This is a genomic window from Mesorhizobium sp. B2-7-1 (genome assembly GCF_006440735.1).
In the GTDB taxonomy this organism is placed as follows: domain Bacteria; phylum Pseudomonadota; class Alphaproteobacteria; order Rhizobiales; family Rhizobiaceae; genus Mesorhizobium.
This window is the reverse complement of record NZ_VFUA01000045.1, coordinates 1-47104: the sequence shown is the minus strand read 5'-3', so window position 1 is coordinate 47104 and position 47104 is coordinate 1. Positions and strand designations below refer to the sequence as shown.

At 61.7% G+C, this 47104-nt stretch carries 49 protein-coding genes; 29 read left to right on the top strand and 20 right to left on the bottom strand.

What is annotated here, in order from left to right:
* Positions 1-457: 457 nt before the first annotated feature.
* Entirely contained in the window at positions 458-673 is a 216-nt protein-coding gene (locus tag FJ471_RS18060; protein ID WP_140805364.1) for a DUF3606 domain-containing protein, read from the bottom strand.
* A 181-nt stretch (positions 674-854) separates the two neighbouring features.
* On the opposite strand from FJ471_RS18060, the gene FJ471_RS34850 reads away from it, so the two are divergent.
* A complete protein-coding gene (locus tag FJ471_RS34850; RefSeq protein WP_181179524.1) occupies positions 855-1031 on the top strand; it encodes a hypothetical protein in 177 nt (58 codons plus the stop codon).
* A gap of 325 nt (positions 1032-1356) precedes the next feature.
* Positions 1357-2055 (top strand): response regulator transcription factor, encoded by a 699-nt coding sequence (locus FJ471_RS18055; RefSeq protein WP_140805362.1) that lies wholly within the window; start codon positions 1357-1359, stop codon positions 2053-2055.
* 88 nt (positions 2056-2143) lie between these two features.
* Here the strand turns inward: FJ471_RS18055 and FJ471_RS18050 are convergent, their stop codons facing one another.
* Genes FJ471_RS18050 through FJ471_RS18040 form a run of 3 tightly spaced genes read right to left on the bottom strand, consistent with a single transcriptional unit; the run spans position 2144 to position 4228 of the window.
* Positions 2144-2920, bottom strand: a complete 777-nt coding sequence (locus FJ471_RS18050) for an amino acid ABC transporter ATP-binding protein (RefSeq protein WP_140805360.1) — start codon at positions 2918-2920, stop codon at positions 2144-2146.
* Positions 2920-3579 carry an ectoine/hydroxyectoine ABC transporter permease subunit EhuD gene (gene ehuD / locus FJ471_RS18045; RefSeq protein WP_140805358.1) on the bottom strand — a complete coding sequence of 220 codons (660 nt, stop codon included), beginning with the start codon at positions 3577-3579 and terminating at the stop codon, positions 2920-2922. Before ehuD ends, FJ471_RS18050 begins: the two co-directional genes overlap by 1 nt.
* Positions 3569-4228: an amino acid ABC transporter permease gene (locus FJ471_RS18040; protein WP_140805356.1), complete on the bottom strand. Its 660-nt coding sequence runs from the start codon at positions 4226-4228 to the stop codon at positions 3569-3571. Before FJ471_RS18040 ends, ehuD begins: the two co-directional genes overlap by 11 nt.
* A gap of 433 nt (positions 4229-4661) precedes the next feature.
* On the opposite strand from FJ471_RS18040, the gene trbB reads away from it, so the two are divergent.
* Genes trbB through FJ471_RS17985 form a run of 11 tightly spaced genes read left to right on the top strand, consistent with a single transcriptional unit; the run spans position 4662 to position 14290 of the window.
* Positions 4662-5645, top strand: a complete 984-nt coding sequence (gene trbB, locus FJ471_RS18035; protein WP_140805366.1) for a P-type conjugative transfer ATPase TrbB — start codon at positions 4662-4664, stop codon at positions 5643-5645.
* The gene (locus FJ471_RS18030; RefSeq protein WP_140805354.1) at positions 5642-5974 is read left to right on the top strand and encodes a TrbC/VirB2 family protein; all 333 of its coding nucleotides are present in this window, start codon (positions 5642-5644) and stop codon (positions 5972-5974) included. Before trbB ends, FJ471_RS18030 begins: the two co-directional genes overlap by 4 nt.
* Positions 5974-6255 (top strand): VirB3 family type IV secretion system protein, encoded by a 282-nt coding sequence (locus FJ471_RS18025; protein ID WP_140805352.1) that lies wholly within the window; start codon positions 5974-5976, stop codon positions 6253-6255. Before FJ471_RS18030 ends, FJ471_RS18025 begins: the two co-directional genes overlap by 1 nt.
* A 10-nt stretch (positions 6256-6265) precedes the next feature.
* Entirely contained in the window at positions 6266-8716 is a 2451-nt protein-coding gene (gene trbE / locus FJ471_RS18020; protein ID WP_140805350.1) for a conjugal transfer protein TrbE, read from the top strand.
* Positions 8713-9471, top strand: coding sequence for a P-type conjugative transfer protein TrbJ (gene trbJ / locus FJ471_RS18015; RefSeq protein WP_140805349.1), 759 nt, complete (start codon positions 8713-8715; stop codon positions 9469-9471). The genes trbE and trbJ overlap by 4 nt, the downstream gene beginning before the upstream one ends.
* A gap of 4 nt (positions 9472-9475) precedes the next feature.
* The gene (trbK-alt, locus tag FJ471_RS18010; protein ID WP_348643349.1) at positions 9476-9808 is read left to right on the top strand and encodes a putative entry exclusion protein TrbK-alt; all 333 of its coding nucleotides are present in this window, start codon (positions 9476-9478) and stop codon (positions 9806-9808) included.
* A complete protein-coding gene (gene trbL, locus FJ471_RS18005; protein WP_140805345.1) occupies positions 9809-11179 on the top strand; it encodes a P-type conjugative transfer protein TrbL in 1371 nt (456 codons plus the stop codon).
* Between the two features lie 3 nt (positions 11180-11182).
* A complete protein-coding gene (gene trbF, locus FJ471_RS18000) occupies positions 11183-11872 on the top strand; it encodes a conjugal transfer protein TrbF (protein WP_140805343.1) in 690 nt (229 codons plus the stop codon).
* Positions 11869-12933, top strand: coding sequence for a P-type conjugative transfer protein TrbG (gene trbG, locus FJ471_RS17995; protein ID WP_140805341.1), 1065 nt, complete (start codon positions 11869-11871; stop codon positions 12931-12933). Before trbF ends, trbG begins: the two co-directional genes overlap by 4 nt.
* The gene (locus tag FJ471_RS17990; protein ID WP_140805340.1) at positions 12930-14066 is read left to right on the top strand and encodes a TrbI/VirB10 family protein; all 1137 of its coding nucleotides are present in this window, start codon (positions 12930-12932) and stop codon (positions 14064-14066) included. The genes trbG and FJ471_RS17990 overlap by 4 nt, the downstream gene beginning before the upstream one ends.
* Positions 14067-14068: 2 nt before the next feature.
* Positions 14069-14290, top strand: a complete 222-nt coding sequence (locus FJ471_RS17985; protein ID WP_140805338.1) for a DUF2274 domain-containing protein — start codon at positions 14069-14071, stop codon at positions 14288-14290.
* Between the two features lie 205 nt (positions 14291-14495).
* On the opposite strand, the gene FJ471_RS17980 is transcribed toward FJ471_RS17985, so the two are convergent.
* The 3 genes from FJ471_RS17980 to FJ471_RS17970 form a co-directional block, all read right to left on the bottom strand.
* Complete coding sequence (locus tag FJ471_RS17980) at positions 14496-14861, bottom strand: hypothetical protein (protein ID WP_140805337.1); 366 nt, start codon at positions 14859-14861, stop codon at positions 14496-14498.
* Between the two features lie 804 nt (positions 14862-15665).
* Positions 15666-15791: a hypothetical protein gene (locus FJ471_RS35580; RefSeq protein ID WP_263498091.1), complete on the bottom strand. Its 126-nt coding sequence runs from the start codon at positions 15789-15791 to the stop codon at positions 15666-15668.
* A 276-nt stretch (positions 15792-16067) separates the two neighbouring features.
* Positions 16068-16682 carry a methyltransferase domain-containing protein gene (locus tag FJ471_RS17970; protein ID WP_140805333.1) on the bottom strand — a complete coding sequence of 205 codons (615 nt, stop codon included), beginning with the start codon at positions 16680-16682 and terminating at the stop codon, positions 16068-16070.
* Positions 16683-17014: 332 nt separating this feature from the next.
* Here FJ471_RS17970 and FJ471_RS17965 point away from each other — a divergent pair, with 332 nt between their 5' ends.
* The gene (locus FJ471_RS17965; RefSeq protein ID WP_246684757.1) at positions 17015-17872 is read left to right on the top strand and encodes a bestrophin family ion channel; all 858 of its coding nucleotides are present in this window, start codon (positions 17015-17017) and stop codon (positions 17870-17872) included.
* Between the two features lie 195 nt (positions 17873-18067).
* Here FJ471_RS17965 and FJ471_RS17960 read toward each other — a convergent pair whose 3' ends face one another.
* Together FJ471_RS17960 and FJ471_RS17955 are read right to left on the bottom strand one after the other, a co-directional pair.
* On the bottom strand, positions 18068-18388 hold the full coding sequence (locus tag FJ471_RS17960) for a YMGG-like glycine zipper-containing protein (protein WP_140805332.1): 321 nt from the start codon (positions 18386-18388) through the stop codon (positions 18068-18070).
* A 314-nt stretch (positions 18389-18702) separates the two neighbouring features.
* Positions 18703-18828, bottom strand: coding sequence for a type II toxin-antitoxin system HicB family antitoxin (locus FJ471_RS17955; RefSeq protein ID WP_140805330.1), 126 nt, complete (start codon positions 18826-18828; stop codon positions 18703-18705).
* A 65-nt stretch (positions 18829-18893) separates the two neighbouring features.
* On the opposite strand from FJ471_RS17955, the gene FJ471_RS17950 reads away from it, so the two are divergent.
* The gene (locus FJ471_RS17950) at positions 18894-20459 is read left to right on the top strand and encodes a recombinase family protein (RefSeq protein ID WP_140805328.1); all 1566 of its coding nucleotides are present in this window, start codon (positions 18894-18896) and stop codon (positions 20457-20459) included.
* The gene (locus tag FJ471_RS17945; protein WP_140805326.1) at positions 20456-21331 is read left to right on the top strand and encodes a plasmid partitioning protein RepB C-terminal domain-containing protein; all 876 of its coding nucleotides are present in this window, start codon (positions 20456-20458) and stop codon (positions 21329-21331) included. The genes FJ471_RS17950 and FJ471_RS17945 overlap by 4 nt, the downstream gene beginning before the upstream one ends.
* A 122-nt stretch (positions 21332-21453) precedes the next feature.
* Here the strand turns inward: FJ471_RS17945 and FJ471_RS17940 are convergent, their stop codons facing one another.
* Positions 21454-22767, bottom strand: coding sequence for a DUF2130 domain-containing protein (locus FJ471_RS17940; protein WP_140805324.1), 1314 nt, complete (start codon positions 22765-22767; stop codon positions 21454-21456).
* Positions 22768-22959: 192 nt separating this feature from the next.
* On the opposite strand from FJ471_RS17940, the gene FJ471_RS17935 reads away from it, so the two are divergent.
* Complete coding sequence (locus tag FJ471_RS17935) at positions 22960-23589, top strand: hypothetical protein (protein WP_140805322.1); 630 nt, start codon at positions 22960-22962, stop codon at positions 23587-23589.
* Positions 23590-24137: 548 nt separating this feature from the next.
* On the opposite strand, the gene FJ471_RS17925 is transcribed toward FJ471_RS17935, so the two are convergent.
* Genes FJ471_RS17925 through FJ471_RS17915 form a run of 3 tightly spaced genes read right to left on the bottom strand, consistent with a single transcriptional unit; the run spans position 24138 to position 28412 of the window.
* The gene (locus FJ471_RS17925) at positions 24138-25244 is read right to left on the bottom strand and encodes an enolase C-terminal domain-like protein (protein ID WP_140805320.1); all 1107 of its coding nucleotides are present in this window, start codon (positions 25242-25244) and stop codon (positions 24138-24140) included.
* Positions 25241-26734 carry an aldehyde dehydrogenase family protein gene (locus FJ471_RS17920; protein WP_140805318.1) on the bottom strand — a complete coding sequence of 498 codons (1494 nt, stop codon included), beginning with the start codon at positions 26732-26734 and terminating at the stop codon, positions 25241-25243. Before FJ471_RS17920 ends, FJ471_RS17925 begins: the two co-directional genes overlap by 4 nt.
* Positions 26727-28412 carry a GMC family oxidoreductase N-terminal domain-containing protein gene (locus FJ471_RS17915; protein WP_140805316.1) on the bottom strand — a complete coding sequence of 562 codons (1686 nt, stop codon included), beginning with the start codon at positions 28410-28412 and terminating at the stop codon, positions 26727-26729. The genes FJ471_RS17920 and FJ471_RS17915 overlap by 8 nt, the downstream gene beginning before the upstream one ends.
* A gap of 154 nt (positions 28413-28566) precedes the next feature.
* On the opposite strand from FJ471_RS17915, the gene FJ471_RS17910 reads away from it, so the two are divergent.
* On the top strand, positions 28567-29550 hold the full coding sequence (locus FJ471_RS17910) for a LysR substrate-binding domain-containing protein (protein WP_140805314.1): 984 nt from the start codon (positions 28567-28569) through the stop codon (positions 29548-29550).
* Here the strand turns inward: FJ471_RS17910 and FJ471_RS17905 are convergent.
* The 6 genes from FJ471_RS17905 to nanR form a co-directional block, all read right to left on the bottom strand.
* Entirely contained in the window at positions 29541-30518 is a 978-nt protein-coding gene (locus FJ471_RS17905) for an ornithine cyclodeaminase family protein (protein ID WP_140805312.1), read from the bottom strand. The two genes, FJ471_RS17910 and FJ471_RS17905, sit on opposite strands and share 10 nt — an antisense overlap.
* A 74-nt stretch (positions 30519-30592) precedes the next feature.
* The gene (locus FJ471_RS17900; protein WP_140805310.1) at positions 30593-31711 is read right to left on the bottom strand and encodes a branched-chain amino acid ABC transporter substrate-binding protein; all 1119 of its coding nucleotides are present in this window, start codon (positions 31709-31711) and stop codon (positions 30593-30595) included.
* An 85-nt stretch (positions 31712-31796) separates the two neighbouring features.
* Entirely contained in the window at positions 31797-32267 is a 471-nt protein-coding gene (locus FJ471_RS17895) for a hypothetical protein (protein ID WP_140805308.1), read from the bottom strand.
* Positions 32264-32902, bottom strand: a complete 639-nt coding sequence (otnC, locus tag FJ471_RS17890) for a 3-oxo-tetronate 4-phosphate decarboxylase (protein WP_140805306.1) — start codon at positions 32900-32902, stop codon at positions 32264-32266. The genes FJ471_RS17895 and otnC overlap by 4 nt, the downstream gene beginning before the upstream one ends.
* Positions 32899-34152, bottom strand: coding sequence for a 3-oxo-tetronate kinase (gene otnK / locus FJ471_RS17885; protein ID WP_140805304.1), 1254 nt, complete (start codon positions 34150-34152; stop codon positions 32899-32901). Before otnK ends, otnC begins: the two co-directional genes overlap by 4 nt.
* A gap of 5 nt (positions 34153-34157) precedes the next feature.
* Positions 34158-34871, bottom strand: a complete 714-nt coding sequence (nanR, locus tag FJ471_RS17880) for a transcriptional regulator NanR (RefSeq protein WP_140805302.1) — start codon at positions 34869-34871, stop codon at positions 34158-34160.
* A gap of 185 nt (positions 34872-35056) precedes the next feature.
* On the opposite strand from nanR, the gene FJ471_RS17875 reads away from it, so the two are divergent.
* The 11 genes from FJ471_RS17875 to FJ471_RS17825 all read left to right on the top strand — a co-directional run bounded on the left by FJ471_RS17875 (position 35057) and on the right by FJ471_RS17825 (position 46865).
* Complete coding sequence (locus tag FJ471_RS17875) at positions 35057-35992, top strand: 2-dehydropantoate 2-reductase (RefSeq protein ID WP_140805300.1); 936 nt, start codon at positions 35057-35059, stop codon at positions 35990-35992.
* A gap of 37 nt (positions 35993-36029) precedes the next feature.
* The gene (locus FJ471_RS17870) at positions 36030-37556 is read left to right on the top strand and encodes a sugar ABC transporter ATP-binding protein (protein ID WP_140805298.1); all 1527 of its coding nucleotides are present in this window, start codon (positions 36030-36032) and stop codon (positions 37554-37556) included.
* On the top strand, positions 37553-38572 hold the full coding sequence (locus FJ471_RS17865) for an ABC transporter permease (protein ID WP_140805296.1): 1020 nt from the start codon (positions 37553-37555) through the stop codon (positions 38570-38572). The genes FJ471_RS17870 and FJ471_RS17865 overlap by 4 nt, the downstream gene beginning before the upstream one ends.
* Before the next feature lie 85 nt (positions 38573-38657).
* Entirely contained in the window at positions 38658-39611 is a 954-nt protein-coding gene (locus FJ471_RS17860) for a substrate-binding domain-containing protein (RefSeq protein WP_140805294.1), read from the top strand.
* 109 nt (positions 39612-39720) lie between these two features.
* On the top strand, positions 39721-40923 hold the full coding sequence (locus FJ471_RS17855) for a cytochrome P450 (RefSeq protein WP_181179521.1): 1203 nt from the start codon (positions 39721-39723) through the stop codon (positions 40921-40923).
* Between the two features lie 2 nt (positions 40924-40925).
* A complete protein-coding gene (locus tag FJ471_RS17850) occupies positions 40926-41741 on the top strand; it encodes an MBL fold metallo-hydrolase (protein WP_140805290.1) in 816 nt (271 codons plus the stop codon).
* Positions 41741-42760, top strand: coding sequence for a zinc-binding alcohol dehydrogenase family protein (locus FJ471_RS17845; RefSeq protein WP_140805288.1), 1020 nt, complete (start codon positions 41741-41743; stop codon positions 42758-42760). Before FJ471_RS17850 ends, FJ471_RS17845 begins: the two co-directional genes overlap by 1 nt.
* Positions 42757-43611, top strand: coding sequence for a fumarylacetoacetate hydrolase family protein (locus FJ471_RS17840; protein WP_140805286.1), 855 nt, complete (start codon positions 42757-42759; stop codon positions 43609-43611). Before FJ471_RS17845 ends, FJ471_RS17840 begins: the two co-directional genes overlap by 4 nt.
* A 4-nt stretch (positions 43612-43615) precedes the next feature.
* Positions 43616-44671, top strand: a complete 1056-nt coding sequence (locus FJ471_RS17835) for a Gfo/Idh/MocA family oxidoreductase (RefSeq protein WP_140805284.1) — start codon at positions 43616-43618, stop codon at positions 44669-44671.
* Entirely contained in the window at positions 44668-45003 is a 336-nt protein-coding gene (locus FJ471_RS17830; RefSeq protein ID WP_224668556.1) for an antibiotic biosynthesis monooxygenase, read from the top strand. The genes FJ471_RS17835 and FJ471_RS17830 overlap by 4 nt, the downstream gene beginning before the upstream one ends.
* Positions 45000-46865: a hypothetical protein gene (locus FJ471_RS17825; RefSeq protein ID WP_140805280.1), complete on the top strand. Its 1866-nt coding sequence runs from the start codon at positions 45000-45002 to the stop codon at positions 46863-46865. Before FJ471_RS17830 ends, FJ471_RS17825 begins: the two co-directional genes overlap by 4 nt.
* On the opposite strand, the gene FJ471_RS35085 is transcribed toward FJ471_RS17825, so the two are convergent.
* Positions 46826-47104: hypothetical protein (locus FJ471_RS35085; protein ID WP_210242037.1), on the bottom strand; the 279-nt coding region annotated here is incomplete at its 5' end. The two genes, FJ471_RS17825 and FJ471_RS35085, sit on opposite strands and share 40 nt — an antisense overlap.

Genomic DNA, 47104 nt, shown 5'->3' with positions numbered 1-47104 from the left:
GCAACCGACCCAATTCTGATAAGCATCCTGCTCGCGGCGATCCGCCTCCAGGTTGCGATCGATAGGCGCCAGGCGAAACAGGACCGGGGCGCCTAACTGACCGGGCGCCTGCACGGCCTGCAGCTTTCGACCGCAGCATCAGGCACAAGACCGGTTGCGGAGTTCGGCCGCCAGTGCTTCAAGCGCCTCCACATCGGCCGCGTATTGCGCAGCGTGTGTTGGATATCGTTCCTGCTGCTGACGATAGAAGCGTATCCAATTCGGCAAATCGGCGATCGGGAACGTCCTTCGCCATATGCCTTTCTCCAGCGTGAATGTGCCCGCCGCCGAATCGTAAGTCGCTGTCACCTTCACGAGGGCGTTTATAGGTTCGCAGCCCCGAAACAAAAGTGGCGTTCTGATCGATCGTATTCTGTTTTCCTAATCGAGGTGGATGGCATGGCGTCCGACAGCTTCGTCATCCCCGGAGCTTCTCCGCCTCGCGTTCTAGCGTGCTCCGATCGTTGCAGCGCTGTTGGATCAGATCGCGGACCTGTTGGATCGTCAGCCCAACCTTGTTGGCGAAATGGCGCACTTCATAATCCTCATCCGCCGACACTCGGTCGCGGTCACGCGCGCTTGTTTTTGTCGTCTGCCATGGCTGTTCCTCCTCGTCAGGGAGAACAGCCGCCATCTGGGGAAAGTTCCACATTAGCTGACGCTGAGGGGACCGGAACGCAGTCGGCGGTTGGTCCCCACGGGTCTTAGCCGCTAGAAATCGTGGGAGCCCGTATCTTACGCCGATTGGCTGCGATTGGCTTTTCGTTGGAACCAGTCTGCCCCCAGCTGCGTTGCGACCGACTGGGGACTTTCCTATGGCCGAAACCGAGCAAGAGTTTGTCGAGCGCGCGCGGGCCCAGATGGAATTCAGGGTGCAATTCCTCACGCGGGAAACTGGGGTAACCGAAGCCCAAGCACGTGAGCTAATCGACCTGATTGGCAACGATGCAAACTCGCTGCTGCGCGAGGCCCGACTTCTCAGGAGGGTCTAGCGCGAGGACTTTATGCTGGGCGCTGGAGAGGATTTTCTCGCGGCCTGCGGCCGATCGGCAGGGTGAACGCTCCTGATGGTTATGCTAATCCGGTTTGAGATTCCGTCATAAATCAGGGCCGGCCGGCCTGCTTCCTCTCCGCGATAGTCCCATACTCCCGGCTGAAGCGATCGAACTCGTTGCCAAGGTTCCTTTGCGATCTCGGGGCAAGTTTCTTCCTCCGCGGCGTGCGCTTGTGGCGATTCAAAGAACCCAGGGGATATTGTCATCGCGCCCAATTGCGCTGTAGTCAGCCTATGATCGTCAAACTCGGTTGGTGGGCTAAATGAAACCGCTGGTCCTGATCTCTTCGAAGGACCCGGACTTCCTTCTGGTTTTCGGGCACATCCTTTCCGTGGCCGGCTTCGAAACGCGGCTAATCACGGCGGACAAGGAGATTGCGCGCGCCATCAGGACCGCAGCGCCGCTTGCCGTCATCCTGGACTGTCATCCGGGCGATCGCGCAATCGCCAAGCAATGCATAGCGCTGAAGTCATCCGAAGCGACAATGGCAACGCCCCTCGCAGGTTTGGTGGCGCCTCGTTCCGGCAAGCTGCACCTGGACCTCATCAAGGCTGGCGTCGACGAGATATTTTCAAGGCCGTTTGCTCCTGAACAACTTCTGACCTGGCTGCACGGCAAAGCCGGAATTTCGAAATCCTCGCGCGAGACTGAGTCGGGGGATTTGATGCAGGGCGATTTCCGACTGGAGCGACAGACTCACCGGACATTCTTCAAGCAAAAAGAAATCGCGATGCCACCGATCGAGTTCAAGCTTTTGCGCAGCCTTTTGGCGCAGCCTGGCAAGGTGTTCAGCCGCGAGGAACTGGTCGCGACTGCTTGGCCTGAACATGCAGCGGCAACCGACGTGCGGGGGGTCGACGTCCATATAGCCAGACTGCGCAAAAGACTTCGGGCTTCCGTGGGAAGCGATCTGATCCGGACCGTCCGCTCGGCCGGCTACGCGTTCGCGCCGGAGTGGTGACCTGCGCGGCGTTTCCGACACCGAATCCAATTTGCCGGATTGACGGGCATGCGCCGCGGGTGCCCGCGACCTCGACACGCCTCGGTCCTCAATGGCTCAGGATAGTATCCAGGAACAGCCGGGCGCGTGGGTGAGCGGCTCTAGAGAAAAAATCTTTGGAAGAGGAATGCTCTACAACGCGGCCTTCGTCCATGAAAACGATCTCGTCCGCGACTTCGCGCGCAAAACCCATTTCATGGGTCACGCAGACCATGGTCATGCCGCTTCCCGCCAGCGCTATCATGACGTCGAGCACTTCCTTGATCATTTCAGGATCGAGCGCCGAGGTGGGTTCATCGAACAGCATGATACGGGGGTTGAGGCAGAGAGCGCGTGCGATCGCCACTCGTTGTTGTTGACCACCCGAGAGCTGGGCGGGATAGCTCCGCGCCTTTTCGGGAATGCGCACCACCGTCAGGTGATGCATGGCGATCTCTTCGGCCTCGCGCGCCGATTTCAAGAGGACCCGGCGGAGCGCCAGGGTACAGTTGGCGAGCACCGTGAGGTGCGGAAAGAGATTGAAGCTCTGGAACACCATACCTGTCTGTCGGCGCGCCCTCGCGGTATCGCGGGCGTCGTTCCCGAGGGTTATCGCTTCGAGCTGAATCGTTCCCCTTTGGAAAGGCTCGAGACCGTTGATGCAGCGGATCAGCGTCGACTTGCCGGAGCCGGACGGCCCGCAAACGACGATGCGTGCGCCCGGACGCACCGTTAGATCGATGTTTTTCAAAACGTGTATGGCGCCGAACCACTTGTTGAGGCCCTCGATCCGCACAAGGGGGAGGGATTCAACGGCTGAGATTGGATGTGGGGCTTGAGCGAGCATCAGCGCCGTCCAGGTGCAAGCAGGCGCTGCTCGATGCGCTTCACACTGTAAGCAACAAGCAGCGCCAGGGCCAGAAACAGGATGCCGGCGACGGTCAGCGGCTCCGCGTAGCGATAGGTCTCGGAAGCGATATCGAAGGCGCGTCCGAGCATTTCCGGCACGGCCAGGACGGCGAGATAGGGCGTCGCCTTGAGGATCGATACCAGATAGTTGCCGAGCGGGGCGGCGATGTTGCGCAGCATCTGCGGTGCGATGACGAAAATGACCGTGTCGCGGGGGCTGAGCGACAAAGCCCTGGCTGCTTCCTGCTGGCCCTTCGGAATGGCATCGATGCCCGCCTTGAACACCTCCGCCAGATAACCGCTGTAGTACAGACTGAGCCCTAGTATGCCCACTGTCATGGCGCTAAGCCGGATGCCGTAGACGGGCAGGACGAAATAGAGAAAATAGAGCCAGGCCAGGACCGGCGTCGAGCGGATGAAGTCGATCAGGAAGCGAACCGCGAAACCAAGCGCACCGCCGCCGCGGCGGATCATCTCGAACATGAAGCCGATCGCCGATGCGCCAATGCAGCTCAAGACCGTGGCGAGGAGCGTCGCCCCGATCGCCCCGATGATCGTCGGGATGCTTGCGAGCGCGAAGTGGAAGTCAAATCCCACGAGAAAGCCCTTTTTCGGGATTGACGCGCACCTCGAGCCAACGGCCGGCAAGCGCAATCGGGTAACAGACCAAGAAGAAGGCAAGCAATAGCGCCGAATAGATTGCGACCGGATCGTATTCGGTCTGCGAGATTTCCTTTGCGCGGAAGGTCATGTCCGTCAGCGTGACCAACGAGACAAGGGAAGTCGCTTTGACGAGCTGAATAAGGTTGTTGACGAAGGTGGGGCTCATTGCGACCAACGCCTGCGGCAGCTCGATCAGGAGCAGGATCGCCGGTCGCGAAAGGCCGAGCGCCATGCCCGCCTCGCGTTGGCCGGCAGGAAGAGACTGCAGCCCGGCGCGCACCGCCTGGCTGGCATAGCCGCCGGTGTTGAGACCGAGAACCAACGCGCTGACGGTCATCGCCGAAAGCGTGACGCCGAGCACCGGCAGCACGTAGTAAAAGACGAAAAGCAGGACGACGACGGCCGAGCTGCGCCAGAATTCGATCACGGCGGTAACCAGAAATCGGGTCATGCCGACGGTCAGAAACTGCGCGACGCCGAAAACGATGGCGAAGGGGACCGCAAAGACCAGGGCGTAGGCCGTGACCTCTGCGGTGGTACCCAGCCCTTGTAGAATGCCAAACAAGATGTCGAGCATGCTCACGGGGCGCCACCGCCTTTTGCTGACGCGGGTGACGACGATGTCAGTATTGTTTCGGCGTGCCAGGGGAAAGCGGGTTTGCGCTGAGAAATCGCGCCCCGTGGACCGGACGTCATGGCAATCCTCCGCACCATGAAAATTTGATCGCCTGCACCGGCAGGCCATCGAGGTTGTCTCATAAACCCGGCGAGACTCGCGTGTCAATAAACATGTACATTTTATTGCGGGTATTCATATTATTCATATTCCGGACGTCGCGGCGAAGTCGTCAGTAGGTCTCCGTAGGGCGCCACGGTCTTTGGCGCCGCCGTTCGCCGGTCATTGCGCGCTACGCTACGATTGACAGCTGACACCGGTTGAATCTGAGCGCCCCAGACCTCTCTTGATCATCCCCGACCGGGAACCGCTCGACGAATTCCGATCCTACGGGGACAGGATGGCTATCTCGCACAACGATACCGAAGGACACGCGCGCAGCTCGCGCATGCTGCGCACCGCGCTCGGACCCGCCATCGCCCGGTTCCTCGACGATCCCGCGGTCGTTGAAGTGATGCTGAACCCGGATGGTCGGATTTGGGTGGATAGGCTCTCGGAAGGTTTGGCGGATACGGGGGAAATGCTCGCGCCTGCCGCCGGCGAGCGGATTGTGCGCCTGGTAGCCCATCATGTCGGGGCCGAGGTCCATTCCCGCTCCCCGCGCGTCTCGGCCGAGTTGCCGCAAACAGGCGAGCGTTTCGAAGGCCTGCTGCCGCCCGTGGTCACAGCACCCGCCTTCGCGATCCGCAAGCCCGCGGTCGCCGTCTTCACGCTCGATGACTATGTGACCGCGGGCATCATGAGTTCTGGCCAGGCCGCTATGTTGCGCGCCGCGGTTGCTGGCCGGGCAAATATCCTCGTGGCCGGCGGCACGTCGACTGGCAAGACGACGCTGACCAACGCGTTGCTCGCCGAAGTGGGCAAAGGAACGGACCGGGTTGTCATCATCGAGGACACCCGCGAGCTGCAATGCGCGGCTCCCAACCTCGTCGCAATGCGCACCAAGGATGGCGTTGCCACGCTTTCCGATCTGGTTCGCTCGTCGCTGCGCCTGCGGCCCGATCGCATTCCCATCGGCGAGGTGCGAGGTGCCGAAGCGCTGGACCTCGTGAAGGCATGGGGCACCGGGCATCCCGGCGGCATCGGCACCCTTCATGCTGGCTCCGGCATTGGCGCGCTGCGCCGCCTTGAGCAACTGATCCAGGAGGCCGTCGTCACTGTCCCGCGTTCGCTGATCGCCGACACGATCGGCCTTGTCGCCGTGCTCGCCGGACGCGGCGCCGCGCGACGGCTCGTCGAGCTGGTCAGGGTCGAGGGTCTAGGCCCCGATGGCGATTACCGCATTGCTGAAGCTACCCCGATCAACACAGGAGAAATTTCATGATCCGCCTGCTTGCGCGCGGCCACGGCAGCCTGGCTGCAGTCAGCGCCGCCATCGCCTTCAACCTCGTCGTCGCGCCGGTCGCTTACGCGTCGGGTTCCTCGATGCCGTGGGAACAGCCGCTCGAAAAGATCCTGCAGTCGGTCGAGGGACCCGTCTCCAAGATCATCGCCGTCATCATCATCATCGTCACCGGCCTGACGCTGGCCTTCGGCGACAGTTCGGGCGGCTTCAGGCGGCTGATCCAGATTGTTTTTGGCCTTTCGATTGCCTTTGCTGCGTCGAGTTTCTTCCTGTCGTTCTTCTCCTTCGGCGGCGGAGCGTTGATCTGATGACAACCGCTTTCGAACAGCTCGACGCGGTGCCGGGGTGGACGGTGCCCGTCCACCGGGCCTTGACCGAGCAAATCCTGCTCGGGGGCGCGCCGCGCGGGATCGCGATCCTGAATGGCACGCTGGCGGGCGCGGTCGGTCTTGGGCTGCGGCTCTGGCTGGTTGGTCTTCTCATATGGGCAATCGGACATTTCACGGCGGTATGGGCCGCGAGGCGCGATCCGCTTTTTTTCGAAGTCGGACGCCGGCACCTGCGGCTGCCCGGGCATCTGACGGTTTGAGAGCGCCGCTATGATGGGCCTTGCCGAATACCGCCGGACGGCTGCCCGACTTGCCGATTATCTGCCTTGGGCGGCACTGGTCGCGCCGGGCGTCGTGCTCAACAAGGACGGCAGCTTTCAGCGCACCGCGAGGTTTCGCGGGCCAGATCTCGACTCCGCCGTCGCGGCGGAGCTTGTCGCGGTGGCCGCGCGCATCAACAATGCCTTTCGCCGGCTCGGCTCGGGTTGGAGCATCTTCGTCGAGGCGCAGCGGCACGAAGCGGCTTCCTATCCCGAGAGCCAGTTCCCCGATGCGGCTTCCGGCCTCCTCGATGCCGAGCGCAAAGCCGACTTCGACGAGGAAGGGGTTCATTTCGTATCGAGCTACTTTCTCACATTCCTCTTCCTGTCGCCGCCCGAAGACGCCACGCGGGCCGAGGGATGGCTCTATGAGGGTCGCGGCCAGTCGGGCGCCGATCCGGGCGAGATCGTGCGCGCCTTTGTCGACCGGACCGAGCGCGTGCTGTCCCTGCTCGACGGGTTGATGCCTGAATGCCGCTGGCTCGATGACGGCGAGACGCTGACCTACCTGCATTCGACCATCTCGACCAAACGCCATCGGGTGCGCGTCCCAGAGACGCCGATCTATCTCGATGCGCTGCTGGCCGACGAGCCGCTCGCCGGCGGGCTCGAACCGCGGCTTGGCGACAAGCATCTTCGCGTGCTGACGATTGTCGGCTTCCCGACCGCCACGACACCCGGCCTGCTTGACGACCTCAATAGGCTGGCCTTCCCCTACCGCTGGTCGACCCGCGCGATCCTGCTCGACAAGGTCGACGCCGTCCGCCTTTTGACCAGGATACGGCGGCAGTGGTTCGCCAAGCGCAAGAGCATCGCCTCGATCCTGAAGGAGGTGATGACCAACGAGGCATCGGCACTCCTCGACACCGACGCCGCCAACAAGGCGGCCGACGCGGACACGGCGCTGCAGGAGCTCGGCGCCGACATGGCTGGCATGGCCTATGTCACCGCGACCTTCACGGTTTGGGATTGTGACCCCCGCGTGGCCGACGAGAAGCTGCGCCTCGTCGAAAAGGTCGTCCAGGGCCGCGACTTCACGGCGATCGTCGAGACCGTCAACGCCGTTGACGCCTGGCTCGGTTCCTTGCCTGGGCACGCCTATGCCAATGTCCGTCAGCCGCCGATCTCAACGCTCAATCTCGCCCACATGATCCCACTTTCTGCCGTGTGGGCGGGGCCGGAACGGGACGAGCATCTGGTCAGTCCTCCCTTGCTTTACGGCAAGACCGAAGGCTCGACCCCGTTCCGGCTGGTCCTTCATGTCGGCGATGTCGGGCACACGCTGGTCGTCGGCCCTACCGGCGCCGGCAAGTCGGTGCTGCTGGCGCTCATGGCGCTCCAATTCCGCCGCTACCGCAATGCTCAGATCTTCGCCTTCGACTTCGGCGGCTCGATCCGGGCGGCAACGCTCGCAATGGGCGGCGACTGGCACGATCTCGGAGGTCACCTCACCGAAGGCATGGACGCTTCCGTTTCACTCCAGCCGCTCGCGCGCATCCACGACACATACGAGCGGGCCTGGGCGGCTGACTGGATCGTCGCGATCCTGACGCGCGAGGGGGTCCAGATCACGCCGGACGCCAAGGAGCATATCTGGGCGGCGCTGACCTCGCTCGCCTCGGCTCCGGTCGAGGAGCGCACCATCACCGGGCTCAGCGTGCTTCTGCAAGCCAATGACCTGAAACAGGCGCTTCGTCCCTACTGTGTTGGCGGCCCTCACGGCCGGCTGCTCGACGCCGAGGCCGAGCACCTCGGCCAAGCATCCGTGCAGGCGTTCGAAATCGAGGGGCTGGTCGGCACGCCGGCGGCGCCGGCCGTGCTTTCCTATCTGTTTCATCGCATCGGCGACCGGCTCGACGGTCGCCCGACGCTACTCATCATCGACGAAGGCTGGCTTGCACTGGACGATGACGCGTTTGCCGGGCAGTTGCGCGAGTGGCTGAAGACGCTGCGCAAGAAGAATGCCAGCGTCGTCTTCGCCACCCAGTCACTCGCAGACATCGACAATTCGGCTATCGCGCCGGCGATCATCGAAAGCTGTCCGACCCGGCTGCTGTTGCCCAATGAACGCGCGATCGAGCCGCAAATTACCGCCATCTATCGCCGCTTCGGCCTGAACGACCGCCAGATCGAGCTCCTGGCGCGTGCGACGCCGAAGCGTGACTACTACTGCCAGTCCCGTCGCGGCAACCGGCTCTTCGAGCTCGGCCTGTCCGAGGTCGGGCTCGCACTTTGCGCCGCGTCCTCGAAGAGCGATCAGGCCCTGATCGGCGGCATCGTCGCCGAGCATGGCCGCGACGGCTTCCTGGCGGCCTGGCTGCGTGCACGCGACGTCGGCTGGGCCGCCGACCTCATTCCCAACCTCACTGTTCCCCAACCTGAAAAGGATCCCCAACCATGACTGTTCGTCAAAGCCGGCCGGGCGCCCTTCTTCTGGTCGCAGCGATGCTTGCCGCTCCGCTCGCGATCACGCCGATGATGACGGCCCCAGCCCATGCCTTCATCGTGTTCGATCCATCGAACTATTCCCAGAATGTCCTGACGGCCGCGCGTTCGCTGCAGCAGATCACCAACCAGATCACCTCGCTTCAGAACCAGGCCCAGATGCTGATCAACCAGGCGCGCAACCTGGCGAGCCTGCCGTTGTCCTCGCTGCAGCAACTGCAGCGGTCGGTGCAACGCACGCAACAGCTTCTCGGGCAGGCACAGAACATCGCCTTCGACGTCCAGCAGGTCGACAAGGCCTTTCAGCAGCAATATGGCGACGTCTCGCTTTCTGCTTCCGACCAGCAGCTCGTGACGGAGGCGCGCTCGCGCTGGCAAAACACGGTCGGCAGTCTTCAGGACGCCATGCGCGTCCAGGCGGGCGTCGTCGGAAACATTGAGACCAGCCGCGCGCAGATGTCGGCGCTGGTCGGCGCCAGCCAGTCTGCGACCGGTGCGCTGCAGGCGACGCAGGCCGGCAATCAATTGCTTGCGCTTCAGGGCCAGCAGCTTGCCGACCTGACCGCCGTGGTGGCCGCCAATGGTCGCGCCCAGGCGCTGACCGAAGCCGAACGCGCCGCTGCGGTCGACCAGGGCCGCGAGCAACGCCGCCGCTTCCTGACCCCTGGCTCCGGCTACCAGGCCGGCGACGTTCAGATGTTCAACCGCTGAGCTCATGGCCATGGACGGCAAAGCCCTCGCTCGCGTCGCGGCCGTCGTCTTCGTCGCGGTCGCCGTGACGGCGACCGCGCTCGAGATAAGCCGGAAGGGGGGAGAGTCGGTGGGGGAGGGGCCACACGCACCGGCCGCCGCGATGCCAAATCCGGCTCGCGATGGGCTGCGCCGCTGCCAGATCCTCGGCGAGGCCGCCCTGCGTGACGATGGATGCGCGCGACTGTGGGCCGAACAGCGCGATCGCTTCCTCGGTCTCGATAAGCCGTCGGGAAGTTCGACAAGCGAGCCGACCTTGTTGCAGTCGCCCGATACTGCCCTGCGCGAGGCCCGATAGATGGGCAATACCGGCGTCATCGACCAATTCCTGGCGACCTTCACCCGCTATATCGACAGCGGTTTCGGCCTGCTCGGCGGCGAGGTCGCCTTCGTCGCCACCACGCTGATCGTGATCGACGTAACGCTCGCCGCGCTTTTCTGGAGCTGGGGCGCCGATGACGACATCCTCGCGCGGCTGGTCAGGAAGACGCTGTTCGTCGGCGTCTTCGCCTATTTGATTTCGAACTGGAACAGCCTGGCGCAAATCGTCTTCGAGAGTTTCTCCGGCCTTGGCCTCAAGGCGAGTGGAACCGGCTTCTCGGCACAGGACCTGCTGCACCCCGGCAAGGTGGCGCAAACCGGACTCGACGCGGGACGTCCATTGCTTGAGGCGATCTCCGGGTTGATGGGCTACGTCTCCTTCTTCGAGAACTTCATCCAGATCGCTTGCCTGCTCTTTGCCTGGGCGCTCGTCCTGCTCGCCTTCTTCGTCCTGGCGGTGCAGCTCTTTGTGACGCTTATCGAATTCAAGCTGGCGACGCTGGCCGGCTTCGTGCTGATCCCCTTCGGCCTCTTTGGCAAGACGGCCTTCATGGCCGAACGAGTGCTCGGCAACGTCATCTCGTCCGGCATCAAGGTTCTGGTGCTTGCCGTGGTGATCGGCATCGGATCGACGCTCTTCGGCCAATTCACCCAAGGCTTCGGCGGCGAGAACCCAACCATCGACCAGGCCATGGCGATCGTGCTGGCGGCGCTGTCGCTGCTTGGCCTCGGCATCTTCGGTCCCGGCATCGCCAACGGCCTCGTCGCGGGTGGACCGCAGCTTGGCGCAGGTGCTGCCGTTGGCACTAGCCTTGCCGCGGGCGGCATGGCGCTCGCAAGCTACGGCGCGGCCGGCCTGGCGGCGCGAGGCGGGACAGCGGCATTTTCGGGGGCGGCGTCGGCCGCACGTGGCGGGGCGTCGCTCGCCGGCGGCAGCTCGGCTGCTTACACACTTGCCGCCGCCGGTCAGCCAGGCGCGGCAGGAATCGCCTCCGGCCTGGGCGGCATTGCGCGCGCTGGCGCTTTGGCGGCAGCCTCTCCACTCAAGCGCGCCGCTGCAAGCACCGGTCAATCGCTCAAGTCGAGTTTCGCCTCCGGCGCCAGTTCCGCCGCTGAAATCACCGGCGGTTCGTCGACGATGGGGACGATCGGGGGCGTTGCCGCGTCAGCCGCAGCTCCTGCGCCCGGCGCGGGCAAGCCGTCCGGCACCCAAGGACAGCCCGAATGGGCCAGACGCTTGCAGCGCTCTCATCGCCTGTCCCATGGCGCCCAGACTGCCGCCCACGCGGTGCGCGGCGGCGACAGCCATGGCGGCGGAGCTTCGATTTCTCTTTCTGAAGGCGAATGACCCATGAACATCTTTAGGCGCCCCGCCGTCCACTACGGCGAGATCCCTCGACCGGAGACACCCTATCAGAAGGCGGAGCAGATCTGGGACGAGCGCATCGGCTCCGCCCGCGTGCAGGCCCGGAACTGGCGCGCCATGGCGTTCGGATCGCTGATCCTGTCGGCGGGCCTTGCCGCCTCCCTCGTCTGGCAGTTGGCCCGCGGTACCGTCGTGCCCTGGGTCGTGCAGGTCGACAGGTTGGGCGAGGTCCAGGCGACCGCGCCCGCGATCGCCGGCTATAAGCCGACCGATCCGCAGATCGCCTGGCATCTTGCCCGATTCATCGAACAGGTGCGCTCGATTCCCGCTGACGCTGTCATCCTGCGCCAGGACTGGCTGCGCGCCTATGAATGGACGACCGACCAGGGCGCGGCGGCCCTCAATGACTATGCTCGTGCCAACGACCCTTTTTCCAGGGTCGGCAAGAGCCAAGTCGCGGTGGAGATTTCCTCGGTCATCCGGGCCTCCCCGAACTCCTTCCGCGTCGCCTGGAGCGAGCGCAAGTACGAGAACGGCCAGCTTTCGGGGACCGAGCGCTGGACGGCGATCCTGACGATCGTAATGCAGACGCCGAGCGATGCCGAACGGCTGCGCGCAAACCCGCTCGGCATCTATGTCAACGCCATCAACTGGTCGCGGGAGATGAGCCAATGAGCCTGAGTTTGCATGTTGTCGCCGCCAAGGTTCCCGCAAGATACCTGCTATCGGCGATGCTGGTCTCGGGAACGACGCTGCTCGCGAGTTGCGCCATGCCGCTGAAGAAGCCCCCGAAAATCAGCTATGATTCCTATGTTCCGCCTTTGCCGGCCGCTCCGGCCGCGGCGACGGACCAAAGGCCGAAACCGCTTCGCGTGCCACCAGGCTGGGCTCCCACGCGGGGCGGCGCCATCGCCCAAACGCCGGCCGCGCGCGTCGAGAACGCAAACGCGGCGGCGCGCGTGGAGCCGCGCCGGGAGGGTTACTACAACGCCATTCAGATCTATCCATGGAGCGAAGGCGCGCTCTACCAGGTCTATGCCGCCCCAGGCCAGATTACCGACATCGCGCTCGAGCCTGGCGAGAGCCTGACCGGCGACGGGCCGATCGCGGCCGGTGACACCGCGCGCTGGATCATCGGCGACACCGAAAGCGGGTCCGGCACTAGCCGACGTGTCCACGTCCTGGTGAAACCCTCGCGGGCCGACATCACGACGAACCTCATCATCGCCACGGACCGGCGCAGCTATATGCTTGAGCTGCGGTCAGGCGCCAAGCCATACATGCCCGCCGTCGCGTGGTCCTATCCGGCCCCGAAAGCGGGGATTCTGCAGACCGCCGCAACGACGCCGATCATACCGGACTTTAGGGCGCGCAACTATCGTTACGGCCTTACAGGCGACAGCCCGCCCTGGAAGCCGGTGAGCGCCTTTGACGACGGCCGCAGAGTCTATATCGCGTTCCCGCGCGGCATCGTTCAAGGCGAGATGCCACCGATTTTCGTCATCGGTCCAGACGGCGAAGCCGAAATCACCAACAGCCGCGTCTATCAGAACGTCCTGATCGTCGACCGCCTTTTCGGCGCGGCCGAACTACGTCTTGGCGCCGGCAAGCGGCAACAGACGGTAAGGATCGTCCGTATCGATGGCGGAAGAACCGATGGTCTGTGGCGCAAGCCAAGCGACTGGGCCGCGCCGGAGGTGCCGAACTCAGCGACGCGGGGAGCGCGGCAGCCATGAACGAGAAAGACATGCCCGTCGAACCCATGCGGCTTCGCGCCGAGGCGCCGCGCGTGACGCGTCTGTCGCGCAAGATGCTCGCGGGCCTCGGCTTCGTCGTCTCGCTCAGTGGTGGCGGTGCCCTGATTTACGCCCTGCAGGACGCTAACAGATTCAAGCAGGGCGAAGAGATCTACCCTACCTCAAATAGGCCGCCCGCCGATGGACTGGCAAGCCTGCCGCGCGACTATGCAGGTCCGGTCCTTGGGCCGCCGCTGCCGGGCGATCTGGGCAGGCCGATCCTCGATGCCCAAAACAACGGACAGACCCTGGTGCCACCTTCGATCGCAACCCCTGCGATTGACGAAGCCGAGCAACGCCGGCGGGCCGACGAGGAAGCCGCCAGAACCTCGCGCGTCTTCTTCCAGACTGCGCCAGGAGATGCCAGGACCGCCGAGGCGTCCGCCCCGGCCGGCAACGAGCTTGCCAGTCAGAACGGCCAGCCAAATGCGCAGGATCGCCAGCTTTCCTTCCTGTCCGCCGCCGCGGACCGGCGTACCGTGGCGCCAGATCACGTGGCGCCTCCGGCGTCACCTTATGTACTTCAAGCCGGCGCCGTGATCCCGGCGGCGCTGATTACAGGTATCCGGTCTGACCTGCCCGGGCAGATCAGCGCCCAGGTAACCGAAAATGTCTATGACAGTCCCACCGGCCGCTCGTTACTCATCCCGCAGGGCACTCGTGTCATCGGGCAATACGATAGCGGAATTGGTCCGGGACAGCGTCGCGTGCTGCTTGTCTGGAACAGGCTAATCTTTCCCGACGGACGCTCCATCGTTCTGGAGCGGCAGCCAGGCGCTGACCCGGGAGGCTATGCCGGCCTCGAGGACGGCGTCGATTATCACTGGGGCGAGCTGTTCAAGGCCGCGGCGTTGTCGACCGTCCTGAGCGTTGGCGGGCAGGCCGGTTCGTCGGACCAAGACAGCGAGATCGTGCGTGCTTTGCGCAGCGGCGCTTCCGATAGTGTAAGCCAGGTAGGCCAGCAGGTCGTTCAGCGGCAACTCGCTATAGCGCCGACGCTTACGATCCGACCAGGATTCCCCGTTCGGGTGCTCGTAACTCGGGACCTTGCCCTTGAGCCCTACGGAGGTTGACAGTGGCCAAGTTGAAACTCTCAACGATCGCCGACGACAAGCCAGTGAAGATTACGGTGGAATTGCCGGCGCCTCTGCATCGCGATTTGGTGAAATACGCAGAGATCCTTGGGCGCGAGACCGGTCAGCCATCTGCCGATCCATCGCGCTTGATCGCGCCGATGCTTGAACGGTTTATCGCAACGGACCGCGGCTTTGCCAAAGCAAAAAAGGACGACGCTTAGATAGAGCGTTCCTATGGCCGGTGATATCTTTCTGCATGACCTTCGCCCCGCGAACTTCTCTGAGAAACGCGAACTTCCCTGAGAAAAAGGCCGCGGGCCACGCATACCGGGATTTGGGCTCCGGTGTGTGAAAGGTTCGGCCGCCAGCCTTGGGCGGGAGGTGTCTCAATGGACGCGAGGGCATTAGGCGCGCCTGCACACGTTTCTAATTGCTATCATACGCAAAGGGATCGCGGCCAATTTCGTCGCCCGGCCCAAGCTGGCGGCTCGGATTCAAATAGCCGGCTATGTCATAGCCTTCGAACAGCCATTGTTGAAACTCCTCGTCATTCACCCGATCCAAAAAGCCGGCGAAGTATTGGGAGCACAGTTCATTGAGCAAATCCCGCAATTTCTGGGCCTGAGCTTTTGTGACGCCAGGTTTCAACGCGAGGCCGTATCGGATTCCGGGCAGCGACAGAATTGCTTGCCCTTCCAGATCGATGACGAACCGACCATTTTGTGTTTCGCGCATGCCGAAAAAAACGCCCGCGGCTTCGATGGGCACTACGTATCCCGGTTTTCGTGCCATGGTCCTGGCTCCTTTGTTGAGCCAATAGTGAACAAAATGAGAACACCGGAGTCAAGTGCCTCTTGAGCACCGTAGGAATATGCTCCTCTTTCAGGGATGCCTGGCGGCGGACCAGAGTACGAGATCGCCGCATTGCCAGAAGCCTTCGTCCAATATGACACCAAGGTCTAGGGCGACCACGGGTGCGCAGTTCTGCCATTTGGAAGTCACCTGGGATGTAATGATATCAAGGAAATGCGTCATCGGCGTATACCTGACGCGAATGCCACTTGTCAGCCTGCCCGCCCTGTTCCGTCTCGACGATGAAGCTTCCATTCCGACTGTGGGCCACCGAGGAGAACCGTGGCGTCTGGCAACCAGATGCCACTGCGGTTGCCGTTCAGTGGTGGAAAACGAGAGAGATCGAATTCCGCTGCGGGTGGTCAGGGCCACCTACGGAAGGAAACTGAAAAAGCTTACATCGCGTGATCGACGCGTCCTCGATCAGTGCAAAATGCGGCTCCCAAAGTTCTCCTCGCTTCAGCTACCGCAAAGGATGGAATATGTGTCCCCGTGTCCCCGCAACCACTTTCATCAAAAATCAATTGCCGTCCCGGTCTGATCGATCGGGGCGGTTTTTGGGTTTGGAGGGGTACGCGATCGCGGCGGCGCGCCAGAGGGTGCATCACCGCCGAGAGCCGCGCGAAACGAAGAGCGAGCAAGTTAAACTAGTGCGCCTCAGTCTAATCGGGGTCGACCGGTGCACGGTGATGAGAGAGGCAAAGTGGCCAGCCATTAATGGGGCACGGTCGCGATGACTTCTGTTCAAATGGCGCCAGCGCGAGTTTGCATGCCCTGCCAGAAGCGTTCGGCAATGGGGGAAAGTGTTCGGTCGCGCCGCCTCACCAGATAGTAGGGTTCGCTGCGGGCGGGCAGGTCGATAGGCAGCATCGTTGTGGTTCTGGTCCGGCTAAGTACGTTGGCCACCTCTGTCGAGAGCAGCGCTACTCCTGTGAAGGCAGTGATCTTCGGTCGTGCAGAGAGCAGCTAGCCACCGGCCGCAACGAAACCACTAGGGTCCTCTGTCGGTGACAGACGAACTCTCTCGTCTCTCGCTCCATCGATCCTCCTGCACGCTCAATAGCTCGGTCGCGCCATCGCTTTTCCTGCCTCGATCGTCACCTGTCGTTTGATTGAGCACAATGTTGGCATGAACGACCCACCCGCCTACGCAGCCTTTTTTGCGAAAGCCCACACCATCAGCGGATACTCTTCGTCGTTGCTCAAATCCCGCCACACCCCGTAGGCCCGCACCGGGCCGCCGATATGCGCCTTGGCGCATGCCTTGTTGCCCCAGCCGAACGCTTGCACGTCGCTTTCGCCGAAACCACCTTCGACCATTAGCTGCTTCAGCCCCGCGGGGGTCCAGCGGTTGTAGTCGTGCGGGCGCGCATGCACCCGGAACAGGAAAGGTGTAGCCACCATCGCCCAGCCACCGGGCTTGGTCATAGCGTGGATGTTGGCGGCGGCCGCCTGCGGCCGCCGTACATGCTCCAGCACCTGATCGGCGATGACGATGGAATATTGCTCGTCAGTGCGGTCCTTGCAGATGTCGAAGTCGGGGAAGTTGACCGAGCGGTAGTCGGGGCACAGCGCCCGCCAATAGCGGTTCCAGCCCGGCGATATCTCGATCACGTCGCGCGACTTGCGGTTGGCAGCCTCGAGGAAGACCGTAAAGGCTTCGATCTGGCGGATGCGCAGCCAGTTGCGGTTGTCATAGCGAAGCAGCCGCTTCACCGCGTGTTTGCCGCGATTCTTCAGGGCGCCAGCAAGGCTTGTCATTCTCGACCTCCTCCTGCCCGCCGCGGTGGGGTGTCTAGCACCGAGAAGTGCGGAAAAAATGACGGCACAGCTTTTCCTTCTGCCGCGCTTGTGTTGGCGAGCCCAAGGGCTTGCCGTGGGACCTATCAAAACGATTTCCACCGCATATGGTACGCAAACGCGCGGTCGCGCGATTTGCATGCCGTAAGGGATTTCAGGAATGTACGTAGGCCGTTCTTACAGGTTGCTGGATTTCGCGCTCTGGTCGCGGCGCAGCGTCATCTACATGGTCGTGGTGAGCGGGTTGGCGATCGCCGCCTACCGCCTTCCCGCGACCGCGGGTTTTTCCGATCGTGCTGGTGCTCGGCACCACGGTGTCGCTCGTCACCGGCTTCAAGAATTCGCAGGTCTTCACCCGCGCCAACGAGGCCCTGCAGGCCTTTTCGCAGATCACCGCCAGCAGCCGGATGCTGTCGGGCTTCTGCCGGGATTTCATGGATGCGGCCAACGCCCGGCAGTTGATCCACCGTCATCTTGCCTGGCTGACGGCGCTGCGCTTTTCGCTGCGGCGGCCGATGCCCTGGGAATCGCTGGCGAAAGCAGCCAACATCGAATTCCGGCGGCGCCGCTATCACATCCAGGAGGACAGGACGACGCTTGCCGAGGAGCTGCGCAGGCTGCTGGGCGAGGAAGCCGCAAGCATGCCGAAATCGCCGCAGCCGGCGATAGAACTTCTCGACAGGCAATTGGCCGAGGTCAACGGCTTGCTGAAGCGCTCAGCCGTCCCGGCCCAGGTCTACTCTGAGCTGATCAAGCTGATACGCGACTTCCAAGACCAGCAGGCGCGTTGCGATCGCATCAAGAACAATCCATATCCCCGGCAATACGCGATCGTGAGCTCGATGTTCATGATCATCTTCTGCACCTTGCTGCCCTTCGGCGTCGTTCCGGTCTTTGCCGACATGGCCAAGCTGGGCGGCGTGCTCGGCTGGATCTCGATCTGGCTGACCATACCGTTCAGTGCGCTGCTGGGCTGGGTCTACATGTCGCTGGACCTGGTAGGCGAAAGCAGCGCCAATCCTTTTGAAGGCAACGCCAACGACGTGCCGATCTCGCAAATCTGCCGCGACATCGAGATCGAGCTGCGGAGAGGGCTCGGTGAGACCAATCTTCCCGCGCCGCTGGCGCCAGTGAACAACATCGCGACGTGAACGAACGGGAGCTTCGCGAAACCGCGCCGCAACCATGATTTGCGACGCCGCTTTGGCCGCAGCCGTCGAGTAGCTTGCGGCCACGCTCCGCGGCCGACATGCTTGGAGTCGGCTGGAGGCCTGCAGCCTCACCAGCGCGCGACGTGCGCGCTGGTGCGATTTTAGGTTTCTCCTCGGCGGAGAACCCGGCAATGATCAATAGTTGCCGTTGTAGTAGCGGTCGTCACAGGGTGCCGTGTAGATTTGGCCGTAGCGGTCCTGGTAGCGACAGAGCTGGCGGCCGCGCGGCTCCTGCGGCGTGGTAGCTGAGCCAACGACAGCGCCGAGCAGCGCGCCGCTCGCCGCACCGATCACCGTGCTCTTGGTGTTGCCGCCGATCGCCTGTCCGACCAGCGCGCCGCCGGCGCCGCCGAGCAACGCGCCGGTTGTGGCCCGCTGCTGCCCCTCGGTCTGCGTCTCGCAGCCGGCAAGTGCTGCGGTCATGAGCACCGCCAGAATAGCCTTCTTGATAATCATCACTAGAACTCCTCTGAAGCCCCAGGGACTGGAAAACGGGGGCGGAATCGCCAAGTGCGGTCGCATTGCGGCGGAACGGCGGCGCGCTGGCTCACGAAGTGAATCACGGTTTCCCGGCAGTTGAACACCATGGTTGCCAAAGCGAAAACGTGGCCTTCATGCGGGTAAATATCCGCGCGGTCAGCTGATCTTCAACTGCACAGGATGAAAGCGCGTTCGGAATGGTCCGGGCCCGCCTCGATCTGTTCGATCGGGGTAGGTTTTGGAAACGGCGCGCGGTCCTTGATCATTCCTTCGATATGGAAAGCCAGGGCCTATTCCGCCAGATCACGCGCCTCGGCAACAGTTTCACCAGCCGTGACGACGCCCGGAAAGTCGGGAAAAGACACTCCGTAGTCGCCGGTCCGCTCTTTATGGATCAGCCCGACATATTGATGCATTCCAGTCCCCTTGCCGTAGGGCCATCGACCGCTACTTTAAAGTGCCGGCACGACGGTGCAAGACCATGGACAAGTTTGCAGAGGCTGGCAAACCGCCCCAGGGGAGGCGACGGGTTCGCGCCGCGCAGTACCTGCGAATGTCCACCGATGGCCAGACCTACTCTATCCAGAACCAGAGGGATGCAATCCGCAGTTATGCCGATGTCATGGGGTACGACATCGTTGCCACATATGAAGATCCCGGCCGAAGCGGGCTGCATATAGAAGGCCGGCCCGGCCTGAAGAAGCTGCTATTCGACGTTGAACATGGGCTCGTCGATTTTGAAACGGTCGTCATCTACGACGTGAGCCGATGGGGCCGTTTTCAAAACATCGATGAAAGCGCGTCCTACGAGTATCGATGCCAGATGGCTGGCGTTCGAATTGAGTTTTGCGCCGAGCAATTCGGGAATGACGGCACCGTGGGATCGGACGTGCTCAAGGCCATAAAGCGCAGCATGGCAGCAGAGTACAGCCGGAGTTTGTCGCAGAAGGTCTTTATGGGCCAGGTGCGGGTGGCCGGGATGGGGTTCCACGTAGGCGGCCTGCAGGGGCTCGGACTAAGGCGCCTGATGATTGACCAGTTTGGACGGCCGAAGGTCATCCTTGCTCGCAACGAACACAAAAGCCTTCAATCAGACCGGGTCATTATCGTACCGGGGCCACCGGAGGAGGTAGCAACTGTTCGATTGATCTTTCGCCTCTTTGTCGGGTCACGGAAAACTGAAACAGAAATCGCAAGATACCTGAATGACCGGGGGGTGGCGAACGACTTCGGCCGGCCATGGAAGTGCGGAAGCGTACGCCGTGTGCTCACCAACGAGAAATATATCGGCAACAACGTATGGAATCGTCGCTGCACCAAACTCAAAAGCAAGGTGGTATACAATCCTCCGGACCAGTGGGTCAGGGCAGACAACGCTTTTGAGCCGATCGTTAGCCGCAGGTTGTTCGAAAAGGCTCAGCAAATTGTCAAATCGCTGTACCTGCGTATGAGCGATGATGAGATGCTGGCGGCCCTGCGCAATCTCCACAACCGTCATGGAAAACTATCTCATGCAATCATTAAGGCAGCGCCCGAATGCCCATCGGGCTGGCGTTATAGATCACGTTTCGGAAGTGTGCTTGATGCCTACAGGCTGATCGGTTGCCTGCCGCCAAGGCAGGGTCACTTCATCGATCTCAAAAAACGTCTCGAAGTTATCCGTTACCGGGTAATGGAAGACCTGCAAGATGCGATCAAAAAAGTAGGTGGGCACGTCTCCTGCGACCCTGACACGGAGCTTATCCGGATCAATGACGAGTTCACCGTGGTGATCGCGATAGCGCGTTGCCGTGTTTCGCACAACGCATACCCCCGCTGGTCTTCAAAGGCTGCACGAGAGACCGCGGCGGATATCTTCGTTCTCATCAGAATGCATCCGGGCGATCTGGCCATTCGAGATTACCTGATCGCCCCAATGCATGAACTTGCCGAGATCAGCGGAAATTTCCATGTGAACAATGGAATGAAGCTGGATGCGTTTCTTTTCCAATCGTTGGATCCGCTTGTTGCGCTGGCTGAGAGAGCATTCGTAGGGAGCGCCACATGACGGTGCGCCGCGTAGTGTTAAGCCTGGAAGACGCCGATCGTGTTCTGCAGAACAGCCGGACCAGGCACGCTGCGCTGTTGGACAAGATGCACGAGCCCGGCAGGTGGTTTTCCGGCAGCATGCTGCTCAGGACCTACGAGGCTGAATGCGAAAGAACGCGCAAAATGACGGCCGAGGCGAAGACCCCTCGAAATCGGCTGGAGACCATAGCTGGAGCGTTGCGAAATCCGTTGAAGCAGGAACAGTTCCGTCGCCTGCTATCGGCCGAAGGCCTCGCGTTCGTGCCGAAGGCGCTGGCTGAGCGGGTCAGTCCCCAGCAACCTGCGCAAAGCGCGTGTCCACACACTGAACCGAAGCCGTTGGTCACCGGACTTTTGCCCGAGGTTCTGGATCTCTTGCAGGATTGGTCTGTGCCGCCCCAGGTCTTCGCATCTTTGCGCAAGATGGTACCGGAACGGCAGCTCAAAGCGGCAAAGCTGATGATCGCCCTGAAGCGGGCGAACTTCCACTATGCGCAGCTTCTCAGCACACTTACTCCCGTGTCGCAGTTGGCGGATCCGTCCAGGCCCAGAAAGAAATTTGCCGGCGTCACAGCCGATCAACTGGCTGCCATGGAAGCTGAGTTTGACATGCTGAATGAAGAATTCCTGCACTGCGCCAGCTTTCGCGGCATCTGGGCGTTAGAGCTGATGGCAGCGAGGTCCTATCTCGACCGCCTGATGGAGAACGTGCGGGTGGTTAGATACCTTGCGCAGAACTTCCCGGAGCAGCTCGCAGCGTTTCAAGCGATCCTGGATATTCCAATGGATCGGGAAGCTCTGGCGGGCCATCCGAAAAAAACCGGACGAAGGCACAAGCACCTTGTCTTTTGAGTGGTCGCCTCAAGCGCAAGATGCTGTCCCACCAGTCGTTCTCAATTGCCTCACAGCCCACCGACAAACAGTCAAGAAGGACCGAGCGCTGTCCGGCTGCGAGAGCGAGCGCGGCAATGATCTCAGCCTGGGAGGGGGCCTGCAACAGCTAGCACTTCGAGGCTCTCAATCTCTTGCATCACCTTTCCGGCGATCCCTTGCAGGTCGCCATACATGCCGACTGTCGACTCGATCACTCCCTGAATTTGCGCTTCTCGCTTGGCCCACAGTCGGGTGGTGGCTTTGCGCTCACGGGCAAGGTCATCCTGCATGTCGGAGAACTTCTCGACAATGGCCTCGATACGCTGCCTGAAGCGCGGCCCGGTCAAATATCCATAGACGAGCTCCATTTTTGAGGCCTGGCCGACCTGCACGAGTCGGGAATTACTCAACTCGATCAGCGACTGCCGTAGCATAACAGCGATTGGAATGGCGCACTTGGGATGGGCGACGTATACGCCATCGACCAGGTCGAATGTTTCGACCCCGGTGGGCAGGATCTCAGAAATAAGCAAAGCGATGTCAGCCTTTGCAGCCCGCTGGTCAGCTCGCAGCTTGGCGAGCCAGCCTTGACTCCAATTCTTGGTGCGCTTTGACTCCCAAAGTATGGCCCCGCATGGCTGACCGGCGGGACCGACGACCCGCTGAAGGACGTCACCACCAAACTCGCCCTTCGCCACTGGCTCGATTACATCAACCGGGAAGCGACTGCTGATTAGCCCTTCGAGTTCCAACTCCAGAGCTTCACCTTGCAACTGTTGGGATCCCTGTTCAGCGCGGCGCTTCAGATCCTCGATCTGGCGCTGCATGCCCGCGATCTGTTCCTCCTTCTCGACGATCTTCATCTTGAGACCGTCTTCAGCGTCAGACCTGGCCTTTGCACGAACAGCGTCCAGTCCCTCCTGGACCTTTCGCTCGATCGTGAGCGTCATTTCTCTCCGCTCGTCCTCTAGTGCGCGCTGCTTCGTCAGATACTCTGCTTGTTGCTTCTGCGCCTGTTCGAGCTTGTCATCGCGCGCTTTGAGCGTTTCCTCCAGCTCTGCCACCTTGCGGTCGCGTTCCTCCAGGTCGGCCGAGAGCAAACGTCTGGCCTTACGAGCCTCATCGGCGACAATGTGAGCTCGCTCCACCATGACCTTTTCGGCAACGAGACTTTCGACGCCTTCTTTGGCCACCGCAACTTCATGGCGCTGGCGCTCGAGTTCTTCCTCTCTGATGGCGATGGCTGCATTGGTCTGAGCGATGCGTTGCTCGTACTCCTCTCGCGTGGCAGCGATCAGGGGCCCCGCGAGAGATTCGTTAAGCTTGATGTCAGTCTTGCAACTGGGGCAGGTGATCGTCGGCTCGTTGAAGAGCTTGTCGCCGCGCAGAGTCTTGCTGACAGGTTGAATGGTCATTTGAGTTCGCCTCGGAAGAATCGGTTTCCCAAGGCACCAGTATAGGTTATGCGGCGCGGCTCGAACAGAACAAAGTAAGAACATTCACGGCCATCATCCGACTACGCTCAGACTATAGCCGCGACGATGAGTGTGGATTGTTGCCAGCGTGGCCCTATTGAAACGCGCTGGACCGGAGACCAATCTAACGCCATGCCTACCCACCGACAAATCGACCCGACCGCAAAACTGATGGCGGAGTGGCAGCTGTCTCCGTCTGCAACGCTTGGGTCGTCGGTTCGGGCGAGGGGCATTTTTCTCGAGGTCCGCTCTCGTCTGCCGGCGTCGCTGAAAAAGCTGCTCCACATCGAGTCGCGCGTGCTCACCTTACGCCTGCCAGAGGGCGTCGATGCCGATGTGCGAGCGGCTTCGGCGATAGTGTCCGAAGCCATGCACGACATCGAAGACTTGCTGGTGATCCCGCGCGAAGTCGAGGACATCCTGACGATCAAGCAGGTCGAACGGCACCGCTGGCTGAAGGACGGCCGCTTGCAAAGTGCCGGGACCAGAACGGTGAAACTTCGCGGCCGCGCCAGGAAAATCACCTTCCACGTGTTCGACCCGCGACAGATTGAAGATGTGCTCGATCGCGACCTGGTCACCGTCTGGCGTGAAGAGGACGCCGCGATGGCCGCCGAGAACCGGCGGCGCGCCTCCGCAAAGGCGGCCCTGAAGCGTGCGCAAAAAAGAGGCCGGCGCGCTGTCGACAAGCGCGATGAGGATGACGCCGGCTCTAAGCTGCGTGGCTGGGAGGATTTCGAGAGCGACGGCTTTCTGCGTTGACGGGCGGTAGCAGGCTCGTAGCCGCGATCAGGAACAGCTGGTCATGAATCCTCCGCCGGCGAGCGGTGTGGAGGTGCACATTCGCGGCCGGTTCGCGGTAGCGCTTTGCATCATGCTGTCGCCCGTGTCAGACAAACTTTTGCTGATCCTGTGAAGTTGCTCCCGATTGCTGGCGATACGGTTTTGATCGATCTGGAAAACGCACTGCGAATAGGCATCTGTCCCGGGCTTGAAACCGTAGGCGTGCTGACAAACTGAACCAATTTGCGACAACATCGGCCCTTGGGCCGGCTGCAGTTCCTGACATCCCGCAAGTACGAGAGGCGAAGACGCGAAAATCTTCGGGGTGATCGATCTTACGAGTAAAGTCGAAACCCGGATGGCCGCCTTAAGTTTGGGGCGTGCTATCCAATTCGTCGCCAATGCATCGGTGCTTGGCTACGACGTTCGTAGTGCGATAGTTCTCTATGGGTTGCCGGGAATGACAAGCCTGAGGAAGTGGGACTGCGATCGCCTCTGGGCCCAATTCGGCGGCGCCCTGCTCAAACCTACACGGCTACCCTGTACCGCTCGATCGCCTCCCAGTCGGCTTCGACTCCGAGTCCGGGGCCGGTTGGTACAAATATCGCGCCGTCACTCACGGCGAGCGGTGAAACGACAAGATCGTCGGTCATAAGATAGTTGGCTGTATAGAAATCGCTGCCGTATTTAATTGCAGGTGATGAGCACGCAAAATGCAGGCTTGCGGCGAGACCAATGCCGGACTCCCACATGGCACCAGCATAGCACGGAACTCCAGCAGCTTCGCACATACCAGCTACTTTCTTGGAACGCAAAAGTCCGCCCATCTTGGCAATCTTGATTGAAATAATATCTGCTGCTTGACGCTTGGCGACCTGGAAACCCTGATCCCAGCTTAGCACGCTTTCATCTGCCATTATTGGGGTGTCGAGCACGGCGCAGAGTGCCGCCATCGCATCGAGGTCGAAGCCTTTGAACGGCTGTTCGATGAAAGTTGGCTTGAAGGCCTCCAACTGCCTGCAGAGCCGCGTCATCTGCTCACGACGCCCACCCTGGTTGAAATCAATCCGAAGGTCGAAGTCGTCGCCGACGAGTTTTCGTAGGGCTTCGACGCGGATAAGCTCCTCGCGCTCGGGCAACACGCCGGTCTTGATTTTGAGAACTTTAAACCCCTGATCGAGAAGCCACCGGCTTTCCTCGAGATCGGCCTGGGTTTCTTGATTTGTTACGGAGTAGCTCAGGCTGATCCTGTCCCGCACAAGACCGCCCAGGAGCTGGTTGACGGGGCAGTCGAGAGCTTTGCCGACGATGTCGAAAACAGCCATTTCGACGCCGGTCTTGGCAAAGGATGAGCCGTAATGTGCGGCGTCCATCTTCAACAGGATCGCCTCGATGTTGAACGGGGTTTCACCTATGAGGGCTGGCGCTAGGTAGTTGTCGATCGTGGCCTTGATGGCGAATGCGTTCTCGGCAAAAACGGCCCATGGTGAGCATTCTCCGACGCCCGAAATCCCGGCATCGGTTTCGATTGCGACGATTACGGCGTCCACCGACACGAGATCACCGACGCCAAGTTTTCCGGGGTGCCTGATCGGCGGGCGGGTAATGATCGAAGTGATCGACGTTATCTTCATAGCGTGTGTCTCCGCATTGCGCCGGCTTGGGAAGGGCTTGAGCGCGGTTGGGAGAGTTTGATGCCGACATTTCGCGTCTGGACGTAGCCGTCTAGCGCTTCTTGGCCTTTTTCTCTGCCGTAGCCGGACTGTTTCACTCCACCGAACGGCGTCTCCACCCCGCCGACGAACCAACCGTTGATGTAAATCTGGCCTGCCCAGAGTTGGTCAGCCGTCCAGAGTGCGCGGTCGAGATCTTTTGTGAAAACGCCCGCGGCCAACCCCTGTTCGGTGCCGTTCGCAAGTTCGACGGCGTTCGAAGGATCGTCGAACGGCGTGACCGCAAGGACGGGCCCGAAGGTTTCCGTTTGGAAGAGCTCAGAGCTGGGTGCTACATCCGCAAACAGCGTCCCGGCCATGAAGTAGCCGCTGCGATCCCTTAGCGCGGAACCGCCTGTGACAACCCTGGCCCCTTGTGCGATTGCGTTTTCGCAGGCGCGCTCGACGTTGTCCCGCTGCTTTTTCGATATCAGTGGTGTGATGTCGCAATTATCGCGGCCTGGCCCGACGGACAGCCCCTCGACGCAAGACTTTACGCGCTCCAGAACCTCGTCAGCGATCTTGCTGTCGACCAGCAGACGGGAAAAGGCGTTGCAGTTCTGGCCGGCGTTGAGGAACGAACCGCTGCGCACCGCCTCGACAACACAATCGATGTCCGCGTCGGCATAAATGATACCGGCCGACTTGCCGCCCAGTTCCATGATGCAAGGCACGATCCTGTCGGCAGCGGTCTTGAGCACCGTTCTGCCGGTCGCCATCGAGCCGGTGAAGACGATGTGGCGAACATCGCGATGCTGGATAAGCGCCTGCCCGGTCGTGTGGCCATATCCGGTGAGAATGTTGACCGCTCCCGCTGGCAAGCCAGCAGTTTCGCATGCACGGGCAATCTCGAGGCCGGAGAGGGGCGCAAGATCTGGTGATTTGATCACCACCGAGTTGCCGGTCGCAATGGCGCAGGCCAGCGATCGTGCCGTTAGTTCCAGTGGGAAGTTCCAAGGCACAATCTGGGCCGAAACGCCGAACGGGCTTCTGAGGGTATAGTCGACAAGATGGGCCCCACGCGGAATCGAGCGGCCTTCGAGCTTGTCCGCCAGCCCTGCGTAATATCTGAGATAGCGAACAGCAGTGCCGACTTCTTCGCGCGCTACGTCGATGGCTTTGCCGGTATCCATGCAAACGGTCACCGCGATCTCTCCACCACGCGCCTCCAACGCGTCGGCGACGTGAAAGAGCAAGCGTCCCCGGTCATAGGGATGCATGTCGACAAGGATACGTTCGCGAAACACTCTGTGGGCCGCGGCAACCGCCAGGTCGACGTCCTCGACGCCTGCCTCGGCGACGAGCGACACGATTTTCCCAGTAGATGGGTCATCGACCTCGATCCGTCTGCCTGACGCGCAATCTTTCCATCCGCCATCGATGAAGCTTTTCAAAACGGCGCTGTCAGTCATAGGCGTGCTCTTTCGAGATCGCGTCTGCGATTTTTTCGGCCACCATGATGGTGGGAATGTTGGTGTTTGCCCGCGGACAAAACGGCATGACCGAGGCATCGGCGATGCGCAGACCCATAACGCCACGAACGCGTCCGGAAGAGTCGGTCACGGCGAGAGGATCCGAATCTGCGCCCATTCGGCAGGTTGATGTCGGATGCCAATTGCCCGTGACATTGCGCCGGACAAACGCCTCCAGACGATTGTCGTCGGCGGTAAGGCTGGCAATCGAATCGCCATCTGTAATGACATTCTTGATGAGGTTGCGCCGCAAGCCCCCTGAGGTATCCATGAGCGTGGCCAAGACGGACGTCAGGCCATAGTTTATTCGGTTGATCTTGCTGATCTGCTTGGCGCGACGGTTCCAAGCTGACGGAAACGCGTCAAGAGCTACCGCGGACAGCGGCTCGTGCTGGAGCAATCTCGCCAGGAAACGGAACCCTGCCTTCAGACGATCGATATCCCGCCGATCGCTTAACCAGTTGAAGTCTACCCCAGGCTCGACCATGTATGCGCGGTCCCTGAGCGTTACGGCGCCCGTGGAGTAGGCCCGGTTTACCCAGAGCTGGAGAGAACCAAGGCGCTTGCCGAGCGGGTGCCAGGCAGACTTGGCTACGGCGGATATGGCCATGTCAGTCGGAGGGCAGCCATCGACACCTGACGAGTATCGGGCATGCATCTGAATATGACCGGTGACATTGGGCGACATGCGGTTGGCTGGCAGCAGATAAGCCGACACCGCGATCGAAGGATGCTCCTGCAGGTTCTGACCGACGCCTGAAAGATCGGCGACCAGGGGGATGCCGAGTTTTGCCAATTGCTCCGATGGGCCGATACCGGACCGCATCAGGATTGCGGGTGAATGAATTGCGCCCGCGCAGACAATGACATTCGGCGCGCGATAGGACCGTCGGCCAGAAGCACCTTGGGTATCGACGCCCGTGACTGCGCGTCCGGCAAAGGTAAGGCGCTCGACCGTCGTGTCTGCAAGGATTGTGAGGTTCTTCCGGGAGCGAACCTGAGGTGTCAGATACGCGATTGCCGCCGAAACGCGACGTCCGTCGCGATTTGTCAGCGGCACAACGGAATAGCCATCTCCAAAAGTGCCGTTGAAGTCTGGCCTGAATGGAAGACCGGCTGCCTCGTAAGCCCGCGAAACCGCTTGAATGAAGCCGGACCACTCCGATTTCCGGACCCGCTTGATGGGCAACGGCCCGTCAGTGCCGTGATATTCGTTCGCAAAGTCCTGGTCGGCTTCAAGCCGCCGAAAATAGGGCAGAACGTCGTTCCAACCCCATCCCGAGGCACCGCTCGAGGCCCAACCGTCATAATCTTCGGGCCCGCCGCGATTGGCGACTTGCGCATTGATGCTCGAGCCGCCGCCCATGACACGGGCCTGCTCGTAATGGCTTGGCTTGCGGCCATCGCGGACTGGCGTCGCGTTGAGCGATGGCCATTGATAGGCCGGGTTGAAATAAGCGCGTGTTGGATTGCCGTCGAGGATATCGTCTGGAATTGCGTCGCCGGCTGTGTCTCGCCCGGCCTCGATCAAAAGGACGCGACTGCCATTTGCGGAGAGCCGGTTGGCCATGACACAGCCCGAAGAACCGCCGCCAACAATGATGTAGTCGAATGTCAAAAGCTCGCCCGCGCGCCTTATTTCGTTGCGCCAACCTAAGGCGCTTTGCCGCTAAAACCACGTCAATCATGCGGTCGCTCGCTATGAGTTTTTCTCATATCGCACCTTGCATCATTTTGTTACGCTGGCGAAAGCGTTGCGAGGAAGTGCCGAAATGATGCCGAGCGGGCAGGAGCGTAGCGAGTTGCTCGTGCAGGTTCCGTCGCTACGTTCCTTGCATATTTTCGAGGTTGCGGCGCGTCACTTGAACCTTGTGCGGGCGGCAGAGGAACTTGGGCTGACGCAGGGCGCGCTCAGCCGGCAGATCAAGTCGCTGGAGCAGTTCATCGGCGCACCGCTTTTCTTTCGCACACCGCGCGGGTTGCAGTTTACCGAGGCCGGCGATGCGCTTGCTGTGCATTGCCAACGCGCGTTCGCAGAGCTTCAAAGCGGCCTTTTGGCTGTGACCAATGTTCGGTCCCGGCAAACCTTGCTCGTCGCTATGGCGCGCTCCTATGGTTCGCGGGTTTTGAGCAAGATGATCGGCGAGTTTGCGCTTGCGCACCCATGGATCGACTTGACGATCGACGGTCACCGCCATCTTGCGGATCTCACCAAGGGGGAGGCCGACATTGCAATTAGGGTCGGCGATGGGAAGTGGCAGGATGTGATTGCCGAAAAGCTTGCCGACGAGCCTCTGTTCCCGGTGATTGCTCCCAAGCTGGCTGAGGAGTTGGGATCGTCGAGGTTCGAAGACGTCCTCGGTAGAGTCGCTTTCCTGCACTTTTCCGAGAAAACCTATTGGGAGGATTGGGCAAATGTCGCCAACGTCGTCCTGCCTCAGCGCCGGCCCAACATTCGCTTTTCTGAATCAGCGATGATGATAGAGGCGGCAGAAGCTGGCCAGGGTATCGCTATGGGCAGGAATTCGCTGGTTGAAGAGGCCTTAGCCAAAGGCCAGCTCATCAAGATGTCGGATGTCCAGCTCAACGACGGCATTGCGTACTTCTTGTGCTACACGCAGAGCAAGGCGCGCCGCGCGACGGTCAAAGCTCTCAGGAAATGGCTCGTGCAGTCAGGCTTGCTGCACGTCGCCGAGGTGCCTCACCCCATCTTCGCAAGTCTTTCGGACAATGAGCAGTTCGGGGCTCAGAGCTGAAGCACTTGACCAAGCTTCATTGCACGTGCGGCTTCGAAGATGGCTTTGGCGGTTCCGACATCCTCGACAGCGACGCCCATGTTCATGACCGCGATGGTGTCTTCCGGCCGTTTTCTGCCGTCGAGCAGACCGGCGGCCACGCTGCCCAATTCACCCTTGAATTTCGGGCTATCAACGAAATAGCCGTACGGCTTGATGTGCTCGATCTGCCCCAAGTCATCCGTAAGCAGATGGTCGATGGCGCGAAGGCCCGACGGCTTCCAGTAGCAGTCATAGTCGATCGCAACGGTGGTCAGGCCAGGCCGGACCCAATCCGCATCGGCCAGACGCTCCATGTCAGCCTGGATGCGGCCACAGGTGATAACAACAGATGTCTGAGCAAACACGGCGTACGGAGTGTTGACGATCCTTGCGGCGAGACCTGCAGCTTCAACGACCTTGGCAAATTTGCGCGAGGCATCACCATTGACGTCGTAAATGACGACGGACCCCAGCGAGGGCATGACGTGGCCAAGTGCCTCGAGGTGGCTCCGCGCCTGGACGCCGGCGCCAATGACGCCGAAGCTTTCCTCACCTGGATTGGCAAGATGCTTTATTGCCACTGCCGATGCTGCGGCAGTGCGCTGCTGGGTGATCCAGGTCGAATCCATCACGGAGGCGACGAGCCCGTCTTCGATTGAATTCAAGAAGAGCAGACCGGTGAGATAGGGAATTCCCTTGGCGGCGTTTTCTTCCGACCCGGACTGCCATTTCATGGCCGCATAGCCAAACTTTGGCACTAGGCTCGACATGCCGCCAAACCAGCGTGTGTTGTCGCGTTCCATCCAGTGCTTGGCCGGCATTTGCACCCGGTTATGCGCCTTCTCGATCAACGCCTCCTCGACAATTTCGATAATCCTCCGCATGTCGAGGTTCACCGCCTCGACCGCATCGCGATTAAGGAACAACGTGGAATGATTAAGTCCCATGGAAGAATTGCTCTCGGTCTGGATGAGATGGGGCCGGCGCCAACGGCGCCGGAAGCTGGCAGATTGTGGCTGTGCTATTCTATTTCGGTCGGGGTGCCCGAGACGAAATGATAGATAACGTAGCCGGGCTTGGTGTTGTCGCCCTTAGCGTCGAACGTGATGTCTCCAAGCACAGTGCTGACTGGCTTAGCTCTCAGAGCCTCTGAGACTTTCGCCGCGTCTTGATCTCCGGCTCGGGCAACACCTTGCGCTAGGGCCTCGATGATAGCGTAGGAGTAGATGGTCCAGCCGCTAGCACTCAGGTTCTTCGCCTTCATCCGGGTGGCGATTTCCTTGCCTGCTGCAGTCTTGGTGGCATCGGGTGGAAAGGTGAAGAAGACGTTCTCGGCGGCGGCGCCGGCGATGGAACCGAGCTCTGACGTGTTCAGTCCGTCACCGCCAACGATCGACAGCTTATAATTTGAATCCAGAGCCTGGCGCGCCATCAGTCCGGCTTCGGTGTGGTAGCCGCCGAAATAGACGGCCTCGACATTGGCTTGCTTGAGCTTCAAGACAACGGCCGAGTAATCCTTTTCACCAGGATTGATACTGTCATCGATCGCGATGTCGGCGTTGGCGGCTTTGAGAGCCGCCCGGGCCCCATCCACCAAGCCGACACCATAGGTCGACTTGTCGCTGAGCAACGCCACGTTTTTTCCTGCGAATTTTTTGAGAATGAAATCGGCGCCAGCAGGCCCCTGCTGATCGTCGCGTCCTCCAAATCGGAAGATATTCTGATAGCCGCGCTCGGTGATCTTCGGGTTGGACGAGACCGTCATCGCCGTAACGCCAGACTCATTGTAGAGATCAGATGCCGGCATTGTAGAGCCCGAGCAGAAGTGCCCGTCGACGAGCTTGATGCCGGCCGCCACGATTGCGTTGGCAACAGAAACCGCCTGCTTGGGATCGCAGGCATCGTCCTGTATCGAGAGGACTATTTTCTCGCCATTGATGCCACCCTTTGCGTTGATGTCTTCGGCGGCCTGCTTGGCTCCGTTGAAGATCTCGGAGCCGGGGGCAGCTAAGGGCCCTGTCACTGGGCCAGCCACGGCAATCACCACATCGGCGCGTGCCACCGATACCAATGGGAGAACCAATGTGAGCGCTAGCGCAGATGACCGCGCCCACGAATAGCTTCTTGCACTTGCGACCATTGTCAGCCCCTCTGTTTGTTTTGGTTAGTTCGACTAACACTGCCCGCTGCATGCTCAGCCGACCAATGACGATTTGGGCTCGTCGCTATGAGGGCGATGCATATCCGACGATCGACGATGCGCCGTTGAAGCGGATCCTCGACATTGCCCTCAGTGCTCGCCACAGGCGCACTGCGTCGGCCGGCCTGACCGTCAGCAAGGCCTCGCACAGGGCAAGGTAGAAGCCCTCGGCCTGCAGCAGCCGGCGCTCGAAGTCCAGCGACGGGCTGTCGACGCCGTCCAGCCACCGTTCCACCGCCGACGGAGTGGCGGTACGCCGCGCTGGCCCGTCCGCTGGACCTCGGTCCTGAATGAGCCTTCGCACGGCCAAGCCAACGGCGGCGAGACTATGCTCAAGGAAGTACCAGATGACGGCGGTCGAGTTTCCAGGACCGGGTTTCACGGCAGAGCAGTGGAACCAGATCAATGCGCTCGCCACCTCCCTGAGGCCGGGGCAGGGGCTGTGGCTGAGCGGCTCCGCCTCGACGACCTCTTCCAACTCCGGATACGGGTTCACGATTTTCGACGTCGATCAAGCTCCGTAACCAGATCGTTAGATAGGCGCCGCACGGACATCTGCCTGGTCAGCAATACCAACTTGGCGGTTTCCTCGAGCTCTTCAGCGGCGAAAACTGCATCGCGAAAACTGCGGCCTGATACGACTGGACCATGATTGGCCAAAAGCACTGCGGCGTGATCGGGAGCGAGGGTCTTCACGAGGATGCCCGTGTCGGTCGATCCAGGGTGGGTGTAGGGGATAAGCGGAACACGTCCGACCCGCATCACGACATAAGGCGTAATGGACGGGATCGTGTCCTCAGGATCGGTATCTTCGAGGCAGGACAACGCGGTAGCGTAGGTGGAGTGCAAATGCACGACACCACCCGCCTGGGGTCGGGCCTCGTAGAAAGCCAAGTGCAGCGGAATTTCCTTCGTCGGAGCATCTCCCGAGACAGCGACGCCGGCGGGATCAAGTTTCGACAGCCTGGCCGGTTCGAGATATCCCAGGCAGGAATTGGTCGGTGTCACGAGGAAGCCATCAGGAAGCCTGGCCGAAAGATTGCCTGAGGATCCGGCGGTGTAGCCGCGCTTGAACATCGAGTCGCCCCAGCGGCAAATCTCATCGCGAAGCTGCTGTTCTTCCAGTGTCATCGATGGCCGCCTTCCAGCATGCTAAGAGCGCGTTCGAAGAAATCGTCAGCGCCGAAATTACCCGACTTCAGCGCCAGCGATAGCCGCGGCGGGCCATCGAGAACCAGCGCGGGAACGCCGGTGTCGATCTCGGGTCCGATGCGCATCGGTCCTTGCCCCAGCGCGGAGGCAACCGCGCCTGACGTTTCGCCGCCGGCCACGATGATGCGGCGAAAGCCGGAGACCATCGCTTGCGTTGCCAACGAGGCGAAGAAATTCTCGAAGCGGCCGGCAAGGTCAGAGGCGCCATATCGTGCCTGGGCCGCCGACACGACCGCCGGATCCGCGGAGGAAAAGACCAGCGGGGCAGCGTCTTTGTGCTTTTCGATGAAGGCGAGTGACCGCTCCACGACGTCATGGCCATCCTTGCTCAATGCCTCTGCGTTCAACTCCAGGGAAGGGTGCTCTTCTCGGTAGATCGCAACCTGGCGCCGTGTCGCGGCCGAGCAACTGCCGGACAGAACCAGTGCCGGTCCGGGCGCTCCTTGGAAGCTCCCGGAGGCGCTGCCGGGACGCATGTCGAAATTTCCCGGCAGCGCCATGGCGATGCCCGAACCGCCAGTGACCAAACGATGGCAGGCTGCGGCTCGACCGAGTGTCAGCAGGTCGTCATCCAGGATGGCATCGGCGACGATCAGTCGCTCGCCCGCCGCTTCGGCGGCCGCGACCGCCTTTCCGAGGGCGTGCGAGCGAATTGTCGGCAGTGAAATGTGGCCAACCTTCAGCTCGGTCTGGCGTGCCAACCAGCGTCTTATGTCGGGATCCGTCATCGGCGTGAGCGGATGGTTTTCCATGCCGGACTCGTTGAGCAGCTTGTCCCACACGAAGAGATGACCCCGGTAGACGGTACGGCCATTTGCTGGAAAGGCGGGGCAGACAAGCGCCAGCGGCGCCTCCAGTTCATCGAGCAGCGCCGCCGCGACGGGGCCGATATTGCCTTGCGGCGTGGAATCGAAGGTCGAGCAGTATTTGAAGACGACCTGCTCGGCGCCGTTGGCCCTCAGCCAGCGGCACGCGGCGATCGATTGCGCGACGGCATCATCCGCGGCGATCGAGCGCGTCTTCAGTGAGATGACGGCCGCATCGATATCCGGTTGTGCCGGATGTCGGGGCGTGCCGATATACTGCAGCGTCCGTGCCCCGGCTTTCGCCAGAGTATTCGCAACATCGCTCGAGCCGGTGAAGTCATCACCGATGACGCCGATCCGCATGGCCGTCAATCGTGCGTGCGCTGCTGCCAGAAGGTGACGGCAAGCTGCTCCAGATGCGTGCGCATGGCTTGCTCGGCGCGGTCAGGATCGCGTGCGGCGATGCCTTCATAGATCGCCTTGTGCGCCTCGAAAGCCGTTTTTTCCTGACCCTTGGCGGCAAGTGTGACGGTGCGCTGTTCCTTCAGCCATTCCGAGATCTGGTCGTGCAGCGCGATGAAGACCGGATTTCGTGCCATCTTCGCCAGCTCGAAATGGAAGGCGATGTCGGTTGAGGTGAAGCGTTCGCGGTTGCCTATTGCCTTGCGGTTGGCTTCGAGCGCGGCGGCCAGTGCCTCAAGGTCCGTGGCTGTCGCGTGGCGGGCCGCCTCGCGCGCCAGCCCGACTTCGAAGAACAGGCGAGCGCCCTGAAAGTAGCGATGGCCCTCCTCGGTCGACAGCATCTGGCGGACCGCCGGCGCCATGCCGGTGAAGATGTGCGAGGCGGTCGGCATCAGCACCTTGGCTCGCGCGCCGTTGGTGAGCTCGACGAGCCCGGCCTTCTGCAGCGCGATCAGGGCCTCGCGGATCGCCGGGCGGCCGACGCCGAAGCGCATCTGCAGGTCGCGCTCGGGCGGCAGCTGGTCTCCGGGCTTCAGTTTGCCGGACAGGATTTGCGCCTCGAGATGCGAGGCCACGTGCTCGAAGAGCTTCTTGCGTTCTATGACGAGAGGGTCGACCATACACCTTTCATACCATCATACTTGACAACCATGCAACTGCTTGCAAGGATGACCGCAACATAAACCAAAACAAGGCTGGATCGGCGAACGGTTTCGTTCGCCGAAAGCGCGTTTCCGCAAGTGGTCGGAAGCGACGCTACGGCTTTGCCGAAAAACACCCCTAGCGGGTCAGGGAGCGAGGAAACATGCGGATCGCCATTTTGGGCGGCGGCGGCGCGATGGGCGGCATTTTTGGCGGATACCTCGCCCGCGCCGGCAATGACGTCACGTTGATCGATGTGTCGAAGCCTGCCGTGGCGGCAATCAACGACAATGGCCTGACGATCGAGGAGAAGGACGGCAGCCAGCCGGTCATCCGCGTTCCCGCAAGCATGGAGCCGTCCAAGGTCGGGCCCGTCGATCTCATCATCAACTTCGTCAAATGCTACCACACCGATGCCGCGGTCCGCGCAGCGGCGCCGATGATCTCGGGCGATACAGCGGTGCTCAGCCTGCAGAACGGTTGGGGCAACGCCCCTCGCATCGCCGGCATCGTCGGCGAAGACAAGGTCCTGGTCGGCCTGACCTATCATGGCGGCACGCTGCTTGGCCCCGGCAGGGTCAAGCATCCCGGTGTGGGGATGACCTATATCGGCGAGCTGAGCGGCAAGACGACGCCGCGCCTGGACAAGGTGATCGAGACCTTCTGCGCCGCGCAGATCGAAACCACGAAATCCGAACGCATCCTCGACGAGGTGTGGAAGAAGCTTGCCCTGAATGCCTGCACGCTCCCGGTCGCCGGCCTGCTGCATTTCATGTCGCACGAGCTCGTTGCTTTCGACGGCACCAAGTCGCTGATGGCCGCGATCCTCAGGGAGGTCGTGGCCGTTGCCAATGCGCAGGGCATCTCGCTCGACTATGACGAACGTTGGGCGGCCATCACCGGATTGCTAGAGAAGGCGGTCGGCGGCAAGGCGTCGATGCTGCAGGACGTCGAGGCCGGGCGCCAGACGGAGATCGAGGTGATCAACGGCGCCATCGTCGATGCCGGCAAGCGCGCCGGCGTGCCAACGCCGGTCAACGACACCATGGTCTGGATGATCCAGGCCAAGCAAGCCCACTATCTTCAGACAAAGGCATAACGATGCCGGCCTTGTCCTTCAGCGTTTGAGGCTTGAGATGGTGGCGCGCCTCGAGGTCTCGCAGCTTTCGAAATCGTTCCCGGGCGTGAGGGCGCTCGACGATGTCTCGATGGCGGTTGAGCCGGGCGAAATCCGCGCCTTGCTCGGCGAGAATGGCGCGGGCAAATCGACGCTCGGAAAGATCGTCGCGGGCGTCTACAGCCGTACCGGCGGCGAAGTGCGCCTCGATGGCGTCGCGCTCGGTGAGCTCGACGAGAAGGCCGCCGGCGAACTCGGCATCGGCATCGTCCATCAGGAGGGTTCGCTGGTGCCGCAGCTCTCCGTCGCCGAGAACATCTTTGCCGGCCGGCAGCCGACGAAATGGTTCGGCCAGGTCGATGTCCGGCTGATGCGCGAAAAAGCGCATGCTCTCATCGCCCAACTCGGCGTTGCCATCGATCCGGCCATGAAGGTGGCATTCCTGTCGCCGGCCCAGGCGCAGATCGTCGAGATCGCCAAGGCGCTGTCGCGCGAGCTGAGGCTTTTGATCCTCGACGAACCGACTGCGGCCCTGACGCTGACCGAAACCGAAAAGCTGTTCGAGATCGTGCGCCGGCTGGCCAGGGACGGCGTTTCGGTCATCTATGTCTCCCACCGTCTCGCCGAGATATTTGCGCTCTGCAATTCGGTCACTGTGCTGAAGGATGGCCGGCTGGCTGGGACCCGAAAGGTCGCCGAGACCACGACGGACGAATTGATCCGGCTCATGGTCGGGCGCGACGTCCATCTCGCGCGCTCGGCTTCGTCGCGAAAAACAGGGCCAATCGTTCTTGAAGCCAGCGAGGTCTCCGCGCCGCCGCTTGTGCAATCGGCCTCGGTCACCGTGCGCGCAGGCGAGGTCGTCTGCTTGGCTGGATTGATCGGCTCAGGGCGGAGCGAATTCTGTGAAGCCATCTTCGGCGCCAGAGCCCGCAGGGCCGGCGAAATCCGCATCGCAGGCGCACCGATCAACCCGCAGGGGCCGTGGGACGCCAAGCACGCCGGCATCGGCATGGTGCCGGAGGATCGCAAGACCTCGGGTCTGTTCCTGGGAATGAATCTCGTCAACAACATCGCCGCAACGGTCCTGTCGAAGGTCTCATCCGGTGCCAATTTCTCCAACAGGAAGGCCGAGGCGCTGGCCGGCAACTTCGTCAGCGAGTTGCGCATCTCGACGCCGAGCGTTCACAAGATCGTCGGCGAGCTCTCCGGTGGCAACCAGCAGAAGGTGCTGCTGGCGAAGTGGCTCGCCATGGAGCCTCGACTGCTTATCGTCGATGAGCCGACGCGCGGGGTCGACGTTGGCGCTCGCTCCGAGATCTATCGCCTTTTGCGGGGCCTCGCCGAGAAAGGCGTGGCGCTTTTGGTTGTCTCTTCCGATTTGCCTGAGGTGCTCGCGCTCGCGGACCGCATCGTGGTGATGGCCGAAGGCCGCACCGTCGGAGAACTCGCTGGCGAAGGCGCGACCGAAGAGCAGGTCCTGCGGCTGGCGACCCGGTTCACATCGTCCGTGGCGGACGTTCGTAAGGAAGCGGTTGGAGCATGAGCGTGGCACAAATTTCCCGCAACGAAGCGCAGGCGCCGGTCGAGCAGCGCGAAGCCTTGCCGCTGCGCATCGTGCGCCGTCTGGCCAATTCGCGCGAGCTGACTTTGTTCGTGCTTGTGGTGGCGCTCGCGCTGGCGATGACGATCGTCTATCCGCATAATTTCCCGACCGGACCGAACATGCGGGCCGTGCTGCTCAACCTCGCCCCGGTCGGCATCCTTGTCTGCGGCATGATGCTCCTGATGATCGCCGGCACGTTCGACCTGTCCGTCGGCTCGACGCTCGCGCTATCCGGCGTTTGGGCAGGCGTTGTCTCGGGCTGGTGGGGCTGGCCCGCGGAGGCGGCTCTCCTCATCGGCGTCGTGGTCGGCGCGGTGGCGGGGCTGATCAATGGCCTGATCGTGACCCGCATCGGCATCAATGCTCTGATCGCGACGCTCGGCACGCTCACCATCTACCGCAGCCTGACCTATGTGACGGCCGGAACGGGCGTCACGCCGATCTCGGACAGCTTCGCTGAGTATGGCCGTGCCGCCGACCCGGTCCTGCGCATTCAGTCGCCGTTCTGGGCGATGCTGGTGCTGGTGCTGATTGGCGGCTGGCTGATCGCGCGCACGCGCTTCTTCCGCCAGTTCTATTTCGTTGGCGGCAATCCGCGCGCCGCGCAGTTGTCGGGCATCCGCGTCGATAGGCTGATCCTCATCGGCTTCGTCATCATGGGCGCGTTGGCGGGCATTGCCGGCGTGCTTGGAGCGGCACGCCTGAACAGCGCGGTCGTCAACGCCGGCGTCGGCATCGAGCTCAAGGTTATCACCGCGACGGTGCTCGGCGGCGCCAGCCTGAAAGGCGGCGAGGGCACGGTACTGGGCGGGATTCTCGGCGTGCTTTTCATCGCGCTGATCGAGAACGCCATGATCATCAACGCGGTTGGTGTGTTCTGGCAGGGACTGGTCGTCGGCCTCGTCCTCTTGTTCGCCGTCTCGCTCGACCGCTTCAAGACCGCGGGCCGTGCCTGATCGGGCGGCCAAACGGGAGGAAATCCGGCCAGAGCCGGGGGAACTGCAAAAACTGGGAACAGAACCCAATCAGGAGGAAACAGGAATGGGCTCTATGCTGAAATCGACATTGATCGCCTTGGGCATGACGGCGCTTGCATCGGCCGTGACGGCGCCAGCGCGCGCGCAGGAATCTTCGTTTGGCCCCGCCGACGCCAAGGAGACCTACTACTGGATTTCCAACAAGGCCAACCTTCCGCTCTTCGTGCAGTACGACTATGTCGGCATGAAGAAGATCGCGGAGGAACTCGGCGTGAAGGCGACCGGAGGCCGGCAGGTCGCCGTCGTCGGTGGCTGGGATCCCTCGCTCACGGAATCGGTCAAGAAATGCATAGAGCAGGGCGTGCCGACCGTGGTCGACGACGGCGACCTGCCGGCCTCCGGTCGCCTCGCCTATATCGGCACGAACTGGACGCAGGTCGGTGTCGCTCAGGCCAAGAAAATGATGGAGAAGGTGCCTAACGGCGGCAAGCTGGCCATGATGTCGATCATCAACGCCGGCAACATGCGTGAGGCGGTGGCCGGGTTCAAGGCCTATATCGAAGCCAATGGCGGCGGCAAATACAACATCGTCTCCAACGAGGACGATGGCGGCGATGCGCAGAAAGCGGCGCAGGTGACGGCCGCGATCCTGGCGGCCAACCCCGACATCGCGGGCATAGCCGGTTTCGACTCCGAGTCCGGCGCGGGCATCGTGACTGCGCTCAGGGAAGCAGGCAAGAATCCGGGCGACATCAAGGTGACCGCGATGGAGCAGACGCCCGACTTCTTCAAGACCGCCAAGGAGGGCTGGGTCGATGGCATCGTGGTGCAGAACCGCGAGCTGTTCATCTATTATGCTGTCAAGATCCTGCACGACTACAATCACAATGGTCTGAAGTCCGCCGGCCTCGCCGCCGCCGATGGCGGCCGCCCTGTTCCCGATACGCTGGACACCGGCGTGCTGCTCGTCACCAAGGACAATGTCGACAAGGTGACGGCCGCGCTCGGCGTCAAGTAGCACATCCTACGAGGGCGCCCGTCGCCCTTGCCTCCGACGGTTCTCCTTGCCGTCGGAGGCGCCTTCGAAACGAACCCAACTCGATCAAGTCGCGCCCATGGCCGCAACAATGACAGCAGGCGAACCGAATGCCCCCGACGACGTGGACATCCATGATCCTGCGTTCGTCGCCGATCCATTCTCGGCCTTCGACAGGCTGCGGCGGGAATGTCCGGTGGCACGCTCGAACAAACACGGGGGTTTTTGGTTGCTGAGCCGCTATGACGACGTGCGGTGCGCGGCAATCAATTGGCGCGACTTTACGTCCGGCGTTCCCGGCGTGACGGCCATTCCCGTGATCACGCCGCGGACCGAACCCCAATTGCCGATCGAAGTCGATCCGCCACGGCACTCCCGCTATCGCGGGCTCGTCAACCCGGTCTTTGCCCCGCAGCGGGTTGCCGCTATCACGCCGCGCATCAGGATGCTGGCCCGGTCTCTCTTCGAGAAAATGGCCGCGAAGGGGCAGGCCGAGATCGTTGCCGATTTCTGCGTGCCGGTTGCCGTCGCCTCGCTCGCGGCTTTCACCGACGTGCCGCTGGAAGATTCAGACAGGTGGATCGGCTGGATCACCAGCATGTTCAACATGAGCGATCCGACAGCCGGCGCGGCTTCGAGCCGTGAACTCAACGCCTATATCGAGAAGCTGATCACGGCCCGGCGCGCTGAGCCGACCGGTGATTTCATCAGCATGCTGATCGCGGCCGAGATCGACGGCGAACGGCTGGACGACAATCAGATCCGCTCGTTCATGACCGTCGTGTTCGGCGCGGGTTTCGAGACCACGGCGGATGGCCTCTCGGTCATGCTGCACTGGCTGGCCCAGCATCCGGAAGCTCTGGGACGGCTGGCCCGGGAGCAGGCGCTCGTTCCCACCGCGGTGGAGGAGTTCTTGCGCTATTCTTCGCCGATCGAAATCTTCGGCCGCAATGCCTCGCACGACCTTTGCCTTCACGGCCGCGACATTCGGCGAGGCGATATCGTGGCGCTCGGGTTTGGTTCGGCCAACCGGGATCCTTCGGTATTCGATGCGCCGGAGGAGCTGCGCCTCGACCGCAGCCCCAACAAGCATCTCACCTTCGGGGCCGGCCCGCATCTATGTGCCGGCGCGGGCGTGGCGCGCATGGAAATGGCGGTGACGCTGGAGATGCTGATCGAAACCGGCGCGAGACTGGCGCTCGATCCGGTGCGGCAGCTTCGCTGGAAGACACGCGGTGACCGGCGTGGGCTCGCTTGCCTGCCGCTCACAATCAACACGGGAAAGACACACTGAAGATGGCGCTTCAATCCAAGACCCGCATCCGCTTCCACGGCGTGGCCGCCTACGAGATCATGACGAGCAACGGCATGCGCATCCTATGCGACCCGTTTCTCGACCAAAATCCGGGAGCTACGACCAAATCCGCCGAATTCGACCATGTCGATCTGGTGATCGTCAGTCACGCGGCTTTCGATCATCTGGGCGATACCGACAAGATCGCCGCCAAATATGGCTGCCCGGTCGTCTGCGGCGGCGAGGTGAAGGCCTGGCTGATGGACCGTGGCATTCCGGCCAACCAGATCCGCGCCACCACCTGGGGCATTCGGGTCAAAGTGGCCGGCATCGAAATCCAGCCGCTCGAATGCCATCACTGGTCCCAGATCAGGCTGAGGGACAATTCCTTCATCTCCGGCGTGCCGATGGCTTTCATCGTCTATGCCGACGGGCTGCGCTTCTACCACTATGGCGACACTGCCATTTTCTCCGACTTGAAGCTGCAGGCCGAACTCTACAAGCCCAATGTCGGTTGCATCGGCATCGCCAATCCGCAGGAGATCCTGCACCTCAATCCGATGCCGGGCGAAATGCTGACCGGCGAGATGAGCCCTTATGAAGGCGTGCTAGCGACACAGTGGCTCGGCCTCGAGACCGTGCTTCCCTGCCACTACGTCACGCTCGATGGCGACAAGGACGTCGCCGAATACATGGAGCATCATGGCGCGGCGAGGGCCCGCGGCGAGCCTATCGCCGATCCCTATCTGCTGCGGGCGGGCGACTGGATTGAGTTCGATGCCGACGGCAGGGTCGTTCGCCCTGCAAAGGCGGCATAATGCAAGCCGCCATTTTCGACGAGCCGCTCTCGATCCGCATCACCGATGCGCCTAAACCGGTCCCCGGACCGGGCGAGGTGCTGGTGCGCGTCAGGGCGGCGGGTCTTTGCGCCGGCGATCTCTACATCTACACCGGCAAGAACCCCTATGTGATTTACCCGCGCATCGGCTGTCATGAGATCGCCGGCACGGTCGAAGCCTACGGATCAGGGTCGTCCGGTCCGGAGGTCGGGACGCGTGTCGTCGTCGATCCGTTCATCGGCTGCGGCCATTGCTATCCTTGCCGGATCGGCAAGCGCAATTGTTGCGCCAACCTCACCATCATCGGTGTGCATCGCGAGGGCGGCTTCGCCGATTTCGTGACCGCGCCCGCGACCAATCTGAATCTCGTGCCGGATGGGTTGACGGATTTCGAGGCAGCGTTCGCCGAGCCCGTTGCTATCGGCGTCCAGGGCTGTCGGCGCGGCATGGTCACCGCCGACGACACGGTCCTCGTCCTCGGCGCGGGTCCGATCGGTCTGGCGATCGTCGAGGTGGCGCGGGCGCACGGCGCGAAAGTCTACACAACCGATCTCTCGGCGGAGCGGCTGTCCACGGCTGCTGATCTTGGCGCCGTTCCGATCGCCGGCGGCGCTGGCCTGCTCGAGCGCGTGCTCGAGATCACGAACGGCGAGGGCATGCCGGTCGTCATGGAGGCAACGGGCGCGGCGCCTGCGATGGAGCAGACCACCGATCTCGTCGCCCCCGGCGGCCGTATCGTCATCCTCGGCCTCGTCAAGAAAGGGCAGGGCGTTACGTTTCCCGGTCTGGATTTTACCCGCAAGGAAGTCACGATCCTCGGCTCGCGCGCGTCCGTCGATTGCTTTCCCGAGGCGCTCGATCTGCTTGCCTCGGGCAAGATCCACTATCCCAAGATCGCCAGCAGCTTTTCGCTGTCCGAGGCGCCTACTGTTTTCAAGACACTCGCTGACAATCCGATGGCCTTGCACAAGGCTGTCTTCGTTTCGGAGGCCGCATGAAATTCGTAACTTTCTCCCACAAGAAGGCGGGGCATCACCACCACGCCGGCGTTCTCGACGGCGAGCAGGTGGCCTGCCTGACCGAGGCCGGGCTGGCGGCATCGGTGCTTGAGATCGTGCAGGGCGCCAAGTCGGCGCTCGACAAAATTCGCGGCGGGCTTACCCAGGCGCCGCGCTATGCGCTTGCCGACGTCACGCTCGAAGCTCCCATTCGCCCCGGCAAGGTCCTGTGCTCCGGCATCAACTACAAAGGTCATGCCGAGGAGAACCCCAACGCCAAGATGCCGACGGAGCCGTTCTTCTTCGCCAAGTTGCCGTCGTCGGTGGTCGGGCCGGACGTGCCGGTCGAGAAGCCAGTTCGAAGCGAGCAGATGGACTATGAGGTCGAATTCACCGCCGTAATCGGCAAGCCGTTGCATAAGGCTTCCGAATTCGACGTGATGGCGGCGATCTTCGGCTATACGCTGCTCAACGACATCTCGGCCCGCGACGTCCAGTTCAAGGACAGCCAGATCACCATCGGTAAGAATTTCGCGGGCTTTGCCCCGATCGGCCCCTGCATCGTCACCGCCGACGAACTGACCAGGCCGGACGACGTGGCGCTCAAGACCAGGCTGAACGGCAAGCTGCTGCAAAACGGCAGCACGTCGGATTGGCTGTTCTCGCTGCCGCGGCTGATATCTTTCCTTTCGCATTACGTGCCGCTGGAACCAGGCGACCTCGTCTCGACTGGAACCCCAGCCGGCGTAGGCGCCTTCCAGAAGCCGCAGATATTCATGAAAGCCGGCGACGTCGTGGAGATCGAGGCGGCCGGGATCGGTGTGCTCAGAACCCCCATCGTGGCCGGATAGGCGCATGGATCGTTCCCTGCGCATCGGTGTGATCGGTTGCGGTTTCTTCGCGCAGAACCATCTGCATTCCTGGAGCGAACTCGCCGAAAAAGGCGCCCAGCTTGCCGCGGTCTGCGACGTGGATGCCGCCAAGGCGCGCGTGGCCGGCAAGATATTCGGCGTCCCGTACTATTCGGACGCCGAAAAGATGATCGAAGCCGAACGCCTCGACGTAGCTGACATCGTGACGCGCCATGACACGCACAGGCCGTTGGCGGAAATGACGCTCGCGCGCGGCCTGGCCACAATCGTGCAGAAACCGTTCGCATCCACATGGCAAGACTGCGTCGCGATCATCGAAGCTGCGCACAAGGCAAATGCGTGGCTTGCCGTGCACGAGAACTTTCGCTTCCAGGCGCCGATGCGAGCCGTCCGCCGAGTGATCGACAGCGGCGCGATCGGAACCCCGAGCTGGGCAAGGATCCGCTTCAGGACCGGCTTCGACGTCTACAAGACCCAGCCCTACTTCTACGACGAGGAGCGGCTGGCTATTGCCGATGTCGGCATCCACATGCTGGACCTCGCACGCTTCTTCCTCGGTGAGGTCGAGCACATTTCCTGCGAAACCCAGAAGCGCAACCCGCGTGTCCGCGCCGAGGACACGGCGACCATGTTGTTGCGGCATGCGAGCGGGGCCGTGTCCGTCGTGGAATGCACCTATGAGTCGCGCCGATTGCCCGATCATTTTCCGGAAACGCTGCTCGTCATCGAAGGTCCGAAGGGAGCCATTTCGCTCGAAGCCGATTGCAGCATGACGGTGACGAGCGACGGCGCGACGTGGACCGAAAACGCGGGCTTGCCACTCCTGTCCTGGACCGCCTATCCCTGGCATGTCGCCCAGCAGGGCGTAATCGGTGCATGCGGCCATTTCCTGGACTGTCTGCAGCGAGATGTTTCGGCCGAAACCAGCGGCGAGGACAATCTCAAGACTTACGCGCTGGTCGACGCCGCCTATCGCGCCGCAGGCGAACGGCGCGCGGTCCAACCTATGCGATGGAACCATGTTGGAGAGCTTGGATGAGCATGCTTTCCGAAGCGGCCTTTGCGCTGACCGTCGTCTTCGAGCTCGTCGAGGGGACCTTTCCCGAATTCTACCGGCTCGTTTCGGAGAACGCGGCTTCATCCGTCGAGTTTGAGCCGGGATGTCTGCGTTTCGACGTGCTGACTCCGCTCGGAGCCCACAAACCGTCGCAGATCTTCCTCTATGAGATCTATCGTGACCGTGCCGCCTTCGACCTTCATCTCGCCTCCGAGCATTACCGCAGCTTCGATGCCAGCACACGCGACATGGTAAGCAGCAAGACCGTCGTGACGTATAAGGTGGATGAGAATTTCAAACAGGCGACGCTGTGACAGCCGATCCGGATCCTCTGGCGCTTTACGGTACAGACGAGCCTCTGCCGGAACGACAGCTTCTGACTGCCGGGCCGCTGACTGCTATCCTCGAGGACGGCAATCTCAGAACGATTTCCTTTGCCGGCGTTGAGGTGGTTCGGGCGATCAACTACCTCGCGCGCGATGCGTCCTGGGGAACTTACAAGCCCGAGCTTTTAGATATTCGCATTTCCGAGGAGAGCCTGTCCTTCGATCTCCGTTACGACGGACTGTGCGCCGGCCCGCAGGGACGATTCGGCTATCGGATGAGAATACGTGGCGATGCTTCGGGCGAGCTGACCCTGGAAGCGGACGGGGTGGCGCTCACCGATTTTCCGACCAACCGCACCGGCTTCGTGGTGCTTCATCCTTCCGACGTGGCGGGCAAGAGGCTGATCATCCGGCACAGCGACGGAGGCATCGAGGAGACCACCTTTCCGAAACTGGTCAGCCCGGACCAGCCTGCCTTCGACATCGCCGCGCTGACGCATGAGCCGGTACCCGGCATGGTCTGCACCGTCGCCATGGAAGGCGATGCCTTCGAGATGGAGGACCAGCGTAACTGGACGGACGCTTCGTTCAAGACCTACATCCGGCCGCTCTCCAAGCCCCGGCCTTACATTATCGACAAGGGTTCGAAGGACATTCAGCGCATCACGGTATCCGTACGGACCGAAATGTCGGCACCTGAACGCGCGGTGGGTAACACCGCGACCCTGACCGTTGGCAAACCTGCCGGGCACATGCCTTCGATAGCCGTGTTCCTCGACCCTGACGAGTTGCCCGCGGCTTCAGCCGGCGCGCCTTTGCTTGGTCGAATACCGGAGATCATACTGCGGTTCGACAGCGCGCGTGGACATGACAGAAGGGTGCTGGAACAGGCGGCCGATCTCGCACGCACGCTCGGCGCCCGGCTGGCGATCGAAGCGATTGCCGATACAGTGGATCCTCGAGCCGAGGCTGCGAGCGTTGCCGACGCGATCCGCTTGGCAGGCGTCAAACTCAGCGCGCTTTTGGTTTCGCCCCGGCGCGAATTCAAGACACGGCCCTCGAACAATTTGCCTGCAGGCGAGCGGCCCGCCGGCGAGCTGGTGGATGCTTTCAAGGCAACTGGCATCGATTGCCCGATAGGCGCGGGAACGCCCTCCCTATTCACCGAATTCAACCGCAATCCGCCGAAAGGCAGCGCGGATTTCGTCTTTTTCGGCAACAGTGCCATCGTGCATGCCGCCGACGAGCAGTCGGTCATGGAGACCTTAAATGTCTATCCAACCGTCATGGAGACGGCGCGGCACCTCTGCGCCGGAAAAGCGATCTGGCTTGGGCCTTGCACGATTGGCATGCGGCACAATCCCTATGGCGAGAAGGTTGCAGCCAATCCTACGCTCAGCCGCGTGCCTGCTGCTGGCGCCGATCCGCGCCAGGAAGCGTTGTTTGGTGCGGCTTTTGCCGTTGGCGTTGCAGCCCAGGCCGCCCGAGCTGCAATCGATCGATTGATACTGGCCGCACCCACTGGATCGTTCGGGCTCTTGAATGAGGCTGGCTCCCGACGGCCATTGCAGGCCGTCCACGCCGAACTCGCTGCGGCGAGTGGTGCCGAGCGCTATGAGACCTCGGTCGATCACCCGGGCCTTGCGGCTATCGGTTTTCGTGTTGGCAAGAATATCCGCGTCTTGGTGGCAAATCTCACCGCGCTGCCGATCGAAATAGCACCACCCCCGGATGCGAAAAAACTGCTCGGCGTGGCCGGCGGGAATGCGAGGCTTGCGAACTCCTGCCTGACGGGCCACTCATTGGGGCCTTATTGCTCCGCTGTTCTTGAGATTGGCCGGACGGCGTAGAGGAAGTCGGACCAAACCGCCGCTTTGGGTCTGGTCAGGACAATGTCCGCTACGAGTTGAATGTCTGCTTTTCTGTATCTGACATCACCAGCTGTCAGTCCGCTATCGGCCCCAAAGCAGTCTTTTGATAGAGTGACGCTGGATAATACGCCTTTAAAGGCAAGCATCGATTTTTGCTTAGGCACGTTTCCATTGCGAGATCCGTTGTTGAAGGGGACAACGCAAGCTAGCTTAAATTC

Coding starts and splice junctions, on each gene's coding strand:
- otnK (WP_140805304.1), bottom strand. CDS start 34,152: ATGCGGATCGGCGTCATCGGTGATGACTTCACCGGCTCGAGCGATGTT.
- trbJ (WP_140805349.1), top strand. CDS start 8,713: ATGACTGTTCGTCAAAGCCGGCCGGGCGCCCTTCTTCTGGTCGCAGCG.
- FJ471_RS17840 (WP_140805286.1), top strand. CDS start 42,757: ATGAAATTCGTAACTTTCTCCCACAAGAAGGCGGGGCATCACCACCAC.
- FJ471_RS17830 (WP_224668556.1), top strand. CDS start 44,668: ATGAGCATGCTTTCCGAAGCGGCCTTTGCGCTGACCGTCGTCTTCGAG.
- FJ471_RS17835 (WP_140805284.1), top strand. CDS start 43,616: ATGGATCGTTCCCTGCGCATCGGTGTGATCGGTTGCGGTTTCTTCGCG.
- FJ471_RS17980 (WP_140805337.1), bottom strand. CDS start 14,861: ATGGCACGAAAACCGGGATACGTAGTGCCCATCGAAGCCGCGGGCGTT.
- FJ471_RS17955 (WP_140805330.1), bottom strand. CDS start 18,828: ATGCATCAATATGTCGGGCTGATCCATAAAGAGCGGACCGGCGACTAC.
- FJ471_RS17845 (WP_140805288.1), top strand. CDS start 41,741: ATGCAAGCCGCCATTTTCGACGAGCCGCTCTCGATCCGCATCACCGAT.
- FJ471_RS17970 (WP_140805333.1), bottom strand. CDS start 16,682: ATGACAAGCCTTGCTGGCGCCCTGAAGAATCGCGGCAAACACGCGGTG.
- otnC (WP_140805306.1), bottom strand. CDS start 32,902: ATGACACTGGAAGAACAGCAGCTTCGCGATGAGATTTGCCGCTGGGGC.
- FJ471_RS17865 (WP_140805296.1), top strand. CDS start 37,553: ATGAGCGTGGCACAAATTTCCCGCAACGAAGCGCAGGCGCCGGTCGAG.
- FJ471_RS18060 (WP_140805364.1), bottom strand. CDS start 673: ATGGCGGCTGTTCTCCCTGACGAGGAGGAACAGCCATGGCAGACGACA.
- FJ471_RS18055 (WP_140805362.1), top strand. CDS start 1,357: ATGAAACCGCTGGTCCTGATCTCTTCGAAGGACCCGGACTTCCTTCTG.
- FJ471_RS17905 (WP_140805312.1), bottom strand. CDS start 30,518: ATGGGACTTAATCATTCCACGTTGTTCCTTAATCGCGATGCGGTCGAG.
- FJ471_RS35580 (WP_263498091.1), bottom strand. CDS start 15,791: ATGCTGCCTATCGACCTGCCCGCCCGCAGCGAACCCTACTATCTGGTG.
- FJ471_RS17920 (WP_140805318.1), bottom strand. CDS start 26,734: ATGACTGACAGCGCCGTTTTGAAAAGCTTCATCGATGGCGGATGGAAA.
- trbG (WP_140805341.1), top strand. CDS start 11,869: ATGAGCCTGAGTTTGCATGTTGTCGCCGCCAAGGTTCCCGCAAGATAC.
- FJ471_RS17925 (WP_140805320.1), bottom strand. CDS start 25,244: ATGAAGATAACGTCGATCACTTCGATCATTACCCGCCCGCCGATCAGG.
- FJ471_RS17935 (WP_140805322.1), top strand. CDS start 22,960: ATGCCTACCCACCGACAAATCGACCCGACCGCAAAACTGATGGCGGAG.
- FJ471_RS17940 (WP_140805324.1), bottom strand. CDS start 22,767: ATGACCATTCAACCTGTCAGCAAGACTCTGCGCGGCGACAAGCTCTTC.
- FJ471_RS18030 (WP_140805354.1), top strand. CDS start 5,642: ATGATCCGCCTGCTTGCGCGCGGCCACGGCAGCCTGGCTGCAGTCAGC.
- FJ471_RS17860 (WP_140805294.1), top strand. CDS start 38,658: ATGGGCTCTATGCTGAAATCGACATTGATCGCCTTGGGCATGACGGCG.
- FJ471_RS17950 (WP_140805328.1), top strand. CDS start 18,894: ATGGACAAGTTTGCAGAGGCTGGCAAACCGCCCCAGGGGAGGCGACGG.
- FJ471_RS17960 (WP_140805332.1), bottom strand. CDS start 18,388: ATGATTATCAAGAAGGCTATTCTGGCGGTGCTCATGACCGCAGCACTT.
- nanR (WP_140805302.1), bottom strand. CDS start 34,871: ATGGTCGACCCTCTCGTCATAGAACGCAAGAAGCTCTTCGAGCACGTG.
- trbL (WP_140805345.1), top strand. CDS start 9,809: ATGGGCAATACCGGCGTCATCGACCAATTCCTGGCGACCTTCACCCGC.
- FJ471_RS17855 (WP_181179521.1), top strand. CDS start 39,721: ATGACAGCAGGCGAACCGAATGCCCCCGACGACGTGGACATCCATGAT.
- trbK-alt (WP_348643349.1), top strand. CDS start 9,476: ATGGCCATGGACGGCAAAGCCCTCGCTCGCGTCGCGGCCGTCGTCTTC.
- FJ471_RS17990 (WP_140805340.1), top strand. CDS start 12,930: ATGAACGAGAAAGACATGCCCGTCGAACCCATGCGGCTTCGCGCCGAG.
- trbE (WP_140805350.1), top strand. CDS start 6,266: ATGATGGGCCTTGCCGAATACCGCCGGACGGCTGCCCGACTTGCCGAT.
- FJ471_RS17870 (WP_140805298.1), top strand. CDS start 36,030: ATGGTGGCGCGCCTCGAGGTCTCGCAGCTTTCGAAATCGTTCCCGGGC.
- FJ471_RS17850 (WP_140805290.1), top strand. CDS start 40,926: ATGGCGCTTCAATCCAAGACCCGCATCCGCTTCCACGGCGTGGCCGCC.
- trbF (WP_140805343.1), top strand. CDS start 11,183: ATGAACATCTTTAGGCGCCCCGCCGTCCACTACGGCGAGATCCCTCGA.
- FJ471_RS17945 (WP_140805326.1), top strand. CDS start 20,456: ATGACGGTGCGCCGCGTAGTGTTAAGCCTGGAAGACGCCGATCGTGTT.
- FJ471_RS17910 (WP_140805314.1), top strand. CDS start 28,567: ATGATGCCGAGCGGGCAGGAGCGTAGCGAGTTGCTCGTGCAGGTTCCG.
- FJ471_RS17900 (WP_140805310.1), bottom strand. CDS start 31,711: ATGGTCGCAAGTGCAAGAAGCTATTCGTGGGCGCGGTCATCTGCGCTA.
- FJ471_RS18025 (WP_140805352.1), top strand. CDS start 5,974: ATGACAACCGCTTTCGAACAGCTCGACGCGGTGCCGGGGTGGACGGTG.
- FJ471_RS34850 (WP_181179524.1), top strand. CDS start 855: ATGGCCGAAACCGAGCAAGAGTTTGTCGAGCGCGCGCGGGCCCAGATG.
- trbB (WP_140805366.1), top strand. CDS start 4,662: ATGGCTATCTCGCACAACGATACCGAAGGACACGCGCGCAGCTCGCGC.
- FJ471_RS17875 (WP_140805300.1), top strand. CDS start 35,057: ATGCGGATCGCCATTTTGGGCGGCGGCGGCGCGATGGGCGGCATTTTT.
- FJ471_RS18050 (WP_140805360.1), bottom strand. CDS start 2,920: ATGCTCGCTCAAGCCCCACATCCAATCTCAGCCGTTGAATCCCTCCCC.